A 57,671-nucleotide genomic window follows, 5' to 3' on the forward strand; every position below is an offset into this window, starting at 1 on the left:
TGAAACGATGTGTGGCGTTTGGCAAGCAGGGCCGTGCTGCCTGAAAGAATGTGTGGCGTTTGGCAAGCAGGGCTGAGCCATTTGAAATGATATGTGGCGTTTGGTGTTGATCTGTGAGTAATTGAATTATAGGACGATGACAAATATGGATACTACGCTTCCATGTATTGATGCGGAGGAAATACATCTTATGTGTGATGCAAAAAACAGAGAATCTTGTGGGAACTTTTTTATACGCTAACTATAATGAACTGCTAATTTGGAGAAGAAAATAAATGTCAATTGATGAAGGTTGGTGTTTGTGATGCAGCATAAAGGAACACAAATAATTACAACCGACCGCTTGATACTGAGACCGTTCAGCTTAGAAGATGCTGAACCTATGTACAGGAATTGGGCATCTGATTCTGAGGTGACAAAGTTTTTGACGTGGCCTGCTCATAGTAGTGTAGAAGTGACAAGGGCAGTTATTGCCAACTGGGTAAGTCAATTGAACGATCCAGCAAATTATCAGTGGGCGATCGAGCTGAAAGATATCCATGAACCTATTGGTAGCATCAGCGTTGTCAGGATAAATGAAAAAACCGAATCATTTGATATTGGCTATTGCATAGGTAGGAAATGGTGGGGACAGGGTATTACTTCTGAAGCCCTTACCGCTGTAATAGGCTTTTTGTTCAACATAGTTCACGCTACCAGTGTCAGAGCCTGTCATGATTCGCATAATCCAAACTCGGAAAGAGTTATGAAAAAATGCGGAATGAGTTATGAGGGCACATGGCGAAAGGCGGGCGTGAACAACCAGGGAATCTGTGATGAGGTTTGGTATTCAATTCTTAGAACAGAGTATGAGAGCGAGCGTTGATGCGTGGCGCTACTTTTGTATGCCTAGGCGCTGGCGCTGGTCGTATGCAGCGCATCACGTAGGGCATTGATGCGGTCAGTGCGCTCCCAAGTAAAATCGGGGTCTTCTCGACCAAAATGTCCATAAGCGGCGGTCTTCTCATAAATGGGACGATGCAGCTTGAGATCTCGAATGATAGCTCCAGGGCGCAAATCAAATACTGCCTTGATTGCAGCAACAATCTGCTGATCAGGCACAGCTCCTGTGCCAAAGGTATTTACCGTAATCGAGACAGGTTCGGGTATGCCAATGGCATAGGCGAGTTCTACTTCGCATCTATGTGCTAGATGTGCTGCAACTACATTTTTTGCTACCCAGCGTGCTGCATACGCTGCAGAACGGTCTACTTTTGTGCAATCTTTGCCAGAAAATGCTCCACCGCCATGTCGTCCCATACCGCCATAGCTATCAACAATAACCTTACGGCCTGTGAGACCTGTATCGCCCGTGGGACCGCCTATTACAAAACGACCTGTTGGGTTGATATACGTTTTGAGATTGTTCCAGTTAAGACCAGATGTTTCTAGTACGGGAACAATAACGTATGTATAAATATCTTTACGAATTTGCTCGAGCGATACGCTCTTAGCATGTTGGGCTGATACCACTACCGCTGTTACCTCTTTGGGGATATCGTCCTCATAGCGTATGGTGACCTGCGTTTTTCCATCGGGTCTCAGATAGGGAAGAGTCCCGTCTTTCCGTACATGGGCAAGGCGTTCTGCCATGCGATTTGCAAGATGAGCAGACATAGGCATGAGAACGTCTGTCTCATCTGTGGCATAACCAAACATCATACCCTGATCTCCGGCACCAATGCGGGAAATTTCGTCTTCTTCCAAACGAGCAAAACTACCGTCTACTCCTTGTGCGATATCAGGGCTTTGCTCATGAATAATGTTCATGACACCGCAGGTATCGCAATCAAAACCATACTCTGCATGGTCGTATCCTATGCGACGAATTGTCTCGCGAGCTATCTGTTGAACATCTACATACGATGCTGTGCGAACTTCGCCAGCAATAATCACCGTGCCAGTAGTGAGAAGTGTTTCGACAGCACAACGTACGTTGGCAACACGAGCCTGAACACCAGTAGGGGAAATGTAGCCTTGGGACTCAAGCTTGGACTCCTTGGTGATGAGTGCATCAAGGACAGCATCAGAAATCTGATCTGCTATTTTGTCAGGATGTCCTTCGGTGACAGATTCAGATGTGAACAGATAGCTCGAGCGAGACATATAAGGATCCTTTCTGCGCTGAGATGCCTTGTAAATCTAGGCGCTAAGCGAAAAGCTTACTTCTCAGCGGTCATAAGCTGGTCATACTTCTCTGCACGCCATTCCGTGAGAGACTCGTAGCTGTCATCAGCAGTATCGAGATCTACCTCTTGCGGATCGGTCGCTGTACGGCCTGGGCGTCCCAAGCGTTCAAACTTGTCGACATCACTGTTGGCCATACCTTGATTGATTTTAATACGTTTCTCATGCATGTTGCTTTGCTCATCTGTCCACAGACGATGGGCAACAGGAGCCCATTGTTCTGCTGCAGGGGCGCACTTAGCGCAGAGTTCATCGGCGCTTTCCTGTGCGGTGTAATCGGTGGATTTTGCACCAACAGCTTTGACAAGCTGGGCAAGTGCACCAGCATTGTCAAGCATAGGACAAGGCCTAAGAAGGTCATCGTTAAAGGGCTGGGCATCACGATAACCAGCAAAAAGAGGCTTCTTGAGAGCATCGAGCAGCTTGGTATCGTGAATATTGGAGTCTGAATAGTGCGCAAATGCACAGGGCTCGATATCACCGGCCGCATTGATGTGAAGATAGCGACGACCGCCCGCAATGCAGCCACCAACGTATTCACCATCATTCCAGAAGTCCATCAAAAAAATTGGCTTCTTGGCGCGGACTTCGCGCACAAAGTGGTACATATCCTCGCGCTGCTTGGCGGTTGCCATAAGATCTACAGGTGCGGATTTACCAATAGGCATGTAGGTAAAAATCCACTCAAAGAGACATCCTTGCTCGGCAAGCCAGTCGACATATGCTTCGCTTCCTATTGTCTCGGCATTTTGGGACGTGTAGCAACATGAAGCACCAAACGGAAGCTTGTATTGGCGCAGAAGCTCAAGCGCGTTTGAAATCTTAGAGAAGGTGCCTTGTCCACGGCGAGCATCGGTTGTTTGCTCATTGCCCTCAATTGAGATTGCGGGTACAAAATTGGCAACTCGTACCATGTCTTGGCAGAACTGCTCATCAATGAGCGTGGCATTCGTAAAGGCAGAGAAGAGCGAATCTGGGTGTGCCTCGCAGAGTTTGATGATGTCATGCTTGCGAACGAGTGGCTCTCCGCCGGTAAAGAGGAAGAAGTGAGTGCCCAGCTCGTTTGCTTGGCAGACGATAGAGTCAAGATCTTCGTAGGATAAATTGAGTTGGTTTCCGTAATCTGCTGCCCAGCAACCTACGCAATGGAGATTGCAAGCGCTTGTCGGATCCATAAGGATTGCCCAGGGAATATTGCAATTTTCACTTACGCGCATTTCTTCTTGTTTTTGCCAAGCGAGCAGAGTTGCATCAACAACGGCAGTATGGACAAGACGATCGCGCATATCAGGATTGAGATTCATTACTTGCTTGATAATGCCGTGACCAGCAGTTCCCTCACTAAGCTGCGTACGAATGAAATCTCGCTGAGAACCCATGACACTTCTAGGCAAAATCTTATCGATAGCATCGAGAAGTTTTGTTGCATTGTGCTCAGGATCTTCAAGAAGATAGTCGACAGCTTTATTTAACGCTGCTCGTTTGACCTGATCTGTTGCCTTCATAGGTACCCCTCTCACTTATTACCCACTGTGGTATAACGGATATTTGTAGGGTATAATTGTCGCAGCAGGAGAGCAATTGCCAATTGATTCATATATGTTGATAAAGTCACACTTTTTTGCAATTTGAGTAAGAAGACAAGAGTAAGAAGGTCGATAGGATGTCTCCGTACGAGCAAGCGCTCAATCACAGTGATCGTAGGTATAGGAAAACCGACCGTGCTATACGGGACGCTTTCTATAAGCTGGCAAGTGAGATGGAAGTGGACAAGATTCGTGTTACTGCCATAGCAAAGGAAGCAGATATTGATAGGAAAACATTCTATGTGCATTATGAATCTGTTGAAGCATTGATAGATCAGATTGCACGAGAGAGTGCTTCACGAATTGTTTCGATACTGCGTAGCTCAGATGTTTTTAATAAAAAGACAACGCTCATACAAGAGCTGAGCGCGCAGATTGGTCTTGATGACAATGTGCTCACGGGAATTGCTCAGCATATTTCTATACAACGTGTGATTGAGCTTATAGAAAAGCCGCTGATTGATGCCATGCTCGAAGACGATACCTATGGGTTTGGCAAAGAAAAACCATTTGAGATTTGTCTTGTGACATTTGTTGTATCTGGACTTTTGGGCATGTATAAAGCTTGGATTGGACAGGATTCCGAAGTTCCCCTTGACGAGCTTGTCCGCGCGGAGAATTTTGCTGTTCAGTCCTTGATAACTGCGTTTGAGAGGGAGTAGGTAGGCTCCGCTCTGCTCAACTCATATGAAGGAAATACGCAACTTCTTTCCAAGACCTGCAGCGAGTCGCTCTAGTGTTTTTAACGTTGGGCTTGTGGTGTCGCATTCAAGGCGGGAGATGTTGGATTGTTTGAGTCCGCATGCAGCGGCTAGCTCCTTCTGCGTCATGCCCTTATCGCTTCGTGCGCTTGCGATGAGTCGCATAACCTCGTATTCTGCCTCGGTTTTTTTATAGCCTCAGCGAAAGATGGGTTCTCCTGTGATCGCTTTGCGACGTATCTTTCCAGATCATCCATTTGAGTTTCTCCTAGCATAGAGTTGCGCCTTAACCCTTTTCTTTCATAAAAGTCGAAGCAAATAGTCTTTTGTATGATTCATTCATCTGTATAGCATTATTTACAAGATACTATATAGGAGGTGGATGAATGTTTAGTCGTCTCAGAACACTATACGAGGCCCTTCTTGTTCATACGCAACCTATTTCTATTGAGGATTTGGCTTCTAGCCAAATGGTTAGCAAGAGGACAATTTACTCTGATATTAATCGGCTTAATTATTTATTAAGGCAGCATAGTAATGCTCAAGTTGTTGTAAAAAAAGCTTGTATAAGCCTTCAAGGTTCTTGCCCTGTCAGCTTTGATGCATTGATACAGGATACAGATATCCGTTTTCAATATAGCGACTCTAGAAGAACTCTTTTGGCTCAATGGATGCTATGTCAGCCTGGGTTTTTTAGTATTGCCACACTAATGAATGAATTTGCCCAGTCGCGCAATACAATAAAGGGAGACTTGTCTTTCTTGCGGGAAGATTTCCTTTCTAATGGATTTACTCTTGAATCGGAGCCTTTTAAAGGTAATTGTGTCGTTGGTGATGAGCGGAAAATTCGAGAGTACCTTGCGAAGAAGCTTACTGAAAATCAATGCTATTCGGTACAAGCTGACGTGTTGAAAGATCTAGACTCTCTGAGAAATTACGTCCTTCTTTTAGAAGATACTGCAAACATAGAATATACAGATGACGCTGTTGATCGGTTAGTTTTTTTGATGCTAGCTTCTGTATTGCGCTTTACATCAGGTCATACGGTTACGTCGCTTGGGGATAATGACTTTTGTAAATACAATGTTTCCTCGATAAATCAAGCAATTCGGGGAAGTAGTTTATTACTTTCAAGAATTTTTCAAACTAACGAATTACCTAATGAAGAAATTCAATATCTGAGTGAGCTTTTTTCAGAAGCGCGTGTCCTGCATATAGATGAAATCGACAGAGACGATAGCTGGCTATTATGTAACATTTATACTCGAGATTTCATTTTTGCAGTTGCAAAAAATTATCCAAATTATCAACTTGAGATAGATGATGATCTCTTTGTAGGCTTGCTTAATCACATTAGGCTGACATATATATTGTCTCTTAAGAAGAAATATACTCCCAATCCGTTAAGAGATTCTATTCAGGACGAGTATGGAGAGATATATTCGCATGTATTGAACGCGATGCCTGTTTTAGAGAATGGCTTAAATACCAAGTTTGGTATGGATGAGGCTTCGTTTTTAACACTTTTTTTTGCAGCTGCGCTTGAACGTAGGCGTCAGCAAGTTCCTAATGTCTATAGAGTGATAATAGTTTGCTCTTCTGGAATATCGACCTCATTATTAGTAAAAGCTAAAATCGAGACTCTTTTTAATCTTAAAATAATCGGGATATTTTCGAGTGCTGGGGCGATGTCTCGAATTAATGAAGGTGATATCGATTTAGTGATATCTACCGTTCCATTTACAAGCTCGCTTTGTAGGGTTGTCGTAGTTTCTCCTCTGCTAACTAATGACGACATTGCAAACATTTCTGCATTGCTATCCGAACATTCAGGCGGTGTCAAAATTGATAAGTCAGTGAATCATGTTGCAAAAAAGAAGTACTTCGAAGATACGGTAAGTGAGCAATTACATAAAGACTCTTCTATTTATTATGGGTTCGATTCTATTAATAACGGTTCCTCTATTACTAATAATCAACATCTTGAATTTATTATCGACAGAAAAGCTGTAGAGATAGATTTTTGTGCGCATAATTGGCAAGATGCAGTTAAAGAGTCGGGAAGACTGCTCGTTAAAATAGGCAAAGCCACCCAATCGTATACTTCCGCTATGGTTTCGAATATTGAAGCTAATGGTCCGTATGTGGTGATCGCACCTGGAATAGCAATGCCTCATGCTGATCCAAAAAAAGGAGCTCTTGGAAGTGCGATAAGTATTCTAAAGCTCTCAAAACCTGTTTCGTTTGGGCATTTGCATAATGACCCAGTATGGTTGGTAATTGGAATCGTTTCAAAGGATCATCATTCTCATATAGGCGCTTTGAAAGCCCTTTATTCAGTTTTAAAGAATGAAGGAAAACGTAAAAAGATTTTCAGCGCTTCGACCTCAGAAGAACTCATTCACTTAATTAATGATGCGAATATTTTGGAGTGCTAAAAATGAATTTTCTTACAGCAGATTTACTTCATTTTCATTTTTTTGCAGAAAGTCCACAAGCGGCAATTAAGGAATCCGGCAGGTTGCTGGTAAATGCGGGGATGGCAGAACCTAGTTATGTTAGCGCCATGCTTGCTTCGTTCCGTGATAATGGGCCATATTTTGTTATAGCTCCTGGAATTGCGATTGCTCATGCGAGACCTGAGGACGGATCCCTGGGTTCTGCCGTCTCACTTGTTACGTTAAAAAAACCAGTTGTGTTTGGGTGTGTCGCAAATGATCCAGTTAGCGTGGTATTTGGTTTGAGTTCATATTCTGGCGAAGAACATATTCAGGCATTGAAGAAGATTGTCGTTTTTGTCAATTCAACAAGTGTGGAGGACATTCTCAAAATTGAGAATGTAAAGGAATTAGCAATTTTGAAAGGGGAATTGTCTTGAAAATTCTAGCAGTATGTGGACTCGGTCAAGGCACAAGTTTAATTCTGCGTATGACCATTGAGTCTGTTTTGAAAGAGTTAGGTGTTGAAGCAGAGGTAGAACATATGGATGTGTCCTCTGCTAAAGGTATGCATCCAGATTTTATTGTTACAAGCAAAGAGTTAGCTGACACGATGGAAGAAAGTGGGGGCGCGCCTGCTCCCGTCGTAATAGTAAATAACTATTTTGATGAAAAAGAAGTTTTTGCTGCAGTGAAGTCAATGCTCGGATAAGGGGAGGATCTTATGGGCGTGTTTAGTTGGATAGCAAATAATATCTTTGGTACTCCCGCTATTATGCTTGGAGCAATAGTTTGTGTAGGACTTTTGCTACAAGGAAAGAATGTAAGTCAAGTTATTATTGGGACGAGTAAAGCGATTATTGGATTCCTTATTATTAATGCTGGCTCAAGTGTAATCACTGGTGCTCTAGGTATTTTTAGTCCAATTTATCAGCAAGTATTTGGAATTGGTTCCACAGCCATTAGTAATTTTATGGGTCAGGACACATTTACCAATCAGTTTGGTAGCGCAGTTGCTATTGCTATGACATTCGGTTTTGTTATAAATATTTTGCTTGCACGTTTTACTCCATTTAAGTATGTATATCTGACGGGTCACATGATGTACTGGGTAACTGTAATTTTCGCTGGTATTGCGGTGCAGGCAACTGGTGGACACGTTGACTTTTGGCCTCTTACAATTTTCCTTTCTTTAATTGTTGGTCTTTATTGGACTTTTCAGCCAGCAATTATTCAACCTCTCGTTCAAAAAGTAACTGGTATGGAAGCGGTTGCGTTGGGGCACACCTCATGCAGTGCTGGTATTCTTGGATATTTTGGTGGAAAGCTTTTCGGTGCAAAAAAGAAAGATGCAGAAGATTTGCAAATTCCCAAGCAATTGGCGTTCCTTCGTGATTCTAATGTCATTACCGCATTGACTATGGGTGTCCTTTTTCTTATTGGTGCAATATTAGTTTTAAATAAGCATACTTCTGAAGCTGATGCTTTAGTTGCAAGCTCAGGAACGCAGAATTTTATTGTATATGTTCTTATCCAATCATTTACCTTTGCAGCGGGTATCGCGGTTGTATTGACTGGTGTCCGTATGTTTATTGGTGAAGTTGTCCCTGCGTTTAAAGGGATTGCCCAGAAAGTTGTTCCTGGTGCAAAGCCAGCGCTCGATGCTCCTTTCCTCTACACTTTTGCTCCCAATTCGGTTGTTTTTGGTTTTCTTGGAGCATTTGTAGGAGCACTTATTTGGATGGCTATATTGGGTAGTTCAGTTAGCTATGTGTTTGTGCCTCCTATGATTGCCCTTTTCTTCCATGGTGCAGTCGCGGGTATTTTTGGAAACAAAACAGGTGGTATATGGGGGGCTTTACTTGGCGGTTTTCTCTGTGCCACTCTCCTTGCTTGGGGCCAATACGTAATGGTGACCTTCTTCATTGGAACAACAATTCCTGATACCGCACTTTGGGCAGCTGATTGTGACATGTTTATTCTGGGTCCGATAGTTGGTTTACTGTCTAAACTTTTACTCCTTTTTTAAATATCTGGATTCCAGGCTCTTCTGTTATTGAGGTGATCACATGTCATTTGTTCGTACATTATTCGAGGATATAGCTCCTGAGCAAATGGGATTTACATATTCTCATGAGCACATCGTATGTATTCCTGCTCACTGGCAAGAGCGTTCTGCTTATGACCTTTTACTAGATTGCCCTGAAAAATCTTGTGAAGATGTTCAAGATTTTGTCAATTTAGGTGGTAAGACTATTGTTGATGCGACAGCTATCGACTACGGCAGATGTATTGAAGATGTTGCTGAAATTAGTCGCAAAACTGGTGTTCAAATTATTGGAACGGGCGGTTTCAATAAAGGATTTCTTTGGGATGCACAGCTTTCTCCTCGTTTAAGAAATATCCTCGGTAGCTACGAGACATATGCAGAATGGATTGAAGATAGAAGCATTAATGAACTTGCTGACTATGTCATTCATGAAGTGGAAGAGGGAATTGAAGATTCTTCTTATAGGGCTGGACAAGTAAAATTTGGTACTGGATATAACAGCATCTCTCCATTGGAAGAAAAAACGATACGTGCTGTTGCTCGCGCACATTTAGAAACAAAAGCTCCTATTCATGCGCATACAGAAAATGGAACAATGGCTTTGGAACAGATAGAGATCCTTAGGAGTGAAGGTATTTCTCCTGAGTTCGTAAGCTTTGGGCATATGGATAGGAATCTTGATCCTTATTACCATAAACAAATTGCGATGACTGGTGCTTTTGTGTCTTTTGATGGTATTAATAAGATTAAATATGGTCCTGAAAGTGCGCGAATTGCTGAAATTCTTTATTTAGTTAAAGAAGGCTTTGAAGACCAAATCCTGATAAGCGGAGATACTGCACGTCGATCCTATTACAAACACTATGATTTTGGGCCTGGTTTAAGTTATATCAAAGAAAAATGGGTCCCTCGTTTTATTGATGAAGCTTACTTCGCCGGCTTTGATGGCAATGCGCTGATTCAAAAATTCTTTGTTTCAAATCCTATGCGTTGCTTTGCTTTTAAGGATTAGTGAGAAATAATGAACTATGCGAGTCTGACAACACAAACAATTGGCCTTGAATTACATGCAGATACCCCCATTATTTTCCCTTTTGGGGCGATTGAAGCTCATGGACCACATTTACCTCTCGATACGGATATTAGGCTGGCAAATGCTTATAGCCAATTACTTGCAGAAAGAATAGGTGGTCTTGTTCTTCCTACCATGCCATTTGGTCAAGTATTTAGTCTTCGGGACTTTCCTGGAAGCATTTCCGTTTCGAACGATACCCTTTCACGACTAATTGTTAGCGTAGGAGAATCACTATTTAATAATGGCTCGCGTTTGCTAATTTTATTTAGCTCTCATCTTGGGAATATGACAGCACTAAAAGATGGGGCACGTGCCTTGTATGATCTTCATAAAGATATGAGGGTTGTGCACATGTTTTATCCAGACTTGCAAATACTTGCAAATGAAGTGCGTCAAGGTCCTTCAGCGCATCATACATATATTCATGCATGCGAAATAGAGACATCATTAATGTTGTATCTTGATCCAGATGCTGTCGATATGACACTTGCAATTAATGATGAGCCTGTTTTACCAATTGATGCAGACTATACGCCGACACCGTGGAGTACTTTCTCTCAAACAGCAGTATTGGGTGATGCAAAGTTTGCTACTAAAGAAAAAGGTGAATGGTTGGTAAACCATACCTTAGAGAAAGCAGTTCAAATTATTCAATTCGAACAGGTTATTATAAATGGGAAGTGAAGATAATGCTTCACGAACAATATTTCGACAAAGTTATCAGCATTTTAAATCAAATTTGTGATTCTAATGGTGCGTCATTCTCTAGCGCTGCGTCGGCAATAGCGCAGTCAATACGTTGCGGAGGACTTGTCTATATATTTGGCTGTGGACATTCTCATATTCTTGCAGAGGAGGCGTTTTTTAGAGCTGGTGGGTTGGCTAATATTTCGCCGATTTTGGTAGAATCGCTTATGCTTCATGAAGGTGCCGTACGATCTTCTCATCTAGAAAAGCGTATTGGCTATGCAAATTCCTTTATTAACGACGTTAATATTACCTCACAGGATACTTTAATTGTAGTTTCCACCTCTGGTAGAAATCCTGTCCCCATAGATGTTGCCCTTAGAGGAAAAAAAGTTGGATCAACTGTAATAGGCATCACCTCTTCAAAGTATTTTTCTATTAAATCTAGGCATCCTTCTGGCAAATTGTTAAATCAAGTTGTAGATGTTTTCATAGATAATTTTATAGAAAGAGGAGATACCACTTTAGAAATTGAAGCACAAAATTTGCGATTTGCACCAGCTTCTACTATTGCAGGGTGTTTCATTTTAAATTCAGTATTTGCGGATGCCATTGAGCTTTTAGCAGGACAAGATATTGAGGTTCCCATATTTTTAAGTGGTAACATAGATAATACCGAGGCAAATAATATGAGACTCATTGAACGTTACTCTAAGCAAATTCCATTACTGAGTTGAGTATGGGTTTATAAGGTTTAAGTCCATACCGTCATGGTTGTTTTGAGGTATGGACTTTTTCACTGTGATCTAATTATTTATTTAAATATATAAATTTAATTACTAAAAGAGGATAAAATGTTTGAAATTTTTTATGAAAAACTTCAAACTCTTGGAGTGATACCAACAGTCATTCTCAATGATATTAATGATACGCTACCGTTAGCCGACGCATTGATTCATGCAGGAATGCCGTCTGCGGAAATTACTTTTAGGACATCTATTGCGGCGGATGTTATCAGTAATATGATAAAAAATTTTCCTAATATGGAGGTGGGAGCTGGAACAATTTTGAATATTGGCCAAGCTAAACAAGCTATTGATGCTGGAGCCAAATATATAGTAAGTCCTGGTTACAACTCGGGGATCATTGCGTATTGTACCAGTCACAACATACCCATTATACCAGGTGCACTTACTGCTAGTGAGATTATGAATGCTGAAGATATGGGTATTTTCGTTACCAAATTCTTCCCAGCAAAGCAGTTTGGAGGGTTATCAACAATCCAGTCTCTTCGTGGACCTTTTTCATTGCATCGATTTTTGCCAACAGGAGGAATTAATTTAAATAATTTAGCCGAGTATCTTTCAGATGAAGCTGTGATTGCTTGTGGCGGTACATGGATGGTTAAACCTAGCGCTTTTTGTGACGGCGATTTTTCAGAAGTATATGAATTAGCTTCAAAAACAATGAAGGTTGTCCGCAGCACAATAAATGTTCCACAGGGGCAATCCCAGCCTATTTAGCGGAAAGGAAACGATCTTTACTACCGGAGAGAAAAGTTTTGGTTTGAGACATATCTTGCGAGAGTATAACTTGGTGTTATGTTTAAACTAAATATGGATTGTCGCTTATTCGTTTTAACCCAGAGGCTGCAGTGAGCTCTGCTTCGGTAAAAGAAGTTAAGGATGCGGGTTATGCAAGTGACCAGCATGTCGATGAGCTGACCATCGTAGGTTTTTCTAGTTCGGATGACGGTTATGACGTGAGTACTGCGCGCTTCAAAATCCAAAACAACACGGATGCACTAGTGACATTTAAGTCTATTGATGTATATGAGCTGGATGCTGATGGGAATATCGTCACGTATGATCAGTCTTGGAATGCAGAAAATGACCCTGAGATAGCGCCTGGGCAGAGCTGTACGGTTAAAGTCCCGTACACCACAAGCGACAAAATTACCTCGTTTGAAAGCAAGAAATACAGCTTTAAGGATGCTGAGGGCAAGCTGGTGACGGGCGTCTTCTCAAAGACCTTTACGGCAAAAGTGGAGTAGGAAAAGGGCTTCAGATGCGCTCTGAAGCCCCTGCTTTTTACGAATTACCAATCCAGTCCCGCGCGTTTTGCGCGCAGGACAAGAAAATTTTGCGCAGGACAAGAAAATCACCCGCTATTGAACTGTGAGTGGAAGCTCTTTGGAGATAGACTTTAGTCCAGAAGTGCTAGAGCCTCATCAAGAACCTTGGTGGCTTTCATTTGACCGAAGTCTTGAGGCTTGATAACCATGACAGCAGCCTTATTACCATAGGAATTCTGGATGTCCTTAAGGGCAAAACGAATTTGAGGGCCTAGGAGGATGATGTCTGCCCCCTCAGCGTTGTCATCGAGTGTGGACATGGGGACAGCATTAACGGTAGCATTCAGACCGCGCTTTTCTGCCTCCTCTTCGAGCTTGATTCTCATGATGCCTGTGCTCATACCAGCGTTGCAGACAAGCAGGATTTTCATGGTATATCTCCTTGGTGCGCAAATCTTTTTGCGCAAACGTAAAAAGCTGGGGGATGATTCAGCTTACCTGACCATCCCCCTTATTTATACCCTTACTCAGCAAGCGAAGGGTCGGCTTCTTCCTCAAGTTTCTTCTTCTCATAAGCCTTAAAGAAGGGGAAATAGAGCAGACCGTCAAGGGCGATCAGGGCAATCATAAAGAAGAGAGCCTTGATGTCCATGGTGGCAAGGAAGGCGCCGATGGGTGCAGGAAGATTCCAACCTGGATAAGCAACGCAATGTGAAATCAAACCGAAAGTCATGGCTAAGTATGTTACCAAGGCATTGATAGGCATCACGCAGACAAAGGGGATGAGCATTGTGGGATTGTACATCAGGGGTAGACCAAAGATGATTGGTTCGTTGATGTTAAAGAAGGCAGGGATGATGGCAAGCTCTCCCACAGTTTTAATCTGCTTGGATTTAGAGAAGAAGCAAAGAATGGCAAGAGCGAGAGTGGCGCCAGAGCCGCCGATTGTTAGGAAAATCCACCAGAAGGACTCATCCACGATAAAAGGTAGAGCGTACTGCGAGGTACCAGAGGCGAAGGCAGCCATGTTGGCTCCAAGGTTGGCATAGAGGATGACATCCAGTGGGCTGGTGATGACAGAGTCATGAATGCCAAACCACCATAGGAGTGCAACAACGAAAGCTAAGACGATGATGCCTACAGGACTAGAGGCTAGAGCTACCAGAGGACTCATAACCAGAGTCATGAGGGCAGGTAGTGGGGAGCCAGTGAGAGCACGCAGCGCATAGGAGATTATGGAGTTGATTACTAGAACAATGCCCACAGGAATCAGACCAGCAAAAGAGTCGGATAGCGCGGGGGGAACGCCAGCTCCAGCCAACTCAATGTGACCAACTTTGCGCTGCTCAAGGTTGCGATAGAACTCAACAGTGAAGAAAGAGGAGATAATGGCGGCAAATAGACCCGTGGAGCCGAAGTAGGTGGTATCGATGGTCCAGTCTCCTGGATTGGCGGAGTAAATCAAGAAGGACGCACCTGAGAGGGCAGCAGGCAAAAGGGTTTCATAGCCGTAGGACTTGCCCAGGTAGTAGCCGATTCCAATCGAAACCCAAAGGGCTAGGCAGCCGACGGTTAGGTTATGTACGCCACTTCCCAGGAAGGGATCAAGTGCGCCAGCTACAGCAGTCCAGCCCTCCATGAAGGTGCGCATTAGACCAGGATCCATGGTGGTGGGATCAGTGGTGGGCGAGACGATGATGAGCGCGAAGCATCCAATTGTAATGAAGGGAATTAGGGTGAGAAACGCGTTTTGAATTGCCTGGATATAGCGGTTGCGGCTCATCTTGTTGGCAACCGGGGCGAGGTGTGTCTCAACCCATTCAGTGAACTTCTCCATGCTTACCTTCCTTCCTTTTGGTTCCAAGCTGCGATTGTGTCCTTGTACCAGTAGTAGCTATCCTTTGGGATACGGCGGCAGTTATCGTTGTAATCTACGTAGACCAAGCCATAGCGCTTTGCGTAGCCATTAATCCAACTGTAGAGATCCATGGTGGACCATACGAAGTAGCCGCGAACGTCGCAGCCTTCCTCCCGTGCTTTGAGCGTCCAGTTTACGAAGCCCTTAAGGAAATCAACGCGATAAGTGTCGTGTACCTGTCCATCAACCAGCTGGTCACGATAACCCACGCCATTCTCAGTGATCATGAACACAAGGTTTGGATAGCGATCATTGAGTTGATGCAGCAGGGTGTAGATTGATTTGGGATAGAGCTCCATTCCCCAAGCATTTTTCTGAGTAGTAGGATCCTCATCGACTGAGAACCAGCCTGCAATATTGGTTTCGTTGCTAGAATCAGCGGTGCCAGTGTTGTTGGTTGAAAGCGAGGTCTGACTGGTAGTGCAAGGTTTGACCAGCATGCGGTCATAGGCATTGATACCTAGCATATCTACCTTGCCAGCAGCTAAAATTTCTTGATCGCCGGGGAGCAGGTAGTCCAAGATCTGACCTTCGGAGCGCAACTTGTCAATAAGCTCTGTCGGTAGCTGACCCAGCACTGCGACATCATTGACACTGCGGTTGTAGAAGAGGTCGGCTAGGCGTTTTGCTTCTTGGTAGTCGGGAGTATCGCTGTGTGCTTCAATAGCATAGGAGTCACTTACCAGTCCGATCATGCCTTGGTAAGCTCCTTCGCGGAAGGCTGTAACTGCCTTGGCGCTAGCAAGAAGCATGTGGTACATTGCTCGCCACCGACGAGAGAGATCCTTGATGTTGGGCGGGTAGTTACCGATGCCGTAGCAGCAGAGAGTGTCATAGTTGGGCTCGTTGACGGTAAACCAAGTGCGCACGCGGTCGCCAAAGGCGTTGAAACAGGCCTTGGCATAGGCACAAAATGCGTCCGAGGTTCGGCGATTCTCCCAGCCACCTGCGACAAAGAGGGACTCAGGTAGGTCGTAGTGATAAAGAGTCACCACAGGCTCGATACCGCGGGCAAGACAGGCATCAATTACGGCGTTGTAGTGTGCGATGCCCTCTGGATTTACTACTCCAGTACCATTCGGGATAATCCTAGTCCAAGCAATTGAGAACCGGTAGGCATTCTGGCCACCTGCAGCCATCAGATTCAGATCTTCCTCAAAACGGTGATAGTGATCGGAAGCGGTATCGCCAGTTGCTGGATTGATGCTGTTCTTCTCACTGTGGCAGAAGACGTCCCAATTGGACTGTCCCTTACCGTCTTCGTTCCAAGCACCCTCACATTGGTAGGCGGCGGTGGCACTACCCCAGAGGAAGGCACTCATGATGTCACCTCCTCGCTTACAACCTGCTTTTCTGCAGTTTGGATCTTCTCGCGGTAGAGCACGATAAATTCCTTTGCCACACACTCGAAGAGAATCGCAGACATCAGATGATCCTGACTGTGGGCGACGATAATTCCTACGGGTACATCTTTGCCCTGAGCCTCTTCGGTGAGCATCCTGGTTTGGGCATTGTGTGCCTTGTTGAGCGCCTTCTTGCCCTCCTCGACTAGTCGATCTGCCTCATCGAAGCTGCCTTCGCGGGCGCTGTTTACAGCTTGGTAAAAGTTGCTGAAGGCATCACCCGCATTAGCGATGATCTCCAACGAGATTGCTTGCGCTTCATCCTGGGTCATGGCACCTCCCTCGTCGGTATGCCGCTAACAGCGGCTGGTGGTATGCATGGCCGTGAATATAAGTTGTGTATCTCAGAGTTTCCACTCGCGACTTGCGGGGTATCCCGCAGATGCTGATGACCGTATGGCAGCTCTGTGGACGACATAGCGTGTAAATTGCGCGACTATATGTTTGTCCACAGATAGTTTTTGTACTGCTTGGCCTGTGAGAAACGGGGTATGGCAGATGCATCTAGGAAGCGGATGAGGTGGGGAGGCGACATGGTGAACCTAAGCGAGCGTCAGCAAGCTATTCTGCGAATGGTCCTTGCAGGTGACGGTCCTGTTACGGGTTCTGAGTTAGCCCGTCGACTAGGTGTGTCGCTGCGTACGGTACAGACTGATATAGCTCGCATCAACGGTGATGAACAGGTTTTAATTAGTACGAACCGAGGTTATTTGCCTACGCTTGCTGCCAGTACCATGATTCGCGAGTATGCCCGCGATGCTACTTGTCCTGCACCAGACCACCAGATAATGGTGCATCTTCTTGCAGGGGAAGAGTTGACTGTTGATGATTTAGCACTTGTACTTTACGAGAGTACAAGCTCCGTCGAGCGTCAGCTCAAGGAGGTCAAGGATATCTTAGATAAGCATGGCCTCACCTTATGCCGCACCAAAGGGTACCTGCGGGTGGAGGGCAACGAGTGTTCACGGCGCAGGCTTATGGGGCAGCTGGTCATGGATGAAGTTGGCCCTGCCTTCTCGCTGACCGAGGCTTTCGCTCGTGACCTTAAAGGTATAAGGATTGATGAAGTATCAGACATTTTGCAGCAGGCAGCATTAGCTTGTAATCTCACGATTCCCGAGGGGTACGGTCAAGATCTAGCAGTTGGTGTGACTATCGCACTTTTCTTTATAAAACCTGGGACTGCGTCAGTCGGGGACAGTATGGTTATTACCCCAACCACTGATGCTGTGTCTGTTGCAAGTGAGTCATGCGAGTGGAGAATGGCACGCGAAATCTGCCGCCTCTATGGCAAGTTGCATCCGCTGAGCCCTAGCGAGGAAGATCTTGACTACCTTGCCTCACTCCTGGCGGGAAGAGTTCGCGCTACCAATGTGGCGGACGAGCTTGCCGTTGGGGGTATGCCACGGGAGTTTGAGATCAAGGTAACTGCCATAGCTACTTCGGTATTTGCTGACTATCTAATTCCGGCGCCCAACCATTTACAGCTGCACAATTTTGCTCTGCATGTGTATGCCATGGTCAAGCGGGCAAAGTCCAATCCGCTTGAAGATCTGACCATCGCCGAGAGTATCCGTACTAACAGTCCTTTTATTTATGAGGTATCACTTGCAGTAGCAGATCGTCTTGGCGAAGAGCTTGGCGCGAAGGTAGTTCAAGGCGAGCTGGGATTTATCTGCGTTCACGTCGGCCTAATCATCCTTGAGGGTATGGGTGAGCAACGCGTGACCATAGCCGTGGCCGGTGAGGATTACCAGGGGATTCGCCGCCGTATTATCGCCAATCTCTCCACGAGGCTGGCCGCATACGTGGACGTGACTGCCTTTGATCCTATCTCTGATGTGGATTCGGATATTTTGGTAACTACTGGTGAGATTCCTGTAACAACAGGCGCAGTAGTACGGGTTTCTCCTCTCTTTACAGAACGTGACTTTCAAGCGGTTGAGGTTGCCGTGACCTCGTTCGTGGAGCATCGCGATGCTCTGAAAGCCGCTAAAGCTACCCGATTCTTCCGTCCCGAAGTTTTCTTCCGAGAACAGGGTCTGCATACACGTGAGGAGACGATCTGCTTTTTGGCAAAGAGGCTTCAGGATTATGGTGTGGTGGGGGAGGACTTTGCCCAATCGGTCCTTAGACGTGAGTCCATGGGGTCAACAGGCTTCTTTGGACTCTTTGCCATCCCTCATGCTATGGAGATGGACGCCTCGCGCACCACCATTGCCACGTTGGTGAGCGAGAAGGGTATCGAATGGGATGGTGGCAGGGTTAACGTGGTGTTGATGATTGCCCTTAATGCGCAGGATAGGGGAATTTTCATGGACATTTATGATGGTATTATTCGCCAACTCTGTGATGCACGTCGTATTTCTAGGCTGGCACGTACCAAAACTCTAGAGGACTTCCTGCATTGCATGCTGTATTCATTAACCTAAAACGACAGAGGAGGTACAGCGAAAGATACTATCTCCAAACGACTGACTAAGTTGGAGCTGTTCTCGACGTATGCATGTACTAAAAGCATGCGTTTCCGCGCTGTTCCAAAAAGCCGCCTGCTTAAGCAGTCTATTGCAGACGGCCCGTAATCGTCCCCGTCTTTCCGCTGCCTACCTGGTAATGCACTCCATCGCCGAAGAGCTCTAGATATTGCAGGGTTTGCAAGTCTTGGCAGAGCTGAGCAGTATCGCCTTCCTTGTTGTTTTTGATATCGTGCCAACCGCCCACACTGTCTTGGAAGCCCAGCATATTTATTGCATGCATGCCTTGATACTGCATGACTAACTGGGCTTTTTGGAGATCGCTCAGGGGCATTCCGATGAGTTGTGCAAGATTGGCAATGAGGAAGTTTGTACTGGTATCGAGTACGGTGCCTGTCTTGGCACCTGCAACGTCGTAGTTGGCATACATGAGATAGCTGGTGGTGTGAGCACGCTGTTGGTGGACAAGCTCACTGGAGTCATCGGTTACCAGCGCATCATTGTAAGGCGCTGCAAGAGCTGGTTGATGGTCTCCAAAGAGCACCAATACTACAGGGCGCTTGAGCTTGGAAAGCTTATCTATAAACTCCTGTAAAGCTTTGTCAGAGATATCCATCAGTGCGAGATACTCGTCGAGGTTTGGGTGATCGACACCTTTAATTGTGTGCTGCTTGACGAGATTTGCAGGTAGTGCGTTGGTCTTGTATCCACCATGATTTTGCATGGTGATATCTAGAATGGTTTGCGGGGCCTCGTCAGCGGCAAGTAGCTCGAGAATTTTATCGTAAGTGGCGGTATCGCTAATGAGATTACGGTAGCGTTCTGCGACGCCAAAATCAGGTTCAGAGAGGAATTGGTCATAGCCAAAGGCAGGATAGACGATATGACGATTCCAATTGGTCGCTAGATTGGGATGCATGGCGCTCGTCTTGTACCCAATGGATTTGAGCTGGCGGGCGAGGTTGTTGACACGAGACATGTCATAGACCATATACGGATAGACACCTGATCCCATAAATGCCATCGAGCAACCCGTGAGCATTTCCCACTCGCTGTTGCAGGTGCCGCCACCATAAGGGGAGACGTAGAGCTTTCCCTTTGCAAGACCGCCTTCGAATGAATTAAACCACTCAGGGCCTCTGTAGGTCCCATCTAACTCGTTGAAAAGTGACAGGTCGGAGAAGGACTCATTCATTACGACGATCACGCTGGGCTTGAGCTCGTCGAACTGCTTTTCTGCGGCTTTTCTTGCCTTTGTGTTGCCAAAAATATGGGCGTACTGCTCAGCATATGAAGCTGAGGAATCGGGTGAACTTGCTACGGCTTTTTTGGTGTTGGTGTATTTTGCTGTGGCAGCGCCAGCAGATTTTTTGATTCCACCTGCGCCACATGCGCTGAGGGTAGCTAACATACCAGCAGCTCCGACCGCTGAAATAAAAGAACGACGAGAAACGTTGGTGTTGATAAATTCTTTCATGAAAATGCCCCTTGAGATTTAGCTGGCAATTGAAAACTTGCGAGAAATTACGGAAGTGTGGAGGCGCAAAAGCGTAGGACGGTAAATCACACGGCAGGTTATTCGACCTTGAGTAGAGAGTTAGGAGTTAGCGCTGCTTGAGGAGGAAGAGTCTGCATGGGCAAGATTTTCTTCATACTTGTCTGCGTAGCCTGAAAGAAGCTTTTTGGCCTCTTCTTTGGAATAACCATCGGGCTGAACGGGGCGGAAAGATTGAATCTGCGTGACAAACGATGAAATAAAGCCTTCACGATGGTAGCTGTCGAGCGGAATCCAAGCATTGTATTTGATGCCAGGAAATTCCGAAAAACTTACTGTTGTTGCAATAAAGACAGCAATACCAGCAATGATGAGTCCGCCAAGCGCGTTGGCTGCAAACGCAACAACAGGCCTTTTTGCACGTCGTGGCTTTGGCGTTAGAGAAAGCACAACTATAGCTAGTGCCAATACTGCAAATGATATAAGTACCCGTTCATTGAGAATATAGGTATAGCTACCACTTACTGTAGCTGCAGTGCCGAGTGCAAGCACGTCGCTCGCAATGATGGGTACACCTTTAAACGACACGACAAAATATTCTGCAAGGCCAGCGCATTCAAAAAGACATGCTGCAATGACAGCACCTGCACCAGTGCGTTGAAAGAGAAGATGAAATATCAGAAATATAAAAAGAATGATGACATTTTCGAGAATAAGTCCCTCTATCCAAAATCCGGTGATAGCTGGATTAGAAGGCAATTCAATAGCTATGAAAGTCAAAAAGGTTCCAACAAGCAATAGGCCAATTTCTAACAGCAAACGTTGGTAACCTAAAAGAGCGCTGAATGCTGTGCGGATTTGCTTGTTGTAGAGCGAAACGATGGCTGCTATCGCAAGCACGCTAGTGCATAGGATGGCTGGCAACCAGTGGGTTTGAATGAGTCCAAAAGCTGCATATACACTCAAAAAAAGAAGTAATGCAAAGAAAATGCCAGTCCATGTCCACGAAATCCAATTTGGCTGGGATAAAAAGTGAAAGAGCTTTTGTGGTGCAAGCTTAGCAAGAGCTATTACCAGCCCAACAACCAATAAGCCAGCGAAAAATATCAAGAACATACTTTTAAGCCTCCAACGGTGTTACCCAGCGTTCATGGGAATCCACGTTAGGATAGCCTTGCCTAACTTATTCTGCTATATAAATCCTGCAATTTAAGAGTACGTAAAGGGAGATAAAAGAAACCCTGCATATTACCTACCAAATTGCATGATTTGAAATGTTCGCGAAGTAGACTCAGTGCAAGGCGCTTTCATCGAGCATGAAGTCATAGACGCTAAGAAGTAGGATGCCTTCATCTGTGTAGTGTCTTTCAATCGGCTTGCCTACGACAATGACCTTACGAAAGGAATCTCCTGTCTTGAGAAGCGATCTCTGTTCTTGGGCGAGCTTCTCTGAATCGGGAAGATCGTACGCCGATTGGATGTATATCCGCTCGCTGCCGTTATTGCATACGAAGTCGACCTCTAGTTGCTTACGTACGGATTTGCCATGTTTATCCCGCTCGCTGACCGTCATGTTGCCAATGTCGACCGAGTAACCACGTGCACGCAACTCATTGTAGATGGCATTTTCCATGAGGTGTGTCTCCTCAAACTGGCGAAAGCCTAATCGAGCGTTGCGAAGTCCGAGATCTGAGAAATAGTACTTGTAAGGTGCGCCAATGTAGCGTCTGCCCTTGATATCGTAGCGCTGTGCGCGTTCGAGGAGGAAGGCATCGTCGAAGTAGTCGATGTATGAAGATACCGTTTCAGGGTCGATGGTTGATCGAGTAACACTGTGGAATGTGTCAGAGAGCTTGTTAGGATTGGTCAGTGATCCTATCGTCGAGGCCATGACGTTCAGCAACTCGTCCAATGCGCGGTTATTGCGGACGCTGTTCCTTTCAATGATGTCGTTGATATAAATTTCAGAGAAAAGACGCTGAAGATAATCGATCTTTTCTTCTCGCGTTTCCTTACATGCGACAGCAGGAAGGCCGCCGTACATGAGATAGCTTTGCCATCCCATCGCGATATCGTCATCATATGTGGTCATGAATTCGGCGAAGGAAAGCGGAGCCATTCTTACCTCGTCCCCGCGTCCACGGAACTCGGTGACGATGTCCTTTGAGAGGAGCTTTGCATTGCTTCCCGTGACGTAAACATCCACGTTTTCGCGGGCAATGAGGTCGATGAGGACCTCTTCGAAGTGTTCAAGGAGCTGTACCTCGTCGAGAAGCACGTAGTGCATACCTGGAGTCTCAATCTGGCTTATCACGTATGGGTAGAACACATTGGAGTCGCGGTAGCGTCTGTTTCCGTAGCGGTCGAAAGCCATCTCAAAGATCTGAGTCTCCGATACCCCGCGTTTCAGCAGGTAATCCTTGAAGATCTCGAAGATGAGATAGGACTTTCCGCAACGGCGGACGCCTGTCACCACTTTCGCCTGATCAGTGTGCATTCTGCTGATGAGGTTGTCGAGGTATTTTGGGCGCTCAATTCTCATACGCACTCCAATCGGTAATAGTGCATCATGATGCATTTTTTCCGATTAGTATTATACATCTCATTTGGAGCAGATTTGGGACAGCGATGCACCGAGGAGGAAAAGAAACAAACACGAGCCGCGTAATGTGATGTTCAAAAGAAGCTCAAAAGAAAAACAGGTAGGTAGTTCAAACTACCTACCTGCGACTTTTGTGGTGGGCGTTAGAAGATTTGAACTTCTGACCTCTTCCGTGTCAGGGAAGCGCTCTCCCCCTGAGCTAAACGCCCGAATATATAACTGCAAAGTTGCAAGCGGGGGTGCTCACATGCAGCAGAGAGTATCTTACGCGAATGTCTCTCTGTATGCAAGAAGATTTTTTCAAATTAGGAACTTGCTTAAATATCACCTAAGATTTGATTGTTGATGGCAAAGGATGGGGGAGGGCGATTGGAAAAGACAGTGCCTGGCAAAATCATGTCAGTTTTGACTCGCGTTGCCTTTATGTTCTGTATAGGTGGCCTTGTAGGATGGCTTTATGAAGTCTTCATCTGTGCACCGCTCAATCAAATGCCTATTGATCTTACCCACGGAGGTCTCGGTATTCCTTTTTTGATGATTTACGGTGCGGGTTCTGCACTGATTGAACTAGCATTAGGATTGGAGCGCAAACAAGGCGCCTGGTGGGTGCAGCTATTGGCGATCATTGTGCTAACTACTACTGTTGAATATGTAACTGGTTTGATAATGCTACGTATCGTTGGTGTGCAGACCTGGGATTATCATCTACCAGGCTGGGACTTTCTTGTAAGTCCCGATGGGCTGGTGTGTCTACGCGCTTCTCTGACGTTTGGATTGATGGGCTTATTGCAGTTGCGTGGGTTGAGCAGGCTTTACGAATGGACGTTTGTTGCGAATGCGCAGGTGTTAAGAGTTGCAGTTTGGCTATGCTTTGCTCTTGTTGTGCTGGCGTTGTTGAATGGTTCATTCCTACATATCGTTGATACAGGTGGCATGTGGCATTAGTGATAAGTGATTGTTTATATTGATAGGGTTCGCTGGACCCCTATTCGCTCTAAAGTGCGATGTGCGCCATTACCTCTTTTTTGTATTGCAATATTTCTGCTGGTAGATGACTTGTTTTTAGAGACAGCTGTTTTCCCGGGTTTTGCCGTGACTTTGTGATTTGTCATTGCTGCAGGTAGAAAGCTTGCGGCGAGACCATATATATCAAGAATTAACCTAATTAAGCACTGAAATGGCGCACATCGAGCATCAGAGCGAATAGGGGTGTAGTAGTTCTATTCTTAGATACGACCTGTGTGTATTGTGGTGGGTATAGGTGACGGTTATTATTTATGCATATGGCTAACCTTATGCATCGCAGATTTTCTACACTAATTTTTGTTTGCTGAGCAAAATTTTGGAACAGATTAGCCGTTTTGATTGCAGAGGTGAATAACTGGCATGTTTGAGCTTCTTTCCTTTTGTTGGAAGTCCATCAACAACAGAGGTCGCTACCTTGTCTTTATGGCCCTCTCGCTTGTCAAAGAGCTGCTGAAGGTTGCCTTGCCGCTTGTGACTGGCTGGATAATCAACCTCCTAGTGTCGGGAGGTGACTTTTCCACTGTTATTTTCTGGTGCGTGATGGTTGGTTTGCTGAGCGTGCTGTCTGCTTTCCTTGGGTATGTAGTGACGTTGCTTTATACGAAGACACAGTTTGACTCCTCCTTTGCCCTACAGTCCAATGCCATAGCGCGCGTGCAGCACTTTTGGCAGGGGTACTACGGGAAGGACTTCGACCCTGGCTACCTTTCTAAGCGTGTCAACAACGACTCCGAGGTCATCTCGATGTTCTTCTTGCTGTCTGGGTCACAGGTGTTGTCACATGCTCTTACTACGGTGGTTGTTATTGCTCTCGTCGCCATCATTAACCTTCCTCTAGCGTTTGTTTGCTTGCTACTCACGTTTGCGGTGGGTTTGGCGTATGTGCTCTCCCGCAGAGAGGTCTTTGAGCGAGGGATGGAATACAAGGAGAAGGCGGCGAACTTTTTCTCAGTCATACTGCATGAGTTTAGTGATGTCGAGTTCATTAGGCGATACGTTCTCTTTGACAGGTTCGCAACGCTGCTCTCTGACTCCTATAGCGCGGTGCGCGATGCGGTCTATCGCGTGAACAGAGTGGGCGCGATCGTGGGTATGCAGACGGAGATTGCTAAAGACGTGCTGCAGATAGCAGTAATATTTGTTGGCGCCTACCAGATCATGATGGGAGCCATGCGGGTTGGCTACCTTGCAACAGTGGCAAGTTACTTTGCCATGCTCTCGGCATCGGCGGAGTACTTCACTCAATTTGGCAGCGAGTATCAAGACTGCCGGTCAAGTTTTGAAAGGCTGCGTCAGCTTTCTGACACACCACTTGAGCAGAATGGTGACATAGAAATCAGTGATAAGGTTTATGTCATATCCTGCAATGATCTCAGCTTTACCTACCCTGGCAACGACATACCCACCATCAGCGGCGCAAACATCCGCTTCGAGGGCTGCGGTCTCTACGGTCTTCTGGGAAGGAACGGTTGCGGCAAGTCCACGCTGCTCAAGCTTATTGCTGGCGAATGGTGCGGTCACTATGAGGGCACAATCTGCTTTGATGACCAGGAGCTTGGGACGCTCGACCACTACGGCCTGAGGCGTACATCTGTGGGTTTTACCGAGCAGGAACCCACGGTCATAGAGGACAGTCTGTGGAATAATCTTACCCTGCTATGCGAGGAACAGCCAGAGCGTGAAGAGGTGCTCTCGCTATGCGACCAGTTGAGGCTGACCGCTCTCATTGGTAAGGCACCGCAGGGGCTGGACACCATCGTCGACGGTACGAACGTAAGCCTTTCTGGTGGTGAGAAGCAGAAGGTCGCCATCATCCGAATGCTGCTCAAGAACCCTCCAGTTATGCTGATGGATGAGCCGAGCTCCGCCCTTGATGCAGATAGCGTCAACTCTCTTGTTGAACTCTTGGGACAGCTTAAGCGCGATCATCTTATCATCATGGTCTCCCATGACGAGAGATTAATAAATGCCTGCGATGAGCTGGTCAGATTGTAACGAGTGACGGGTGGGTTACCTATCCACATTTGCTTGCCGCGAATGCGCGTATGTCGAAAATTGCGATTGGCTGGTCTGCATGGAGTCACCATATGAATGCCTCTACAGCAGAATTTCTCACGTGCGGGCATTCTTCTTTACCCCCGTTCATCCAAATCTAAACAGCTGATGTTCTTTGCAGACGTATAGTGATAGCTATAAGTAATGAGCAACAAAAGGGGGAGATATGCTCAATTTTACTTACTACGCACCAACGAGGATTAACTTTGGCAAAGGTCAAATTTCTCATCTTGCGGAGTTGACCGAGAGCGGTTCGCGTGTGCTGCTGTGCTATGGTGGCGGCTCCATCAAACGTAATGGCATTTATGCTGATGCTCTACGCATTATGGGCGAAGCAGGACTTACGGTCTTTGAGTTGCCTGGCATCGAGCCCAATCCTCGTATTGAGACGGTGCGTAAAGGTGTTCAGCTGTGTCATGACGAGCATATCGATATGGTGCTTGCTATTGGTGGTGGCAGCTCGATTGACTGTGCAAAAGTAGTTGCAGCTGGTGCTTGCTATGACGGAGACGCTTGGGATTTGGTGTTGCATCCCGAGCTCATCAAAGCGGCGCTGCCTGTGTATTCCGTGCTTACTCTTGCTGCTACGGGTTCCGAGATGGATGCGTTTGCGGTTATCACGGATCTCAGCAAAAACGAGAAGTGGGGTACTGGTTCGCCTCTTGTTATCCCCAAGATGTCTGTGCTAGATCCGACTTATACTTTCTCGGTGCCAAAGCGCCAAACTGCAGCTGGCACTGCAGATATGATGAGCCACACCTTTGAGAACTATTTTCACTTTGAGCAGGGCTGTGAGTTGCAGGAATCCTTCGCTGAGAGCATTCTTAAAACTTGCATCAAATACGGTCCTATCGCGCTCGAGCAGCCCGACAATTACGAAGCGCGTGCCAATCTGATGTGGGCATCAAGCCATGCTATTAATGGTCTGATTTCTGCGGGTTGCTCGCCTGCTTGGTGCGTCCATCCCATTGAGCATGAGCTCTCTGCTTTTTATGACATTACGCATGGCGAGGGCTTGGCGATTATGACGCCAGCTTGGATGGAACACATCCTTGACGACAAGACTGCGCCCGTCTTTGCACGTTATGCGCGTAATGTGTGGGGTGTTGAGGAAGCGGATGACATGGCTGCAGCAAGGGAGGCCATCGCTCTGACGCGCAAATTCTTCTTTGAGACGATGGGCATGCCTGCCACACTCAAAGCGGTAGGTATTAAGGATGATATCCACTTTGTCGAGATGGCAGAAAAAGCCGCCAAAGGTAGTCGCGGCTCATTTGTTCCTCTGTCCGCTCAGGACATTGTCGAAATTTACCAGTCTGCACTTGGCTGAGCATTGAATGTGGGCATGCCGTGGGTGAATCATTGCTCACGGCATGCTTTTTTGTGTGGGGTTTTGTGATAGTTTTTCTTTTAGCTCCGTTGTTATTTAGATTTGGGCGCCTCCTCGTCCTTACGGGCGATATGCACCATTACTCGATTTTCTATGCCGAATGCGTACCGATGTGACTTCAAAGTGCGATCAATGTGGTGGTATGTAGCTCTGCTTGCTTACGCTGCTTGCCAAACGCCACATACTCTTTCAATCAACACAGCTTTGCCTGTCAAAGCCACAGATTCTTTCAAGCAGAGTAGTTCTGCTTGCCAAAAGCCACAGATTCTTTCAGAAAAAATGTCAAAAGCCACAGATCTCTTCAATGGCCTTCACGTTTTCGCAGGTAGATTTTTTGGGCGTGAAGAGATGTGTGGCTTTTGGCTAAAAAAGTGAAGTAGAACGTGGCGTTTGACATCTGGCATGAAACAGAGTGTGGCGTTTGGCACTTGATATGAAAGAGAGCGTGGCTTTTGACATTCGGTATGAAACAGGATGTGGCTTTTGTTGCCTGGCATGAAGTAGAACGTGGCTTTTGGCATCTGGTGTGAAATGGAATGTGGCTTTTGCCGCCTGATGCGAAACGAAGTGTGGCGTTTGACAACCGATGTGAAACAAAACGTGGCGGCTGATTCGAATAAAGAGGAGCTCTGAAAGAAAAAAGGTCCCCGAAGGGACCTGAAATTTCTGGTGTCGGAGGCGGGACTTGAACCCGCACGACCTTTTAGTCAGTCACTAGCACCTCAAGCTAGCGCGTCTGCCAATTCCGCCACTCCGACGTGGTTTCGAGCGAGGAATATAGTATCACGCCCACAGTATTTGGCAAGCCTAAATTTTGATTGGTTGTGGATTTTTTTCGACCGCGCTGGCCTCTCTTGTGAAGGAGCAGTTGAACGGCGTGTTTTTTTCGGCGTCTCGGGTACAGTAATTCTCTAGATGCAATAAAAACGTAGCCGAGAGGGGAGGGTACATGGAGATTCGTTTCAAGAAGAAGTCTTCGCTGAACTTTGTACCCATGCCCCAGCAAGTCGCCAAACAGGGTAGCGATACATTACAAACGATTGCCACCAAACAAAACGATACAAAGCAGCAAACGACTGATACCAAGCAAAACGATGCGGAGCTTCAGCCATCACCAGTAAAGCAGAGCAGCCCAAAACCGCAGGTGCCTACTGTCAAGCAAAAAGATCCAAAGCCGCAGATGTCTGCTGCCAAGCAAAAAGATCCAAAGCTGCAGATGCTTGCTGCCAAACAGCACGATACAAAGCCGCAGACCCCTGCCACCAAGCAGGTTACCGCTCCACTACCTGTTTCCACAAAGCGCAGCAAAAAGCCTCGTCTCAAGGTGTCTGGTGCCAGCACCATGAGCAAAGCCCAGCGCGAAACTCGCGATCAGAGCATGGGCCAAGCGCGCAAAGGTCTTATCTTTATCGGTATAGCTACGATTGCCTACGCTCTGTATTTAGTATTTTCTGGACAGATGGGCGAATTTTTGACGGCGATGGCAGGCGTACGTCGTCGCTGGGTAGTTGCCGCTATACTTGCTTACGTGGTGTATTTTTTCTGGGGCGTACTGGCATATCTGCTTGCTGTTATCAGTGACCGCAGAAGTACGGTTGGTATCCGCGATCTGATGAGTGTTGAAGCCTCGGGTATCTTTTTTTCCAACCTTACGCCAAACGGTGCTGGTGGTGCGCCGGCACAGATTTACCGCCTAACCTGCGCAGGACTTTCTGCAGGTGGAGCGGGTGCAGTGCAGTATACCCGCTTCATTATGTACGAGGCGGGCGAAGGCATTTTTGCTGCGCTGATGCTGCTTTTTCGTTGGGAATGGCTGACAACCACCTATGGCAATGTCACATTTATTGGCATGATTCTTTTTGGTTTCAAGGTCGTTGAGGTCGGTGGCCTTTTGCTGGTATGCCTTCGCCCTGATTTTGTGCGTCGTGCGGGTAGTTGGATTATTCGCTTTGCTTCTCGTCATGGTTGGATGAAACGCACCGACCATTGGATTGATGTGGTGACGGTACAGGTGGGGGAGTTCTCCTCGGGCTTTCGACAGGCAGCGGGCAATTTGCGCAATATGTTGATGACCCTTGTAGTTACGCTGTTGCAGCTTGCCTGTCTGTATTCACTACCGTGGTTTGTTGCCCGTGCCTTTGGTCGCCAAGCAGATCTAATTACCTGCATGGCTTGCGGTTCGATGCTTGAGCTTTTGACTTCGGCCGTGCCACTGCCAGGTGGTGTTGGTGGCGCTGAGGGTGGTTTTGCCGTGCTCTTTGCACCTATTTTTGGTGCGCGCGTAGCTGCGGCTTTTGTAGTTTGGCGTATGGTGGAATATCTTTTGCCCATCTTGGCGACAGCGCCTCTACTTGGATTGCAGTCCAGCCATATTGCAAGTCTTGCCGCGCGTTGGGATCGTCTGCGTTACCGCCTCGCACAAGACTATTCTCAGCTCAGAGCAGGAAAAGGTTTCAGTCGCCAAGAGCATGTCAAAGTCGATCTTCGCAAGGCCCACTCCCGCGTCAAGCAGCGCAAACGTATATCATAGAGACAGATTAATTCGAGCTTGTCAGCTGCGTGGTAGATAGCTCGTTTTTATAGGAAGCAGGACATTTTGGCTAAAAAGAACTACTCACATATACGGGCTACACGCGGAGCGAGTGTACCTGCGGTTCTCGAAGCTCTGCTTGGCATCGTGTTGATTTGTTTGGCTGCATGGCAGCTCGGCGCCGACCAGTCACTTGCACCAGGCTTTATGGCAACGGTGTGCTACGTTGCGTTGCTCTTGGTAGGTGTTGCTTTGACTTATTTGGGCGTGGAACGCCAGCGCGATGCAAAGCATTCGGCTGGCGATAACGAAAGGGAAGTACGCCACTAGACCTAAAGGAATGACAGCGATGGCCTTCGTTGAATTTCGTGACGTGCGCAAAATATATCAGATGGGTTCGGTCGAGGTTCATGCCGTCGATGGTATGAATTTTGAAATTGAAGAAGGTGAGCTCTGCGTTATCGTGGGTCCATCGGGTGCGGGCAAGACAACCGTGCTCAATATGCTAGGCGGTATGGATTCTTGCACGTCAGGCACAATCTTGCTTGATGGTAGTGAAGTTTCGGCAATGAACGAGCGCCAGCTCACTCAGTATCGTCGTCATGATATTGGTTTTGTTTTTCAGTTTTATAATCTCGTACAAAATTTGACGGCGCTCGAAAATGTTGAGCTTGCAAGTCAGATTTGCCGCAATCCCTTACCAGCCGCGACTGTGCTTGCTGAAGTGGGACTCGCAGACCGCCAAGATAACTTCCCAGCACAACTATCGGGTGGTGAGCAGCAACGTGTGGCAATTGCGCGCGCTTTGGCCAAAAATCCCAAGCTACTGCTTTGCGATGAGCCAACGGGTGCCTTGGATTATCAGACAGGCCACCAAGTACTTAAGCTTCTGCAGGATAGTTGCCGCAAGAGTGGACGTACAGTTGCTATCGTGACGCACAACTCTGCCTTTACGCAGATTGCCGATCGCATTATCAGTGTTCGTGAGGGTCGTGCAAAAAGCGTTGAGCTCAATGCTACGCCTGTCGACGCGATGTCGCTCGAATGGTAAGTGTGGGCAGCAATTATGGCCAAGCGTCCTCACAATAGCCACAGTTTTAGGCGAGAAGTGATTCGCTCAATTCGCGGATCACTGGGACGTTTTTTGGCAATTATGGGTATCGTTGCGCTGGGTTGCGGCTTTTTTGCGGGTCTGCAGATGACTGGTCCAGACATGCGTGATGCGGCTGACCGCTGGTATGACGGAACGCGCCTTTGGGATTTGCGCGTTGTTTCTACACTGGGCTTTTCAAGCGAGGATGTAGCGCGCATTGATGCAACCCCTGGCGTTGAAGTCTCGATGCCTGCCAAATCTTGCGATGTCATGATGAGCCTAGGAGACGAGCAAATTGCAGCACGCATTACCTCAATTGATGTGAATGCGACTGTTGCATCAAAGGTTACAGGTCGTTATACCGTAGCTTCCAAGGATGCGCGGTATCTTAATCGTCCAATGCTTCGCGAAGGCACGTGGCCCAAAGCTGCGGATGAATGCGTGATTTCTGCAGATGCAGTAGGGCATTTCAAGCTGGGAGATACAGTTGAAGTGCTCTACAGTACCGATAATTTGAATGACACGCTCGCAGTGCAGTGTTTCAAGGTAGTGGGCACGGTGAGTGCCTCTGACTATCCGTATACGGCGAGCTTTGGCTCAACGACTTTGGGTACAGGACAAATTGATGAGTATTTATACGTTCGTGAAGCTGCCTTCATCCAAGACTTGCCTTATACGCAGGTCTATGTGCGGGTGCGAGGTGCTGAAGCGCAGCTGAGCGAGTCTTCTGCCTATGAAAAGGTGGTTGAAAAGGTCGCCGGGCGCCTGGAGGACCGTGAAGGAGAGCTTGCTCGTTCGCGCCAGGATGATCTTAAACTTGAGGCACAGACCAAACTTGATGACAAGCGTGCAGATTTTGATGCTCAGCGTGCAGATGCAGAAGCCAAGCTTGATGATGCACGGCAGCAGCTTGCTGATTCTTATAGCAAGCTTGAGGATGGCGAGACAAAGTATGCCTCGGGTAAGAAGAAGCGCGATGATGGTGCTGCAGAACTCAGCCGTAAACGCGACGACGCTCGCAAGCAGTTTGCTGAAGCAGAAAAGAAACTCAATGATGGTAAAAAGCAGCTCGACGAAAAAGAAAAAGAGCTGCTAGCGAGTCTATCCGAACTAGATCCTGCCCCAAAAGATCTGTCTTCTGCAAAAGAGATAGTTGCAAGCAATCTAGAGCAGCTAAATTCTGGTATAAGTCAGCTAGATCAAGGAATCAATCAGTTGAAGCAAGGCATCGATGGCCTTGCCCAACTAAAAGACGGTCTTGCTCAGGCACAGGATGCTGTCTTTCAGCTAGAGCAAGCCAAGCTACAACTTGGTCCTGCTTGGACGGAAGAGCAGGAACAACAACTGCTTGCCGCAAAAGCTCAGCTTGGGAGTTTGCAAACGCAGGTAGAGGCGCTCACAACTCAACTGGGGGATAATCCCGAAGCAAAGCTTTCCCAGCTTGAGACTCAACGCCAGCAGTTGGATGCTTCCCGCAGGCAGCTTACTGCTGCTGGAGAGGGCATTGATCAGCTACAGACTGCCAAAACAAAACTTCAGTCTGGTCGTGATGAACTTGCGACACAAAAGGCCGAAGCCAACAAAAAACTTGATGCTGCACAGGCAAAAATTGATGACGCAAGCGCGCAGTTAAGTAACTCTCGTACAAAGTTAGACGATGCTTGGACAAAGTATTATGACGGCAAAGCAAGCTACGAACAAAATCGCACCGATGCGGATAAAAAGTTTGCTGATGCCGAAAATGATTTTGCTGAAGCCCAGCGCAAAATCGATGAAATAGAGCTGCCCGATCTTTACGTACTTGATCGTACAAAAAGTGAGGGTGCGGTAACCTATCATGCAGATGCGCAGCGCATGGATCATATCGCGCGCGTATTTCCTCTAATGTTTTTCCTAGTAGCTGCTCTTGTATCGCTGACTACGATGACACGCATGGTTGAGGACGACCGAATACAGATTGGCACCTACAAGGCGCTGGGCTTTAGTACCGCAACAATCGCGAGTAAGTATTTAGTCTATGCGGCTGCAGCCAGCATTACAGGTGCAATCATTGGCACATTGGTTTTGACCCAAGTATTACCTTCAGTTATCACGAGCTCTTATTCGATTATTTATGCTGTGCCTGAGCTCAAAGTTCCCCTGCCTATCGACCCTGTAATTGCGCTTTTTTCAGGGGGATTGGGTGTTGGCGTGACCCTGCTTGCAACGTGGGGCGCTGTGGTCTCTAGTTTGCGTTCTACGCCCGCAGAGCTCATGTTGCCACGTGCACCCAAGGCGGGAAAGCGTATTCTTTTAGAGCGCATAGGCCCTATTTGGCATCACCTGTCCTTCTCATGGAAGGTTACTTTCCGCAATCTCTTTCGTTACAAGCGTCGTTTCCTGATGACAACGATCGGCATTGCGGGTTGTACGGCTTTGTTGCTGGTGGGCTTTGGCCTTCATGATTCGATCTGGGATATTATCGATCGACAGTTTGGACCTGTGGTGCACTATGACACGACAGTCGGTCTTAATGACAGTTCGACTACGGCCAACGTAGATGCAGTGGCAAACTACCTTACAAGCTCAACGGATGCGAGCCACTTAGTGCGCGCTCGCCAAGAAAACCTGCAGGCAAGTTCTGCTTTTTATGGAAACAAACACTTGCGCATTCAAGTCATAATTCCGCAGGATTCCAAGGGATTTGATGAGGCGATTAGCTTTCAGGATCGTTTGTCGGGGCGTCGTCTAGACTTCAGCGATGATTCAGTTTTTGTTACCGAAAAAGCGGCGAGCTTGTTAGGCGTTTCGGTGGGAGATGAGATTGAGCTATACAAGCAGGACGCTATCGGTAGCGCAGTAGGCGAGCCTCAGCGTCTGCGTGTCACGGGTATTGCAGAAAACTACGTAGGTAATCTGGTATATGTGGGTTGTGCTAGATGGTCAAAAATTGGCAGCGCGCTGACAGATGGCAAGGATGCTGCCAATCCTGTCTTTTCTACGATTTTCTTTTCTCGTGGTGCTGCTACCAACAAAGAAAAACTTTCCGCCGGGTTGCATGATTTGACTGGCGTGTCGACCGTTGAATATGTGGATGAGACTATCAAGACGTATCGCTCGATGCTCTCGGTTGTCGATAAGGTTGTTGTCGTGCTGATTGTTTCAGCGGCGGCGCTGGCATTTATTGTGCTTTACAACCTGACCAACATTAATATTGAGGAGCGAAAACGCGAGATTGCTTCACTCAAGGTGTTGGGTTTTACTCGCCGCGAGGTCTATGCCTATATCTTCCGCGAGATTGGCATGCTTGCGATTATTGGTGATATTGCAGGCCTCATATTGGGTACCTTCCTTGAGCGATTTGTAGTAACTGCGGCCGAGGTTGATTATGTGATGTTTGGCCGTCTCATACATCTGACTAGCTACGGTTTTGCGTTTGGTCTGACACTGCTCTTTGCGGCTGCGGTTCTTGTGATGATGCGCCGTAAGCTGGATCGTGTGGATATGGTTGAAAGTCTCAAGAGCGTAGACTAAGCACGCATCAGTGTATGCCGTAGCGTACTAATTTTGCAGGGGGATTGCATGATTAAGCTCGTATTGACCGATATGGATGGCACCGTTGTGCCTTTTGGCAAGATGAGCGTTTCTGATCGCACGATTGCTGCAGCTCACAAGCTGCTTGATGCAGGTATTGCCTTTGGGCCTGCGACGGGACGTCTGTCTTTTGATCTTGCCTCGTATTTTCGCAATGATGCCGATTGTTATCAGACGGGCGTTTTTGCCAATGGCAAGATGGCACGTTATCAGGGTGAGACAATCTATTCTCAGCCAATGGATCCCAATCTGATGAATCGTTTGATCGAAGCTCTGCGAGATGTAGATGATTGCTTTGGCTTTGTCTGTACCCCCGATGAGAGGGGAGGCAGTACGTTTTCTGCGGTGGGGACCTCTCGCGCAAAAATTTTGAGCATGGTAGATGACACTCTGGTACCTCCCGATATTGCAATCATTGATGAGCTTCCTGATCAACCCATTTATACGATGAGCCTTCTTTTTGGGGACTCATTAGGTAGCGTTGAGGAAGCAGTGCAAAAAATGCAGGATATTGTTCCTGAGTTTGACTACGTTTGTCCGTCCCCACATGTTTTGGATGTACTGCCTCGGGGACTTTCCAAGGCTGATGGCGCTGTAGCGTTGATTGACTATCTAGGGTTAAGCCTAGATGAGGTTGTCTTTTTTGGTGATGCAGACAATGACATCACAACGCTTGAGCGTCTCACGCAAACCTTTGTGGTATCAAACTGCTCGGACGCTGCGCGCAAGTTGGGGCGCTGGCACATTGGAGATGCGGCTGATGACGCCCCAGCCCAAATCATGGAAGAGATTGCTGCTAGTGGGGGTCAGCTTCCTGCTATTGCTCGCTAGGGATTGTTGTTTTTAGTGCGGCATCCACCTCATCAAGCAGCTCTAGTCCACGCTCTTCTAGCATGAGTGACCTTGCGTGTGTAGCAAAACTTACAGGTCCATATGCCGACACAAAGTGCATCACTGTGGTATCGCATGCAAGATGTGAGCAAAAAACAATCATCTCCTGACCGTCGCCAAAAGCTTTCTCAAGAAAAGCGAGAGCACGATCCATACGAAGTGCCGTTTCGTTGCACTTATCTGCTGTTGTATGTACTGCTTTGTTAAAGCAGGATTTTGCGCTCTCAAAACAGTTTTGCTTATTGGCGCCTGCCATAGTCTTACGAGCAACTTGCTCGCGTAGCTGTTCTAGCAACTCAAGATGGTGTATGGAGACAAGTTGACGCTGGCCCTGCTTGCCTCGAGAGCGCCCGTCTTCGCAGCGGTGACGAAGCTTGCCCAGGATTTCGTCAAGCAGTGCGAGTGGACGAGCGTCGGACGGTTCGTTGCAGCTGGTTTGCCAGCTTACAAAGTCATCGCGTACGGCATGGAGAGCAAGCTCGGTGGCATCTATTTCGTGTAGTTCTGCGGTGATAGCCGCCAGTAGTAGATTGACCACAGCAACACGCTCGTCAAAGGCTGCATTATGCGCACGAGTGTAGATTTTTTCATTAAGATTGCCTGACAAAATATCAGCGACTTTGTAGTCATCCTCGTATTTGGCAAAAAGCTCAAAATAAAGATTGAAGTCTTCTGCGACCTCGCGATCTTGCAAGTACTGCGAGATGAGCTCACCGTCAACCTGCAGGCCCTCGTGGGAATAAGCTTGCATCATACGTGAGAGATCTTCCCAGCCGCGTGCAGTCACGATACGAGCATCGGTGCCCGAGGGACGTACGCGGTAGAAGTTGCCTGGCTTGCCCTCAAGGTAGCTTGTAATGGCTGGGTGAATACCATGGACACGGGCATAATCCAGCCAGACATCAAGGTCGGGTTCTACATCAATTTTTTTGAGACGGTCCATCATTGCAGGATCAAAGGGACGTGCAGCGCGATTGTATTCGGGTGGGTTGCCTGCGCATACAATGGCCCAACCGTCGGGCAAGCGATGTTGTCCAAAGGTTTTGTACTGCAAAAACTGCAGCATAGCAGGGGCTAAGGTTTCGCTTGCACAGTTAATCTCATCAAGGAAGAGAATGCCTTGGGACTCACCAGTGTCCTCAATTGCGTCGAAAACCGCTGCAATAATCTCACTCATCGTGTAGCGAGAAACACGAAACTCTTTGCCTCCAAAGTCAGAGCTTGCGATATAGGGAAGGCCAAGCGCACTCTGGCGTGTGTGGTGGGTGATGGAATAGCTTACAAAGTTGATATCCAGACGGTCTGCAATCTGCGCGACGATGGCGGTTTTGCCGATGCCTGGAGGACCCATCAGGATGATGGGGCGCTGCATCTGAGGCGGAATACGCCACATGCCATGCTCGTCTTGGCTGAGATAGGCACGTACTGCCCCTTCGATTTGCTTGCTTGCCTCGAGTATGTTCATCGCGTTCCTCCTTGAGCGACATGTGAGACTTGCGTGTTTCTGTGCTTGCCATAGACAGATAAAGATTCGAATTCACCTGGATGGAGTACAAGTTGTTCTGCCCAAGCAGGGACAATTTCTGGTCGATGGTCTTCATCATAAAAGACAAATGCACATTTGAATGGCGGCGCTTGACGAGGATAAATGCCCCAGCCGTCAGTGAAATAAACCAAGCCTCGTAGGTTTGAAAACTCACCTTCCTGCCAAAGTTGTTGCACATAGCGGATGGCAGGACGAAAGTCGGTACCACCTAGTCCGCGCAGTTCTATATGATTGCGCCAACGCGCAAGGTCAGCTGCATTGTTGATGCGCACGTCAGATTGAACGCGGGTATCTGCCTGAATAATATGGATGCAAGCCCGCTCAAAAAAACCTCCTTCGGTAGTGAGCACATCGTATGTGGCGTCAATGAAATCTTGCACGACTTTTTTGGTAACTGAACTAGAAGTGTCAATGACAATAGCAAAGTCACGAACACGATGTTCTTGACGATATTCCAGAGGCTCTATCAGAGGCATGTCGCCGTAGAGTTCAAGTCCATAGGTATAAAAAACGTAATCAAACTCATCTTCAGAGAGACGCAAATCTTCACTTTCAACGGCAAATTGACGTAGAAATTCACGGTAGTCGCGCTGTTTATGGTGAGAAACTTCAAGAGACCCAATAAGAGTTTGCAAAGAAATGCCTTGATTGCGGGAAAGCGTTTCGAGATCAACCCGCATCTGCTGGGCGATGTGTTCCCATGTTTTTTCAGCATCAGAGGGGATGTCGCTAAGCATCTCGCTTGATTGGAACTGGCTTGGGATATGCCCGTCGCCCGCGTCATGGGAGCTGCTATCAGCGGCGCTTGTATTTTGTTCGGTCTGTTGAGTGATCTGTGACGATGCGCCAGTGTCTCCTGTGGACTTGCCGTTGCCCTGTTTACTGTCTTGAGACTGTGAAGAGGTTTTTTCTGACGAACGCCATGCTTGATGACTATCTACCAGGAAAAGTTGAGACCAACGTGCAATTTTTTCTTTGTGTTGTCCATGAGCAAGAAGATGATAGATTCGCTCTGTTGTGAGCGGACCGGTAAGCTCAGACGCTACAAGTCGGAGGATTTCAAGGCGTTCGCTTTCAGATGGGTCGCGCTCAATTTGACTATAACTGGTGGCAAGTCCAGTGGTTGTTTTGGGCGTGATGTGCATCTTGTTAAAAATTTCTTCGCAAAGTGCCCAACAGACCATATCTGCAGCTAAATCCCAGAGTGTGTGCTCAATTTCTCCCACAAAAGGATGGAGCAAAATGCAGTGCAGCAAAGTGTGTGCATATTCGTGTGTGGGCAGCTTGCGTGTTCGAGCAAAATTGCTCAACAGAATTTCGGGGTTTGTCCATAGCGTAGTGCCGTCAGTTGCTATCGCGCAGGGAAGTTGCTGTATCTGTGGTCGCAATATCCCTGTTGCCGAAGCCAAAAAGGGGGCCGTGGCGATGATTTGGCTACGGGTAAGTTCTAGTACTTTGTGTGCAAGGGCTCTATGCTCTGCATTTTGTTTGTCATCTATAGCTTGAGGTATCAAGATATCACTCATCGCTCACCTCCGGTAAGTACATAGAATTTTTTATGTGCTCATCGTCTCATAGTGAGCAGCAGAATCAATAGTTTTTCACGCTTAAATCGACTACAGGAGAAGGTCGGTAAGAGAGGAGCTCGGAGCAGCTGTAGTATCCGCTAAGGCAATGGTGCTCAGCAGCCAGGCAACAAGTTCTGTTTTGCCAGCTTGTGAGGCTGCATCGAGCGCACGACGGAGTTCTTCTATGCCGACTTGAGTTAAAGCAGACCAGCGTTTGACCTGATCAACATCGCCTGCTGATGCGAGTACTTCAAGCAAACAGGCAATTTGTTTTTCGCTCGCATCTTTTGCAGCAGAAAGATTGATTGTTTGAGCCAGCTGCTGTACAAGCTCAAAATCTTTGCGTAGCCAACTGAGCTCCTCGAGTGCAGCAAAAAACGCAGAAGGCTCCTCTTCACAGATAAATTTCATTACACGTATGCTGCCGCGGGGGACAAACATCTTGCGCATCAGCTCAAGGAGACGTTCATCTCCAAAATGTGGGTCATTGGGATGTATGCGATGCAATTCAAGTAGTTGATGGCAGAGCTCCAAACACTCCTGTGCAATATCTTCATCTTGTTTGTCATGGCGCAGCGCATGCCAAGCGCGAACCAATGACGCACGGAACAAATCGCAAAATACCGTTGCTGAAAACCTCGCTTCTTGGGCAAGTGTAAGTACGGTTGCGCAGCAACGCGCAATATCAAAATTTGTTTCGTAGGGAGCACCGCACAGTTGTTCATGGTCATGTGAGGGACGAAAAACTTCGGTAGCAACCGTAGGATCCATAGGATTGAGCAAAAAAGTGACACTACGCCGTGTGAGAGCAAAACGGGTTAGTACCTCATCGGAGTGCAACAAAACCCCGGCCCAGCGGGGATGGCGGGGAGAGGCAAGCAAATCTACTTCACGTGTAAGTAACTCACGTGCCGCCCCAACTTGCGCATAGCGCAGTGCCAATACAAGTGCCCAACTCTCATAAATAAAGGGATGTGTATCAGCTGTGATTTTGCCTAACGCGCTATATAGATTTGAAATGCGCACAACATCGCCTGCCGCAGCCGCACGTTCTAACAGATCAACACATGCGATGGGTGAAAGCTTGCGCAGCTCTTCTAAGTCGATGTTTGAAGTATCTTCTATAGCTGGCTTCTTTATAGCTAACTGTTGATTTTGCTGAAACTGAGTGTCGCTCACATGCCACCCCTCTTATGGTTGTTCGCTGAATTGAGATTAGGCGTTTCTCCTACTTTTGTGCAAGAGTCCAGCTTGAGACGTCGGTCAAGCGCGCGTCTACCGTGTGCATCGCCCGTCTGGCATCCTTTTGATTGTGCGCTTGGTATAAATTGCGCTAACCTCACACTGATGGAGGGAGAATATCCATGCCTGCTATTCTTACGCATGATTTTTTTGGACAAGATTCGCTTGGAGCAGTTTCATCGGTTCTCGGCTTTGAAAGCTTCGATGAGCACGATGCTTTTTTGCTGGGTAACCAAGGCCCAGATCCTTTGTTTTATCTGCTTGCTGATCCGCTCATTGACGCAAGTACGCATGATGTAGGTGAGCTCATGCATCATTTACGTCCAGCGCGTCTTCTTTTAGCATTGCACGATTCACTCACCACCTTGCCTTTTGCCGAGCGTCATGTCGGAGAGGCCTATGCAGCTGGTTTTTTGTGTCATTACCTGCTAGATTCCACAGTTCATCCGTTGGTATTTGCCGAGCAGTACAGTATCTGTGATGCAGGTATTCCAGAACTCGATCGCAGCGACGGCGGCCGTGTCCATGCTGAGATTGAGCGCGACCTTGATGAAGCAGTGCTTTTCTCACACAAGGGCGTCACCGTTAAGGAACATATTCCTTGGAAGGAATGCCTGCGTGCAAGTGACGCTACGCTCGCTACAATCGACAAGATGTATTCCTACGCTATTCGCTGGACGTATGGGCGTAGCTTGCCAAGTAATACTTTTACGCATGCGGTAAAGTCTTTCCGCTTGGTGCAGTATCTCTTTTGGGCACCATGTGTCTGTAAGCGTGAGTTACTTGGCAAACTAGAGCAGAAATTTTCGCATCAGCGCTATTCGCTCTATCGTGCGATGGCGCATCGTCTGCGTGCTGAGGCTACATCGGATTTTGACAATCGTGAGCGCTCGACGTGGACCGACCCCTTTACGGGGAAATTACGTTGTGAGGGTTTTTGGGATTTGTATCGAGCGGCGCAGGAGCGCGTTCAGAGTGCAACGCAGGTCTTTTTTGCAGCTGATTTTGATGAGAGGGCGGCCAATATCTTGACTGGTGGTCTTAATTTCAGCGGTGAGGTAGTCGCAGACGATTTGCCTGAAACGCACACGCAGGCTCAGACTGCAGCAACGTTTATTGACGATGGAGGGGAGAGCTGAGGAATGCCATCCTTGCTCGAGGGGATCGAAGGGCCGGAGGACTTTAAATCCTTTACGGTTGACGAACTCCGGAGCCTGGCAGCAGAGATTCGTGAGACCCTAATCTCGGCCGTAACCGAGACAGGTGGTCATATGGGTTCGAATCTGGCTGTTGTCGAGGCAACGGTGGCCCTACATTATGTGTTTGATTCGCCACGTGACAAAATCGTGTTTGATACGTCTCATCAAAGCTATACGCACAAGATGTTGACGGGTCGTGCATATGCCTATACCGATCCTGCGCGCTATGGTTCGGTCTCTGGTTTTACCAATCCTGCCGAAAGCGAGCATGATCTTTTCCGCTGTGGTCACACTTCAACGTCAATCAGTCTTGCTTGTGGTTTGGCAAAAGCTCGTGATCTTATAGGTGGTCACAATCGCGTGGTGGCCCTTATTGGTGATGGCGCCTTGTCGGGTGGCGAGGCTTTTGAGGGTTTAGATAATGCCGCGGAGTTGGACAGCGGCCTTATCATTATTTTTAACGATAATGAGATGTCTATCAAGGAAGACACGGGCGGTATGTATGCGGGACTTGCTGAGCTCCGTACAAGCAATGGTACCTCTACGCGCAATATCTTCCGCGACTTTGGTCTGGACTATCGTTATGTTGAGCAGGGCAATGATGTAGCTGAGCTTGTGCGCGTCTTTAATGAAGTCAAAGATATCGATCATCCCATCGTAGTTCACATCCATACAACCAAGTCTAAAGGCTGGACTTGGGGTGAGCAGCACCGCGAGGCTTCGCATTCGGTACCTGCAGCAGGCGCACATCCTCTGCCTCCCGAGCGTGATTACCGTGCAATTACCCGTGCTTATATGGCACATAAGCTCAAAAGCGATCCGTCAGTTGTTATCGTCAATGCAGCAGCACCTGGTGGCTGTGGCTTACCTGTGGAATTTCGCGAGGCGGCGGGCAAGCAGTACGTAGATGTGGGCATCTGTGAGCAACATGCTGTGAGTTTTTGTGCAGGCATTGCCCGCGGCGGAGCAAAACCAGTCTTTTTTGTACATTCGACCTTCTTGCAGAGGGCCTATGACCAGCTGATTTCTGATCTGGCACTCAACGATACGCCAGTGGTTATCCTAGTTTTTGAAGGCGGCTTCTCATCGCTGGATTCCACACATATTGGTGTTTTTGATATTGGTTTTGCGGGCAATATTCCAGGGTTGACTTGTTTGTCTCCAGCAAGTCGCGAGCAATACGTGGCAATGCTGGACTGGGCAATTGATCAGAATGATCGCCCCGTGGTTATTCGTGTGCCCGACCATGTACTTACTGATGCCGACATGGGTATTGAAACCCCAAAGGCATTTACCACGGCTGACGTGGCTCGTTATGATGTGCTCAAACGCGGTAGCAAAGTAGCGCTTTTGGGTCTTGGACCTGCGGTTGATTTGCTTGGTGAAGTGGCACACGAACTGCAGTATGCCAGCAATATAGATCCCACGATTATTTCGGCCACAGCCTATTCAGCATTGGATTGGCGTTTACTAGATGATATTTCCCGCGATCACGATCTGGTTGTAACCTTTGAAAATGGCATCCTGTTTGGTGGCTTTGGCGAAAAAGTGGCACGATATCTAGGTCACACCAAGGTACGAACTATCTGCTTTGGTGGCACCAAAGAGTTCATTGATCGTATGCCTGCGGCAGTTATGCGTCAGCGTTATCATTTGGAGCCAGCAGCAGTGGCTGCAGATATTGTCTCTCAATTGGAGAAGATGCAAAGCGAGTAGGGGAGGTAGCGATGGCGACTTATGTTTTTTCGGACGTGCATGGTCATGCAAGGGCGCTTGAGCGCCTACTTGACCGTATCTCACCTGCTACCGAAGATCGTATCTTTATGTTGGGTGACATGATTGACAGAGGACCTGATCCCCTGGCTGTCCTGCGTATTTGTCGTGAGCTTGCCGATGGGGGAGCCACCGTGCTGATGGGCAATCACGAAGATTTAATGCTTGCTTATTACGATGACCCTGGCGATCCGGCAAACTTTGCCAATTGGGCAATAAATGGCGGCGGTACCACCAAAGAGCAGCTCGAGACTCTACCCAAAGAAGAGTTCCTTGACATGCTTGATTGGGTGCGCGCCTTGCCGCTTTCTGCTTATACACGTGTCTCGGGGCAGCTCTATCTCTTTGCTCATGCGGGCATTCAGCCAATAACTCCTGTGCCTGCAACGGCGATTGATGCGACTGCTAGTGATGAAGACCGCATTCATGCCATTGTGGACAAACAGAACCCCGAAGAATTGATGTGGGTGCGTCAGGAGTTTTGGGGACGCCCTACTGGCCTTGTAGATAAAGAAGGCAAAGGCATCATTGTTGTTGCAGGTCATACGCCTACTCCCTATTTAGACAGTATGGCTGACCGCCCTGATCGTAGCGGCGCTGGTGAGGATGGTTTGGGTCGCATGGTACGTGTGGGCGCCTGTGCAGAGACAGGCCATGTGGCCGATCGTTGGGATATCGACTCAGGCTGTGCGGGTGGCTATGGCTTTGGCAAGCTGCTTTTCCTGCGTCTTGATGATGGGTCGGAATTTTATGAGCCAGTGGGCAAGGACGAATAAATGCAAGTCTCCCAGTTGGTGACCCATCCGTTGTCACCAATTTTTGATAAGCAAAGCCGTGTGCTCTTGTTAGGTACGATGCCCAGTCCACTATCGCGTGAGCTGGGGTTTCACTATGCCAATCCACGCAATCGCTTTTGGGCGGTCATCTCAGCTCTTTGGCAGGAAGAAAAACCCACAACTGATGCTGAGCGCCACGATTTTTGCCATAGGCATCGTCTTGCCATTGATGATGTGCTGGCAAGTTGTCATATCTCGGGTGCCGCAGACTCAACCATCACAGATGCAGTGCCTAATGATTTGCATCGCATTTGTGACTATGCATCCATTCAGAAGGTATTTTGCACGGGGTCTACAGCAACGCGCTTTTACCGCAAGCTGATTGAACCAAACTTAGGTCTACCCTGTATCCAGTTGCCATCGACAAGTCCTGCTAATGCGCGTATGCGTCTTGCGGATTTAATCGTGGCATGGGAACCAGTGCGCATTGCCGCCGATGAGGCGGGTGAGTTGTAGTGAGTCTGATACAAATGATTGAGGATGCAGAATATCACTCGCTGCTAATTGAAGCGTCAGCCGCAGACTTTTTGCATGGCGCACTCGAGCTGTCTGAAGGCGATTTTGGCTGGAAACAGCCCATGCGTTTCTTGTCTGTACAGCAACGTGCTCTAGGTAGTTGTCAAGCATGGCATCCAGGGCTTTATCGTCACATGGGGCGTACGAGTGCAGGAATTTGTCTTGAGTTTGAGACGGATTCTACCGAAGTTGCTCTTGAGCTGCGTGCCCAGCCACTTTGGGGCGGAATAAAGACACTGGTGGCATCTGCTGTTATGGGCAATGAAAACTATGACGGTGTTTCTTGTGAGGTTGACGGCAGATGGCTTGCGCCCTCATGGGGCCAACCGCGTATGCCAACTGCCGAGGATGTAGCCCCCATAGAAGATTTTGCTGACGAGAAACCGAAAGAAAGACAGCTCCGCCGTGATCCTGGTCGTCTGGTGAGTTTTGTGCTCAGTGATTCTGCGACAGCTGCATCAGCTGGTTTAATGGCACTTCCCGGGTTAGGGAAAACACATCATGTACGTTTGTGGTTACCCTGCCTCTATGCAGTAGAAATTCGCCGACTTTTTGGTGATGGTACCTTTCTAAAAGCCGTAGACATGCGCCCAGTTTTGCTGGTTATGGGTGATGCGGCTACTCAAGGACTTGCAGCGGGAGATCCCGCACGCACTTGGGCAGCGCGACTTGCGCGTATAAATGATTGGGATTTGCTTAATCAAGGTATCGTGGGCCAGGTATTCCAGCCTGGTATGGCAGCAAGTCTTTATGAAGCAAAACTTTCACTTGCAGGCATTGTGGTGTCTTTTGGCGAGAGTTTGCGTCATGAGCAGTGTCAAGAGCGAGAAGTTGCCCGCAACGTCAGAGCTTTTCTAGCTGAAATTGCTCGCATGTGGCCGCACACTCCTTGTTGGGTATTGACACCGTTTTGGCATGATGAGGATAATTCGCCAACTCACCCTCACAGTTGCTTTGAGAGTTTGCTGCCTATGCTTGAAGCCAATGTTGCTGCTCATGATGAGATGCGTCTTGTAGATGGATGTGAGCTTATGGAATGTCGCTCACGTGCTCTTGGGGGTAACAGCGGTTTGCCAGGGGATGCAGCGCACAAGTCCATTGCCCACCGTTTGGAAGCTATATTCCAAGAGTATTGAATCTGCTGTCCGGGTGAGCGTCTATACTTTTCCTCAGACAAACAATGATGCCCCTGAGGAGGAGCTGTGGATATCGAAAAAGAAGCTCGGGTCAATCGTCTTGCACCCGATTTGCCCATCAAAATCTCTGCTGAAACTATGGCCCGTGTTGCTGATTTGCGCGCGTCAGGTCAGATGTCGCCTTTTGCGTGCAAAAATACTTCAGCAATTCGTCGTGACCTTTCTGATCGTGATCGCGACACGGCTCTGCGTCCTGCTTTTTTGCGTGATATCGAAAAAATTATGCACATGGGCGCTTACAATCGTCTTGCAGGCAAGACGCAGGTCTTTTCTTTTCGCGCAGATGACGATTTGGCTCGCCGTGGTCTGCATGTGCAGCTAGTAGGTCGTGTTGCTCGTGATATTGGCCGAGGCTTAGGCCTTAATGAAGACCTCATTGAGGCTATTGCATTGGGTCACGATATTGGACATACCCCTTTTGGGCATGTCGGGGAACGCTACCTTGATACGATTTTCCATGAGCGTACGGGTCGCTATTTTCGCCATAACGTTCAGAGTGTGCGGGTGCTTGATGTGCTGGGTGGGCGCAATCTTACCTTGCAGACTCTTGATGGCGTGATTTGTCACAATGGCGAGTTTGAACAGCAAGTTTTTGAGACGAGTGGTCTTACTAGTTTTGACACCTTTGATCGTGTTGTAGATTCTTGTTGGGAGCGCGGTGATGAAGTTATCTCTCATATGCGTCCGATGACGCTTGAGGGTTGTGTTGTGCGCGTGTCCGATATGATTGCTTATGTAGGCAAAGATCGCCAAGACGCTATCCGTGCAGGTCTTGCAAGTGAAGAAACCTTTGATGATGGCTTGGGAGGCGCTTACAATTCTTGGGCGCTTTCTGCCTTTATTGCCGATGTTGTTGAGAATAGTTTTGGCAAAGATCGAATTGAGATGAGTGAGCAGGGCTTTGCTGAGCTGCGCCGGGCTAAGCGTGAAAATGCGACAAAGATTTATACCTCCAGTGAGGTTAATGGTGATTTTGCAGGGCCGATTGAGGATTTCTTCTCAGGTCTGTATATGCACGAGCTGGAGGCGCTCAAATCGGGCGATACTAGTTCTGCCATTTTTGTTCAGCATATCGAGCCTATATGTCGTCATTTGGCACCCTATGGCAATACTTATCGTTGGGAAGATGATCTCGATCTAACGGTGATGGATTTTATATCTTCAATGACAGATGAGTATTTTATGGCCAGCTGTGAGGCACTTTTTCCAGAGGCTGCTGAAATCTTCCCACGTCGTACTTATTTTGAGGGCATCTTGCCCTAGGCGTAGTGCGCTACTATCAAGAATATGGATACACTTTTTTCTGACATAGAACGTTATAAGCGCAATCTCAATGCGCCGCTTGCTGTTCGTATGCGTCCACAAACTCTTGCTGAGTATGTGGGACAAACAGAAGCGGTAGGCGAGGGGAGTTGGCTACGCCGTGCCATTGAGCGCGATGCTCTATCTTCAGTGCTTTTTTATGGTCCTGCAGGTACTGGCAAAACGACCTTGGCGCATATCATTGCTAATACCACTCATGCTGAATTTGTTGAGGTCTCAGCTATCACGGGTACTGTCAAGGATCTACGCCGCGAGATTGAGCTTGCAAGTAGTCGCCTGTTAAGTTCTGGGCGCCGCACGATTTTGTTTGTTGATGAGATTCATCGCTTTAATCGTTCACAGCAAGATGCCCTGCTTCACGCCGTGGAAGACAGGACGGTAGTGCTCATTGGTGCTACTACCGAAAATCCTTTCTTTGAAGTAAATTCTGCTTTGATTAGTCGTTCAAGGGTTATCGAGTTGCATCCTTTGAGTGACGAAGATATTCGTGAGCTTGTAACTCGTGCACTAACGAGCCAAAACGGTCTTGCGGGAATGTATGCTCTGGCGCCTGAGGCGCTCACGGAGATTGTTACTCTTGCGGGTGGCGATGCCCGTGCTGCGCTGACAAGCTTGGAGCTTGCAAGTCAGATGAGCGATCCGGGCACTCCTGAAGCGCCCTCTACTATTACCCTCGAGCATGTGCGGGACGCCAATCCTCGTCGAGGCTTGACCTATGACAAATCTGGCGACATGCACTATGACATTATTTCGGCTTTTATCAAGTCGATGCGTGGGTCGGATCCTGATGCCGCACTTTACTGGTTGGCTCGGATGATTGATGGGGGAGAAGATCCCAAATTTATTGCCCGTCGCATCATGATTGCTGCATCCGAAGATATCGGCAATGCTGATCCGCAAGCTCTGCTTGTGGCAGAAGCTGCATTTAAGGCAGCAGAAGTGATTGGCTATCCTGAATGTCGTATTAATCTTGCACAAGCAGCCATCTATAACGCTTTGGCTCCCAAATCCAATGCTGCCGAAGCGGGTATTGATGCAGCTTTAGCCGAAGTACGGCAGGGTCCTCGCCGCGAAGTGCCCAGCCATTTGCGTGACCGTCATCGCCCTGGCTCCGATGAATATGGTAGCTATCTCTATCCACATGACTACCCTGCGGGTTGGGTAGAACAGCAATATCTGCCTGACGGTTTGAAAAAAGGTGATTTCTATACTCCGAGCGCGCGCGGTTGGGAGGCATGGCGTATAGAGGCGACAGGACGTGACCGTATAGAACAGTCAGGCAAGTAGTGCTGTCAAGTTGGGTAGAATGTGCTCAACATTGCAGTTAATGTATCTGGAGGCTTGAATGGAACCGCTACAGATTGCGCTCATCGTCTTGGTTGTCGCAGGCATTTGGGCCATTGTTGAACTTGCTCTTACGCTGCGCAAGACTCGCAGCGCTGTTGAGGAAGTTACGCACTCCGCACATGAGGCTATCGAGCAAGTCCAGCCTATTATCGCTAAGGCCGATGGTATGGTTGACGATTTACAGCCTTCCATGAAGCGTGTCGATCCTATGTTGCTCAAGGCAATTACATCGGTAGATTTACTTAATGCCAATTTGGCAGAGCTTGATGGTATCTTGAGCGATGTGTCCAATGTCTCGGGCGCTGCTTCTAATGCAACAGTTGCTGCTGGTGAGGTTGTTGATCATGCTGCTTCTGCTGCTGCAGGATTAGTCAACAAGATTACTGGCAAAAAGAACAAGATTGCTCCAGATGCTCTGCATGCTGCCCACGAACCCGCACGCTTGACTGATGCCAGTGAATCCGAACCATCTGCTGCTGATTCAAACGAGACTGCTCCTGAGTCTGCGCCAACACAGGCGGCTAGTGGGTATGTGACCTATGACACAGCAGCTGAATCTAACACAGCAGCTGAATCTACTACTGAGGAGCAGGAATAATGCAGGATCTAGTAAGTTTGAATGTCCCCGCAGAGCCTAACTATGCGCGTTCTGTTCGTATGTTGGCGGCCACTCTGGCAGTTTCTTGCGGCATGTCGGTAGATGATGTCGAAGATGTGCGTATGGCTGCCGAGGAAGGTTTTGTGTATGCTTGCTCGACTGCGCCCAAGAGTTGTGGCATTAGTTTTGAGCTGGCACCCAATGAGGTCACCATCGACTTTAGCCTTGGTCTTAATGAAGCGGATCCTGACCAAGACAACGAGGCTGAACTCGCGGGCGACCTTGATTTGGTAGCTCTTCTTCTTGAGGCGGTGTGCGATGAGTTTTTGCTGATGGACAGCGATGAAGGCTCATATCTACACCTCGTGAAGAGGACGGCACATGTCGAGTAACGAAACTTTTCCCACTACTAATAGCGAGCCAAAATTGGCTTTGGGCGCTGTTGCAGATAAGCCTAACAGTTCTCATTTGCCCTTGTCTGAGCTTAGCCAGACAGATGAGGCACGCTCTGCTCGTCGTCGTGCTCGCGCCCGCGCTCGTGTGAGTGGACGTCCCGTTTGGGATCGCGACCGTACAAGTGAGCTCTTTGCTCAGTATCGTGCAGGTGATGAAGACGCTCGTCAGCAACTTATCGTCAATCACCTCAACTTGGTGCGTTTTTTGGCTTCCAAATTTAAGAACCGCGGAGAACCGCTGGAAGACCTCATTCAGGTGGGTACTATCGGTCTTATCAAGGCGATTGACCGTTTTGAGCCCGATCGTGGTCTTGAGTTTACTACCTATGCCACACCTACCATCATGGGTGAGATTAAGCGCCACTTCCGCGATAAGGGCTGGTCGGTGAGGATACCTCGTCGTCTACAAGAGCTCTCCCAAAAGGTTTCTGTAGCTACCGAGACCCTAACTCGCGAACTACAGCATTCTCCTTCGGTGGAAGAACTTGCCGAGCACGTGGGTGCTACGGTGGATGAAGTGCTGGAAGCTATGGAGTCTTCGAGTGCCTATAGCTCAGTGCCACTGGAGTCAGGTAAGAGCGAAGATGATGAGTCGGCAGCTGTTATTGATCGCTATGTCACGATTGACCAAGACCTTGAGGGTTCCGATGACCGTATGTTGCTTGAGCAAGCGATGACGGACTTCTCACCTCGCGAGCGTGATATTGTGCGCATGCGTTTTGTTGAAGGCCTCACACAAGTAGAGATTGCCGAAAAGCTAGGCATCTCTCAGGTGCAGGTTTCTCGTTTGCTGCGCCGTACTTTGAGCAAAATGCAAGAGCGCATTGAAGCCAAGCCCAAGGACAAGTCAGAGGATAAGACCAAAAAATAGCAAATTGCGGGCTTTTGTGACCCTTGTAGGTTTAGCACTCTTCTTTGCGGAAGCGCTGATACAGCATATACTGTGAGGGTTGCACAGGCATCCGATTGATGAATGGAAGACAATCCATGAGCACGTCTGATCGAAAGTACATGACCACTGCAGAAATCCGCGAGGACTTCTTGCGCTTTTTTGAAGGCAAGGGCTGCAAACTTTATCCCTCGTCTTCCCTTGTTCCCGAGGATCCTTCGTTGCTTCTTGCCAATGCGGGCATGAATCAGTTCAAGGAGTACTATCAAGGCATAAAGACTATGCATGAGATTGGTGCGACATCTTGCCAAAAGTGTCTGCGTACCAATGATATCGATAATATCGGCGACTCTCGCCACTTGTCCTTCTTTGAAATGTTGGGCAATTTTTCTTTTGGTGGCTATTCCAAGGCAGATGCTATTGCTTGGGCTTGGGAGTTTATTACCTCGCCTGAACATCTGGGTCTTCCCGCCGATCGTCTCTATATGACAGTTTTTGAGAACGATGATGAGGCTATCGAGCTGTGGCACAAACAGGGTGTGGCATACGACCATATCTCGCGCTTGGGTGAGGAAGACAATTTCTGGGCAGCGGGTCCTACGGGTCCCTGTGGTCCTTGTTCTGAGATTTATTTTGACCAAGGTTCTGAATTTGAGGGTGAGGCGCCCGGGGACGATGGAGACCGTTTCCTTGAGTTTTGGAATCTTGTGTTTACCCAATACGACCGTCAAGAGGACGGTTCGATGCCCGACCTACCTCACCGCAATATCGATACAGGCATGGGTCTAGAGCGTATTGCTGCCATCATGCAGCATCAACACACCAACTATGAAGGTGATGTTTTGCGCACGCTCATTGGCGTAGGCGAGCAGCTTTCGGGTAAGAGTTACGGCGAGGATGAGTCGGTTGATCGCAGTCTGCGTATTGTGGCTGACCATAGTCGTGCGGTGACTTTTATGATTGGTGACGGTATCCTGCCGGGCAACGATGGCCGTGGTTATGTTCTGCGTCGCTTGCTGCGTCGTGCTGTCTACCATGGTCGCCTGTTGGGTATCAACGGCTCCTTTTTGACTTCCTATACCCACGAGGTGGCTCGTCTTTTGGGTGATGTGTATACCTCATTGACCGAGCAGCAAGCACTTATTGATGGCATTGTTGGTGCCGAAGAAGAGCATTTCTCGGCTACGTTGGATGCTGGTGAAGCAATTCTTGCAGCTGAGCTTGACAAGCTTGCTGCTGACGAGGTTTTGCCTGGCGCTGTAGCTTTCCGTCTGCATGATACCTACGGTTTCCCCATTGATTTGACACGTGAGATTTGCGAGTCTCAGGGCCGCAGCATCGATATGGATGGTTTTGATGCGTGTATGGCCAATCAGCGTGAACGCGCACGTGCTGCAGCCAATCGCGATGCTTGGTCTACCGCTGGTAGTATCTGGGTAAGTCTTTCGGATCGTTTGCCCGAAACTGAGTTTGTGGGGTATGACCACGAATATCTTGAGGGTGCCAAGGTGATTGCTCTGATTGCTGAGGGCACTGAGATTGAGCAAGTTGTTGCTGGTAGTGAGGTTGAAGTTGTGCTTGACTCTACACCTTTCTACGGTGAGATGGGTGGCGAAGTCGGTGATACTGGCTATCTTGAGACCGCTGATGGGGCTGTTTTGCGTGTCAATGACACCAAGCATCATGAGGGCGGCATTGTTGCTCATGTCTGCACGGTTGAGGAAGGCACGCTCACTTTAGGCTCTGCCGTAACTGCCACTGTTGATCACGGTCGTCGCGAGCTTATTCGCCGCAACCACACCGCAACTCACCTATTGGATTCTGCTTTGCGTGAGGTATTGGGCGAGCATGTGAGCCAAGCTGGTTCGCTGGTGGCTCCCGATAAACTGCGCTTCGACTTTACTCACTTTGAGGCTTTGACCGCAGACCAGCTTGCCCGCGTTGAAGGCATTATCAATGCCGAGATTTTTGCGGCAAAGCCTGTTGTTACGCAGCTTATGAGCATTACTGAGGCAAAGGCAGCAGGTGCTATCGCATTGTTTGGTGAGAAGTACGCCGATGTTGTCCGTGTGGTATCTGTCGGTGAAGAAGATCACCCCTTCAGCCGTGAACTTTGCGGTGGTATTCATGCTCATAACTCTGCCGATCTAGGCTTCTTCAAAATTATTTCTGAGAGTTCTTCGGGTGCAAATATCCGCCGTATCGAAGCTGTGACCTCTGCTGGTGCAATTTCTTATGTTGATGAGCGCTTGCAAGTACTTGATGAGGTAGCTGCGGCGCTGAAGTGCAAGGCGAGTGATGTTCCTGCTCGAATTGCAGCACTTACCGCCGAGCTGGCTGATACTCGCAAGAAGGCACGTGAGGCAAAGGCTACCGTATCTGCTGCTGATCGTACAACAGTTGAATTTGAGGGTTATAGTTGCGTTTTTGCCAAGCTTAATGGTATGGGTGGTCGTGATTTGAGGTCCGTTTGGGATAACATTCGTGACAGCGCTCACAAGCCCGAAATTGCCTGTGTGCTTGTCTCGGCTACTCCTGATGGCAAAGTTGCGCTTCTTGCTGCGGCAAGTGATTCTGCTGTGGATGCTGGTTTTGATTCTGGCAAGCTTATCTGTGAGATTGCAGGTCTTGTTGGCGGTCGTGGCGGTGGCAAAGCTGGCATGGCTCAAGCTGGTGGTGCAGATGTTGCTGGTATTGATGCAGCACTTGCTAAGGCCCAGCAGTTACTGAGGTCATAAATGCACTTGATTACAAACCTAGCAGCATCGTGTTGTTAGGCTTGCCTGAAAGGTCGACGGAATGAGAGCTTTGGCACTGGATATCGGAGAGGTGCGTGTAGGTATTGCAGCAAGCGATGCAAGCGGCATACTTGCCTTTCCTGTCAAAGTTCTGCCAGCGCAAGAAGTGCTGGGTCATGCAAAGACATTTCGTCGTGTGTTGGAAGATTATGAGCCCGAGGTGTTGGTCTGTGGTAGACCTCTTACCTTGGCAGGTGAGGATGGTGCGCAAGCTGCTCGTCTGACTGCTCAAGCAGAGCGTATTGCCAAAAGCTGCGGTCTTCCCCTGGAATTTGCTGATGAAAGGCTCTCCTCTAAGGAAGCAAAGCGTATCCTCCGTGAGGAGGGGAGAAGTGAGAAAGAGATGCGTGGAATGGTTGATATGGTTGCCGCATCGGTATTTCTCCAAACCTGGCTTGATGCCAGGAAGGACTGAAAGGGCGAGTCGATGGCAGACCGTAGCTCCGAGGCCCGGCACAGGGGCTCTCATTTCGCAACAAAGCAAAACCCCAAGGTGTCGTCAAAACTTCCTACCCTAGATGATTCTGACGCCAAGATAATGGGTACAGGTACCATTTCGTCGCGTAGTGTCGCAGCTACACGTCATGTTGCAAAAGGCAGTAAGCGTAGGCACCATGGTACGCGCACGCGTGCTGCTCAGGCGCAACTGGGCAATGGTACTCATGGCAGACAGCAGCCAAACAAAGCTCATTGGCCGCGCGTACTCATTAGTCTTGTGTTGGTGGCGCTTATTCTTGGTGCTGCTTATATCTTTGTGTTGCCCATGGTAAAAGACCTAACTGAACCCGAGACTCCCAAGGTTGAGGCGGGCAAACAGGTCACCATTACCATCCCCGAAGGTTCTGGTGCTGCGTCGATTATTCAGCAACTCCTTGATGCAGGTGTTATCAGCGATCAGGCGAGCTTTGCCAATGCTCTCAAGCAACAGGGTGCCGATTCCAAGCTCAAGCCTGGTACCTATAACTTCATCACAGGCAGCAAAGACCAAAATGTTATTGATCTATTGATCGCAGGACCTAATGCCTCTGCTAATACAGTGATCATTCCAGAAGGCTCGACTGTGGCTCAGACTGCTGTCTGCGTTGAAGCCGCGCTTAAGATTCCTGCCAAGGATTTTATGGCTCAGGCAAAGGCTTCCAAATATGTAGCTGATTATGCCTTTCTTAAGGAGGCTGCTGCAACCGAGCAGGACTCGCTTGAAGGCTATCTCTATCCCAAAACTTATAACTTTGATGGCAAGGATGCATCAGCAGATGCCGTTATCCGCACTATGCTCGACCAATATGTAACCGAACTTTCCAAGCAGGACTTTGGTGCTGCCGAAAAGAAACTTAAGAGTAGCTACAACGTCGAATTATCTGATTATCAGATTTTGAAACTTGCTTCCATTATTGAGAAGGAAGCCATTAAGGACGATCAACGCGCCAATATTTCTTCGGTTTTTTATAATCGCCTAAAGGCTGGTATGGCGCTGCAGAGCGATACAACGATGGCGTATGCGTTGGGTCATGAGATAAAGCTGCCCGAGGAAAACCACCAAGATAGTCCCTACAACTCCTATGATCACCAAGGGGTTTCTATTGCGACACCTATCTGCTCACCTTCACTTGCTTCGATTCAAGCAGCATTAGAACCTGCGTCAACGGATTATCTGTACTTCTGGATTACTCAGAAGGGCGAGCACTTCTCCAAGACCGAGTCTGAACATACCAAAACCTACAACGAGCATCTGAGCTCCTAGGGCGGGAACTAAGATGGCAGTAATTCATCCGTATCGTTATGTTGCGCGCATAGAGTACATTGACCTTGATGAACTCTATAGCCAAGGTATTCGTTGTATTTTGTTTGATCGAGATAACACCGTGGTGCCACGCGATTCCAAGGTGGCACCTCCCGAAGTCATGACGTGGTTTGACCGCGCGCGTGACCTTGGTATGCGTGTCTGCATGGTGTCAAACAACATTCACAGTGCCGCTGTTGAAGCTTCTGCAGCAAGGCTCAAAAGCGATGTCATTCATCATGCTATGAAGCCTGCGCCCTTCTCTATTAAGGCGGCCCTTCGTAAGGAGGGCGTGGAGGCGCAGCAAGCGGTAATGATTGGTGACCAAGTAATGACCGATGTGATTGCAGGCAATCTTGCTGGCGTGCGTACTATTCTTGTGCGCCCTCAGTGCCGTACCGACCTTTGGTACACTCACATTCTTCGTCTCATTGAGGCGCCGATTTTGTGCGGTAAAGACTTTGAGGGTGAGGCCGAGGAGCTGTGAGTTGCTCACCGCAAGCCGCAGGCTATATTGTCCATGAGGGCTGTGACCATATCTTTTTTATTGGTTTTCTCGGCGCGGGAAAATCGACCATTGCTCGCAATCTAGGGCATATGTTTCACCGTCCCTATGTTGATACCGACCGTTTGGTCGAGCGAAAACTCTGCAAATCGGTTTGCGAAATCTTTGAACAAGATGGTGAAGCAAGCTTTCGCCGTGCTGAGGAAGCTGTGCTAAAAAATCTAAAGCAAAGAAAGTCTTTGTTGGTAAGTTGTGGTGGTGGCATTATCGAGAGACCACACTGTTGTCAGTTGATGAAAGAAATGGGCTCAATCGTTTTTCTGGATGGCGATTTTGATGATTCATTGCGTCAGATTCAGCATCCCGAGAAACGGCCTGATTTTAGGACAGCTAAAGAAGCAGAGACTCTGTACTGGCAGCGCCGACCGCTCTACGAAGCGATTGCCGATCATGTAGTGGATATTCGGGGTAAGTCTTTTGATGCTGTTGCGAGTGAGGCGGCAAGTCTTTTGTGGGAAGAGGGACTATTGTGAGCGAGATAAGCAAAGAAACTTCTGAACTAAAGACTCAAGATCAAGATGCGGTCAAGCAGGATACCGTGGTCGAGGAGATGTCTGAGCTTGACGGGCCTGTTACGTCAGAAGAACCTTTTTCTTCTAAGGCTGAGGTCATTCGTCAGTGGATTTCTCTGGTCAAAGGTTCCTGCGATGTACGTGTAGGCTCAGGTGCCATCGTCTCGATGGGTGAGGTTATGCGTGGCTCAGTTACCAGTGCGCGCAGGAGCCTTTTGCTTGTAGAAGAGGGGAGTCCTGCCGAACTTGTTGAAGAAACGCGTCGTGAGCTTACCGATGCTGGTTTTGTTGTTGCGCGCTACGATTTACCCGCTAACACAAACCGTTCTATGGCATCAGCAAATCTACTGGCAGAAGCCCTTGCCCAGACATGCATTACTTCTGATGATCTGATTTGTGCTGTGGGTACTTCCACGTTGATGAGTCTTGCTACCTATGTGAGCACAAACTGGTGCGGTGCAACTGAGCTGTGCTGTGTACCTTGTGATCTCTTCGCCGCCATAAGCGGTCTTATTACACCTCTCGGTCTAGATGTTGCTGGCAAAGAGGAGCTTATTCGCTTTCCTGGCAAGGCCAAACATGCCTTTATTGACTTTGACTTTCTTACGGCAGATCTGAGCAGTGAGTCTGCGATGCATACCCGTGCCTTGATGGTGCAGTCAGCACTTGCTGACTCCGAGCGAAGCTTTTCGACGCTTTGGGATCGGGCTGACGACATAGTTGCAGGTGATTTGCCAACGCTTTCACTGCAGATTGTTGATACGCTCAAGTCGCGTGGCAATCTCGTGTCTGCTACCTCGGCTGCAGTACGCCAGTCCATTGATCATGGCAGTACCTTTGTCCGTGCCCTCAAGACTTTGTTGCCTGCGAATATCCCTGAGTCTACGCTGTTGGCTGAATCCATGCGCTTTGCTTCACGTCTAGCTGCAGCGCAATCAGACTTCGCCATTGATGATGTGCTTGCCGTTGATGAGCTGCTTGAAAAATTTGAGCTTCCCATGCTGCAGGCGACAGTTGATCCCGATCAGATGATTGCCGCGCTCAAGGCGGTCTCATTTGAGCGTAGTTCGCGTTTCCTGTTAGGTCTACCGCGTTCTTTGGGTCGTGTACGTCTAGCAAATGTTGATGAGGATCTTTTAAAAGAGCATGCGAACGTATGGTGTGCTGTTCATAGAGTTGAGGAGTAAAGATGGAATACAGGTATGCAAATAGGGTTGCCGCCCTGCGGGAGTGGATGCGTAAATCAAGTTTTGATGCTTTGGTATTACGTAACAATCCAGATCTACGTTGGTTGACGGGTGCCGAACGTGTTTTTGATGACGAGATTGCTCATGTAGCTTTTGTTACTCCTGAAGGATTGTGGCTACATACAGATTCGCGTTACTTTGGCACCTTTGTAAATCGTTTGGGTACAGATGGTCCTTGGCAGCTTGATCAGGAGGTCATAAACCCTGCAGAGTGGGTGGTTCGCCATATTATTGAGTCAGGCGTTCATGCTGTAGCCATTGAAGATTCAATCTCCTTAGGTTTTTTTGATGAGCTCCAAGAGGAGCTGAAGCATAGCGGCGCTGATTGTACGCTGCCTCGTATGCACGAGGATATTGCCGCCAAATTGCGTGTTGTCAAAGATGATGAGGAGCTGGCACTGCTTCGTGAGGCCCAGCGTATTACCGATGATGCTTTTGAGCATATTTGCACATATATCCATGCGGGTATGACCGAGCTTGAGGTACGAGCAGAGCTTGAGGGATACATGCTTACTCATGGTGCTGAGGCACTGTCTTTTGCGAGTATTGTTGCTGCAGGTCCTAATGGTGCCAATCCTCATGCACAGCCTTCTGATTATGTGCTCAAGGATGGCGACATGGTTGTGCTGGATTACGGTGCGGGTTACCACGATTATCATGCCGATATGACCCGTACGGTTTGTGTAGGCAAGCCCAGCGATGAGGCTCGCAAGGTTTACGATATCGTACGCCAGGCAAACGAAAGTTGTGCTCGTGCTATCCATGCAGGTGTTATAGGTCGCGATATTCATGAACTAGCAGTCAAGCTTATTAGCGACGCTGGTTATGGTGAGTATTTTGGTCACGGCTTGGGCCATGGTGTTGGTATTCAGATTCATGAGAAGCCCAACTTCAATCGACGTAGCCTTGATGTGATTGGCGCTGGTTCGGTTATCACTGATGAGCCAGGTATCTACTTGCCTGGTAAGTTTGGTGTACGAATTGAGGATTGCGG

General features: G+C 48.0%; 50 protein-coding genes and 2 tRNA genes (1 of these 52 running past the window's edge). 37 read left to right on the forward strand and 15 right to left on the reverse strand.

The genetic code is table 11. The features are described from left to right. Window positions 1-304 precede the first annotated feature (304 nt). Complete coding sequence (locus tag HMPREF9069_RS04260) at window positions 305-865, forward strand: GNAT family N-acetyltransferase (RefSeq protein WP_021625932.1); 561 nt, start codon at window positions 305-307, stop codon at window positions 863-865. A 23-nt stretch (window positions 866-888) separates the two neighbouring features. On the opposite strand, the gene metK is transcribed toward HMPREF9069_RS04260, so the two are convergent. Both metK and HMPREF9069_RS04270 read right to left on the reverse strand, forming a co-directional pair. Then, window positions 889-2,145: a methionine adenosyltransferase gene (metK, locus tag HMPREF9069_RS04265; protein WP_021625933.1), complete on the reverse strand. Its 1,257-nt coding sequence runs from the start codon at window positions 2,143-2,145 to the stop codon at window positions 889-891. A 56-nt stretch (window positions 2,146-2,201) separates the two neighbouring features. Beyond that, window positions 2,202-3,731, reverse strand: coding sequence for a radical SAM protein (locus HMPREF9069_RS04270; protein ID WP_021625934.1), 1,530 nt, complete (start codon window positions 3,729-3,731; stop codon window positions 2,202-2,204). 158 nt (window positions 3,732-3,889) lie between these two features. Here HMPREF9069_RS04270 and HMPREF9069_RS08845 point away from each other — a divergent pair, with 158 nt between their 5' ends. Then, complete coding sequence (locus tag HMPREF9069_RS08845) at window positions 3,890-4,474, forward strand: TetR/AcrR family transcriptional regulator (protein ID WP_021625935.1); 585 nt, start codon at window positions 3,890-3,892, stop codon at window positions 4,472-4,474. A gap of 21 nt (window positions 4,475-4,495) precedes the next feature. On the opposite strand, the gene HMPREF9069_RS09755 is transcribed toward HMPREF9069_RS08845, so the two are convergent. Next, window positions 4,496-4,678, reverse strand: coding sequence for a helix-turn-helix domain-containing protein (locus HMPREF9069_RS09755; protein ID WP_084170320.1), 183 nt, complete (start codon window positions 4,676-4,678; stop codon window positions 4,496-4,498). A gap of 221 nt (window positions 4,679-4,899) precedes the next feature. On the opposite strand from HMPREF9069_RS09755, the gene HMPREF9069_RS04285 reads away from it, so the two are divergent. The 9 genes from HMPREF9069_RS04285 to HMPREF9069_RS04325 all read left to right on the forward strand — a co-directional run bounded on the left by HMPREF9069_RS04285 (window position 4,900) and on the right by HMPREF9069_RS04325 (window position 12,816). Then, window positions 4,900-6,951: a BglG family transcription antiterminator gene (locus HMPREF9069_RS04285; protein ID WP_021625937.1), complete on the forward strand. Its 2,052-nt coding sequence runs from the start codon at window positions 4,900-4,902 to the stop codon at window positions 6,949-6,951. A 2-nt stretch (window positions 6,952-6,953) separates the two neighbouring features. Beyond that, window positions 6,954-7,391, forward strand: coding sequence for a PTS sugar transporter subunit IIA (locus HMPREF9069_RS04290; protein ID WP_021625938.1), 438 nt, complete (start codon window positions 6,954-6,956; stop codon window positions 7,389-7,391). Next, window positions 7,388-7,663 carry a PTS sugar transporter subunit IIB gene (locus HMPREF9069_RS04295; RefSeq protein WP_035438466.1) on the forward strand — a complete coding sequence of 92 codons (276 nt, stop codon included), beginning with the start codon at window positions 7,388-7,390 and terminating at the stop codon, window positions 7,661-7,663. Before HMPREF9069_RS04290 ends, HMPREF9069_RS04295 begins: the two co-directional genes overlap by 4 nt. Window positions 7,664-7,675: 12 nt before the next feature. Continuing rightward, a complete protein-coding gene (ulaA, locus tag HMPREF9069_RS04300) occupies window positions 7,676-8,980 on the forward strand; it encodes a PTS ascorbate transporter subunit IIC (RefSeq protein WP_021625940.1) in 1,305 nt (434 codons plus the stop codon). Between the two features lie 40 nt (window positions 8,981-9,020). Then, window positions 9,021-10,013, forward strand: a complete 993-nt coding sequence (locus HMPREF9069_RS04305) for a phosphotriesterase family protein (protein WP_021625941.1) — start codon at window positions 9,021-9,023, stop codon at window positions 10,011-10,013. Window positions 10,014-10,022: 9 nt separating this feature from the next. After that, window positions 10,023-10,760 (forward strand): creatininase family protein, encoded by a 738-nt coding sequence (locus HMPREF9069_RS04310; protein WP_021625942.1) that lies wholly within the window; start codon window positions 10,023-10,025, stop codon window positions 10,758-10,760. 5 nt (window positions 10,761-10,765) lie between these two features. Beyond that, window positions 10,766-11,500 carry an SIS domain-containing protein gene (locus HMPREF9069_RS04315; protein ID WP_035438467.1) on the forward strand — a complete coding sequence of 245 codons (735 nt, stop codon included), beginning with the start codon at window positions 10,766-10,768 and terminating at the stop codon, window positions 11,498-11,500. Window positions 11,501-11,617: 117 nt separating this feature from the next. Continuing rightward, the gene (gene eda, locus HMPREF9069_RS04320; protein WP_021625944.1) at window positions 11,618-12,286 is read left to right on the forward strand and encodes a bifunctional 4-hydroxy-2-oxoglutarate aldolase/2-dehydro-3-deoxy-phosphogluconate aldolase; all 669 of its coding nucleotides are present in this window, start codon (window positions 11,618-11,620) and stop codon (window positions 12,284-12,286) included. A gap of 131 nt (window positions 12,287-12,417) precedes the next feature. After that, a complete protein-coding gene (locus tag HMPREF9069_RS04325) occupies window positions 12,418-12,816 on the forward strand; it encodes a hypothetical protein (RefSeq protein ID WP_035438469.1) in 399 nt (132 codons plus the stop codon). Between the two features lie 152 nt (window positions 12,817-12,968). On the opposite strand, the gene HMPREF9069_RS04330 is transcribed toward HMPREF9069_RS04325, so the two are convergent. The 4 genes from HMPREF9069_RS04330 to HMPREF9069_RS04345 all read right to left on the reverse strand — a co-directional run bounded on the left by HMPREF9069_RS04330 (window position 12,969) and on the right by HMPREF9069_RS04345 (window position 16,430). Continuing rightward, entirely contained in the window at window positions 12,969-13,268 is a 300-nt protein-coding gene (locus tag HMPREF9069_RS04330) for a PTS sugar transporter subunit IIB (protein WP_021625946.1), read from the reverse strand. 92 nt (window positions 13,269-13,360) lie between these two features. After that, window positions 13,361-14,674 carry a PTS sugar transporter subunit IIC gene (locus HMPREF9069_RS04335; RefSeq protein WP_021625947.1) on the reverse strand — a complete coding sequence of 438 codons (1,314 nt, stop codon included), beginning with the start codon at window positions 14,672-14,674 and terminating at the stop codon, window positions 13,361-13,363. A gap of 2 nt (window positions 14,675-14,676) precedes the next feature. After that, window positions 14,677-16,077 (reverse strand): glycoside hydrolase family 1 protein, encoded by a 1,401-nt coding sequence (locus HMPREF9069_RS04340; RefSeq protein WP_021625948.1) that lies wholly within the window; start codon window positions 16,075-16,077, stop codon window positions 14,677-14,679. Further along, window positions 16,074-16,430: a PTS sugar transporter subunit IIA gene (locus HMPREF9069_RS04345; protein WP_021625949.1), complete on the reverse strand. Its 357-nt coding sequence runs from the start codon at window positions 16,428-16,430 to the stop codon at window positions 16,074-16,076. Before HMPREF9069_RS04345 ends, HMPREF9069_RS04340 begins: the two co-directional genes overlap by 4 nt. A 261-nt stretch (window positions 16,431-16,691) precedes the next feature. Between HMPREF9069_RS04345 and HMPREF9069_RS04350 the strand changes: the two genes are divergently transcribed. Next, window positions 16,692-18,590 (forward strand): BglG family transcription antiterminator, encoded by a 1,899-nt coding sequence (locus HMPREF9069_RS04350; protein ID WP_035438470.1) that lies wholly within the window; start codon window positions 16,692-16,694, stop codon window positions 18,588-18,590. Between the two features lie 130 nt (window positions 18,591-18,720). Here the strand turns inward: HMPREF9069_RS04350 and HMPREF9069_RS04355 are convergent, their stop codons facing one another. The 4 genes from HMPREF9069_RS04355 to HMPREF9069_RS04370 form a co-directional block, all read right to left on the reverse strand. Next, the gene (locus tag HMPREF9069_RS04355; protein ID WP_021625951.1) at window positions 18,721-20,109 is read right to left on the reverse strand and encodes an LTA synthase family protein; all 1,389 of its coding nucleotides are present in this window, start codon (window positions 20,107-20,109) and stop codon (window positions 18,721-18,723) included. Window positions 20,110-20,229: 120 nt separating this feature from the next. Then, window positions 20,230-21,243, reverse strand: coding sequence for a hypothetical protein (locus HMPREF9069_RS04360; RefSeq protein WP_021625952.1), 1,014 nt, complete (start codon window positions 21,241-21,243; stop codon window positions 20,230-20,232). A 175-nt stretch (window positions 21,244-21,418) separates the two neighbouring features. Next, entirely contained in the window at window positions 21,419-22,669 is a 1,251-nt protein-coding gene (locus HMPREF9069_RS04365) for an ATP-binding protein (protein ID WP_035438472.1), read from the reverse strand. 194 nt (window positions 22,670-22,863) lie between these two features. Then, window positions 22,864-22,938, reverse strand: a tRNA-Val gene (locus HMPREF9069_RS04370). Window positions 22,939-23,098: 160 nt separating this feature from the next. Between HMPREF9069_RS04370 and HMPREF9069_RS04375 the strand changes: the two genes are divergently transcribed. The 3 genes from HMPREF9069_RS04375 to HMPREF9069_RS04385 all read left to right on the forward strand — a co-directional run bounded on the left by HMPREF9069_RS04375 (window position 23,099) and on the right by HMPREF9069_RS04385 (window position 27,140). Continuing rightward, the gene (locus HMPREF9069_RS04375) at window positions 23,099-23,674 is read left to right on the forward strand and encodes a putative ABC transporter permease (protein WP_035438474.1); all 576 of its coding nucleotides are present in this window, start codon (window positions 23,099-23,101) and stop codon (window positions 23,672-23,674) included. Window positions 23,675-24,115: 441 nt separating this feature from the next. Continuing rightward, window positions 24,116-25,750 carry an ABC transporter ATP-binding protein gene (locus tag HMPREF9069_RS04380; RefSeq protein ID WP_021625955.1) on the forward strand — a complete coding sequence of 545 codons (1,635 nt, stop codon included), beginning with the start codon at window positions 24,116-24,118 and terminating at the stop codon, window positions 25,748-25,750. Between the two features lie 226 nt (window positions 25,751-25,976). Then, on the forward strand, window positions 25,977-27,140 hold the full coding sequence (locus HMPREF9069_RS04385; protein WP_021625956.1) for an iron-containing alcohol dehydrogenase: 1,164 nt from the start codon (window positions 25,977-25,979) through the stop codon (window positions 27,138-27,140). 727 nt (window positions 27,141-27,867) lie between these two features. Here the strand turns inward: HMPREF9069_RS04385 and HMPREF9069_RS04395 are convergent. Beyond that, window positions 27,868-27,958: transfer RNA gene (locus HMPREF9069_RS04395), tRNA-Leu, on the reverse strand. Window positions 27,959-28,149: 191 nt separating this feature from the next. Here HMPREF9069_RS04395 and HMPREF9069_RS04400 point away from each other — a divergent pair. The 5 genes from HMPREF9069_RS04400 to HMPREF9069_RS08850 all read left to right on the forward strand — a co-directional run bounded on the left by HMPREF9069_RS04400 (window position 28,150) and on the right by HMPREF9069_RS08850 (window position 35,227). Next, the gene (locus HMPREF9069_RS04400; RefSeq protein WP_021625959.1) at window positions 28,150-29,730 is read left to right on the forward strand and encodes a flippase-like domain-containing protein; all 1,581 of its coding nucleotides are present in this window, start codon (window positions 28,150-28,152) and stop codon (window positions 29,728-29,730) included. Window positions 29,731-29,796: 66 nt separating this feature from the next. After that, the gene (locus tag HMPREF9069_RS04405) at window positions 29,797-30,060 is read left to right on the forward strand and encodes a hypothetical protein (RefSeq protein WP_021625960.1); all 264 of its coding nucleotides are present in this window, start codon (window positions 29,797-29,799) and stop codon (window positions 30,058-30,060) included. A 19-nt stretch (window positions 30,061-30,079) separates the two neighbouring features. Then, complete coding sequence (locus tag HMPREF9069_RS04410) at window positions 30,080-30,781, forward strand: ABC transporter ATP-binding protein (RefSeq protein ID WP_035438475.1); 702 nt, start codon at window positions 30,080-30,082, stop codon at window positions 30,779-30,781. Between the two features lie 15 nt (window positions 30,782-30,796). Then, a complete protein-coding gene (locus tag HMPREF9069_RS04415; protein WP_035438556.1) occupies window positions 30,797-34,336 on the forward strand; it encodes an ABC transporter permease in 3,540 nt (1,179 codons plus the stop codon). 48 nt (window positions 34,337-34,384) lie between these two features. Beyond that, window positions 34,385-35,227, forward strand: coding sequence for an HAD hydrolase family protein (locus HMPREF9069_RS08850; protein ID WP_021625963.1), 843 nt, complete (start codon window positions 34,385-34,387; stop codon window positions 35,225-35,227). Here HMPREF9069_RS08850 and HMPREF9069_RS04425 read toward each other — a convergent pair. From HMPREF9069_RS04425 to HMPREF9069_RS04435, 3 genes are all read right to left on the reverse strand, one after another. Beyond that, window positions 35,214-36,752, reverse strand: a complete 1,539-nt coding sequence (locus tag HMPREF9069_RS04425; RefSeq protein ID WP_021625964.1) for an ATP-binding protein — start codon at window positions 36,750-36,752, stop codon at window positions 35,214-35,216. The two genes, HMPREF9069_RS08850 and HMPREF9069_RS04425, sit on opposite strands and share 14 nt — an antisense overlap. Then, the gene (locus tag HMPREF9069_RS08855) at window positions 36,749-38,359 is read right to left on the reverse strand and encodes a vWA domain-containing protein (RefSeq protein WP_021625965.1); all 1,611 of its coding nucleotides are present in this window, start codon (window positions 38,357-38,359) and stop codon (window positions 36,749-36,751) included. The genes HMPREF9069_RS04425 and HMPREF9069_RS08855 overlap by 4 nt, the downstream gene beginning before the upstream one ends. Before the next feature lie 90 nt (window positions 38,360-38,449). Then, on the reverse strand, window positions 38,450-39,580 hold the full coding sequence (locus HMPREF9069_RS04435) for a hypothetical protein (protein WP_021625966.1): 1,131 nt from the start codon (window positions 39,578-39,580) through the stop codon (window positions 38,450-38,452). 185 nt (window positions 39,581-39,765) lie between these two features. On the opposite strand from HMPREF9069_RS04435, the gene HMPREF9069_RS04440 reads away from it, so the two are divergent. The 17 genes from HMPREF9069_RS04440 to HMPREF9069_RS04520 form a co-directional block, all read left to right on the forward strand. Beyond that, the gene (locus HMPREF9069_RS04440) at window positions 39,766-40,782 is read left to right on the forward strand and encodes a hypothetical protein (RefSeq protein WP_021625967.1); all 1,017 of its coding nucleotides are present in this window, start codon (window positions 39,766-39,768) and stop codon (window positions 40,780-40,782) included. A gap of 3 nt (window positions 40,783-40,785) precedes the next feature. Continuing rightward, window positions 40,786-42,558: a 1-deoxy-D-xylulose-5-phosphate synthase gene (locus HMPREF9069_RS04445; protein WP_021625968.1), complete on the forward strand. Its 1,773-nt coding sequence runs from the start codon at window positions 40,786-40,788 to the stop codon at window positions 42,556-42,558. Window positions 42,559-42,569: 11 nt separating this feature from the next. After that, window positions 42,570-43,391 (forward strand): metallophosphoesterase family protein, encoded by an 822-nt coding sequence (locus HMPREF9069_RS04450; protein ID WP_021625969.1) that lies wholly within the window; start codon window positions 42,570-42,572, stop codon window positions 43,389-43,391. After that, on the forward strand, window positions 43,392-43,907 hold the full coding sequence (locus tag HMPREF9069_RS04455) for a DNA-deoxyinosine glycosylase (RefSeq protein WP_021625970.1): 516 nt from the start codon (window positions 43,392-43,394) through the stop codon (window positions 43,905-43,907). Next, the gene (locus HMPREF9069_RS04460) at window positions 43,907-45,103 is read left to right on the forward strand and encodes an SGNH/GDSL hydrolase family protein (protein WP_021625971.1); all 1,197 of its coding nucleotides are present in this window, start codon (window positions 43,907-43,909) and stop codon (window positions 45,101-45,103) included. The genes HMPREF9069_RS04455 and HMPREF9069_RS04460 overlap by 1 nt, the downstream gene beginning before the upstream one ends. 138 nt (window positions 45,104-45,241) lie before the next feature. Continuing rightward, window positions 45,242-46,426, forward strand: coding sequence for a deoxyguanosinetriphosphate triphosphohydrolase family protein (locus HMPREF9069_RS04465; RefSeq protein ID WP_084170327.1), 1,185 nt, complete (start codon window positions 45,242-45,244; stop codon window positions 46,424-46,426). Window positions 46,427-46,450: 24 nt separating this feature from the next. Beyond that, entirely contained in the window at window positions 46,451-47,773 is a 1,323-nt protein-coding gene (locus tag HMPREF9069_RS04470) for a replication-associated recombination protein A (RefSeq protein ID WP_021625973.1), read from the forward strand. 58 nt (window positions 47,774-47,831) lie between these two features. Then, complete coding sequence (locus HMPREF9069_RS04475) at window positions 47,832-48,431, forward strand: DUF948 domain-containing protein (RefSeq protein ID WP_021625974.1); 600 nt, start codon at window positions 47,832-47,834, stop codon at window positions 48,429-48,431. After that, window positions 48,431-48,823 (forward strand): ATP-binding protein, encoded by a 393-nt coding sequence (locus tag HMPREF9069_RS04480; RefSeq protein WP_021625975.1) that lies wholly within the window; start codon window positions 48,431-48,433, stop codon window positions 48,821-48,823. Before HMPREF9069_RS04475 ends, HMPREF9069_RS04480 begins: the two co-directional genes overlap by 1 nt. Further along, entirely contained in the window at window positions 48,813-49,757 is a 945-nt protein-coding gene (locus tag HMPREF9069_RS04485) for a SigB/SigF/SigG family RNA polymerase sigma factor (RefSeq protein ID WP_021625976.1), read from the forward strand. The genes HMPREF9069_RS04480 and HMPREF9069_RS04485 overlap by 11 nt, the downstream gene beginning before the upstream one ends. A 116-nt stretch (window positions 49,758-49,873) precedes the next feature. Further along, window positions 49,874-52,513 (forward strand): alanine--tRNA ligase, encoded by a 2,640-nt coding sequence (gene alaS / locus HMPREF9069_RS04490; RefSeq protein WP_021625977.1) that lies wholly within the window; start codon window positions 49,874-49,876, stop codon window positions 52,511-52,513. Window positions 52,514-52,574: 61 nt separating this feature from the next. After that, window positions 52,575-52,988 (forward strand): Holliday junction resolvase RuvX, encoded by a 414-nt coding sequence (gene ruvX / locus HMPREF9069_RS04495; RefSeq protein ID WP_021625978.1) that lies wholly within the window; start codon window positions 52,575-52,577, stop codon window positions 52,986-52,988. Window positions 52,989-53,000: 12 nt separating this feature from the next. Then, window positions 53,001-54,314: an endolytic transglycosylase MltG gene (gene mltG / locus HMPREF9069_RS04500; protein ID WP_021625979.1), complete on the forward strand. Its 1,314-nt coding sequence runs from the start codon at window positions 53,001-53,003 to the stop codon at window positions 54,312-54,314. Between the two features lie 13 nt (window positions 54,315-54,327). Further along, window positions 54,328-54,840, forward strand: coding sequence for a YqeG family HAD IIIA-type phosphatase (locus HMPREF9069_RS04505; RefSeq protein WP_021625980.1), 513 nt, complete (start codon window positions 54,328-54,330; stop codon window positions 54,838-54,840). Continuing rightward, window positions 54,837-55,391, forward strand: a complete 555-nt coding sequence (locus tag HMPREF9069_RS04510) for a shikimate kinase (RefSeq protein ID WP_021625981.1) — start codon at window positions 54,837-54,839, stop codon at window positions 55,389-55,391. Before HMPREF9069_RS04505 ends, HMPREF9069_RS04510 begins: the two co-directional genes overlap by 4 nt. Then, window positions 55,388-56,617 (forward strand): dehydroquinate synthase/iron-containing alcohol dehydrogenase family protein, encoded by a 1,230-nt coding sequence (locus tag HMPREF9069_RS04515; protein WP_021625982.1) that lies wholly within the window; start codon window positions 55,388-55,390, stop codon window positions 56,615-56,617. The genes HMPREF9069_RS04510 and HMPREF9069_RS04515 overlap by 4 nt, the downstream gene beginning before the upstream one ends. A gap of 2 nt (window positions 56,618-56,619) precedes the next feature. Next, window positions 56,620-57,671, forward strand: partial view of a M24 family metallopeptidase gene (locus HMPREF9069_RS04520; RefSeq protein ID WP_021625983.1) — the 5' portion only. Its footprint extends 67 nt past the window's final position; 1,052 of the gene's 1,119 nt are visible here — the first part of the coding sequence; its start codon is at window positions 56,620-56,622; its stop codon lies beyond the right edge, outside the window.

This window comes from Atopobium sp. oral taxon 810 str. F0209 (assembly GCF_000466405.1).
Taxonomy (GTDB): domain Bacteria; phylum Actinomycetota; class Coriobacteriia; order Coriobacteriales; family Atopobiaceae; genus Olegusella.

What these genes read in the sequence shown, in the direction of transcription:
- HMPREF9069_RS04415 (WP_035438556.1), top strand. Translation starts at nt 30,797, where the DNA reads ATGGCCAAGCGTCCTCACAATAGCCACAGTTTTAGGCGAGAAGTGATT.
- HMPREF9069_RS08845 (WP_021625935.1), top strand. Translation starts at nt 3,890, where the DNA reads ATGTCTCCGTACGAGCAAGCGCTCAATCACAGTGATCGTAGGTATAGG.
- metK (WP_021625933.1), bottom strand. Translation starts at nt 2,145, where the DNA reads ATGTCTCGCTCGAGCTATCTGTTCACATCTGAATCTGTCACCGAAGGA.
- HMPREF9069_RS04480 (WP_021625975.1), top strand. Translation starts at nt 48,431, where the DNA reads ATGCAGGATCTAGTAAGTTTGAATGTCCCCGCAGAGCCTAACTATGCG.
- HMPREF9069_RS04485 (WP_021625976.1), top strand. Translation starts at nt 48,813, where the DNA reads ATGTCGAGTAACGAAACTTTTCCCACTACTAATAGCGAGCCAAAATTG.
- HMPREF9069_RS04425 (WP_021625964.1), bottom strand. Translation starts at nt 36,752, where the DNA reads ATGAACATACTCGAGGCAAGCAAGCAAATCGAAGGGGCAGTACGTGCC.
- HMPREF9069_RS04385 (WP_021625956.1), top strand. Translation starts at nt 25,977, where the DNA reads ATGCTCAATTTTACTTACTACGCACCAACGAGGATTAACTTTGGCAAA.
- HMPREF9069_RS04330 (WP_021625946.1), bottom strand. Translation starts at nt 13,268, where the DNA reads ATGAAAATCCTGCTTGTCTGCAACGCTGGTATGAGCACAGGCATCATG.
- ruvX (WP_021625978.1), top strand. Translation starts at nt 52,575, where the DNA reads ATGAGAGCTTTGGCACTGGATATCGGAGAGGTGCGTGTAGGTATTGCA.
- HMPREF9069_RS04285 (WP_021625937.1), top strand. Translation starts at nt 4,900, where the DNA reads ATGTTTAGTCGTCTCAGAACACTATACGAGGCCCTTCTTGTTCATACG.
- HMPREF9069_RS04440 (WP_021625967.1), top strand. Translation starts at nt 39,766, where the DNA reads ATGCCTGCTATTCTTACGCATGATTTTTTTGGACAAGATTCGCTTGGA.
- HMPREF9069_RS04365 (WP_035438472.1), bottom strand. Translation starts at nt 22,669, where the DNA reads ATGAGAATTGAGCGCCCAAAATACCTCGACAACCTCATCAGCAGAATG.
- HMPREF9069_RS04465 (WP_084170327.1), top strand. Translation starts at nt 45,242, where the DNA reads ATGGCCCGTGTTGCTGATTTGCGCGCGTCAGGTCAGATGTCGCCTTTT.
- HMPREF9069_RS04270 (WP_021625934.1), bottom strand. Translation starts at nt 3,731, where the DNA reads ATGAAGGCAACAGATCAGGTCAAACGAGCAGCGTTAAATAAAGCTGTC.
- HMPREF9069_RS04450 (WP_021625969.1), top strand. Translation starts at nt 42,570, where the DNA reads ATGGCGACTTATGTTTTTTCGGACGTGCATGGTCATGCAAGGGCGCTT.
- HMPREF9069_RS04455 (WP_021625970.1), top strand. Translation starts at nt 43,392, where the DNA reads ATGCAAGTCTCCCAGTTGGTGACCCATCCGTTGTCACCAATTTTTGAT.
- HMPREF9069_RS04360 (WP_021625952.1), bottom strand. Translation starts at nt 21,243, where the DNA reads ATGTTCTTGATATTTTTCGCTGGCTTATTGGTTGTTGGGCTGGTAATA.
- HMPREF9069_RS04260 (WP_021625932.1), top strand. Translation starts at nt 305, where the DNA reads ATGCAGCATAAAGGAACACAAATAATTACAACCGACCGCTTGATACTG.
- HMPREF9069_RS04475 (WP_021625974.1), top strand. Translation starts at nt 47,832, where the DNA reads ATGGAACCGCTACAGATTGCGCTCATCGTCTTGGTTGTCGCAGGCATT.
- HMPREF9069_RS04305 (WP_021625941.1), top strand. Translation starts at nt 9,021, where the DNA reads ATGTCATTTGTTCGTACATTATTCGAGGATATAGCTCCTGAGCAAATG.
- HMPREF9069_RS04445 (WP_021625968.1), top strand. Translation starts at nt 40,786, where the DNA reads ATGCCATCCTTGCTCGAGGGGATCGAAGGGCCGGAGGACTTTAAATCC.
- HMPREF9069_RS09755 (WP_084170320.1), bottom strand. Translation starts at nt 4,678, where the DNA reads ATGCGACTCATCGCAAGCGCACGAAGCGATAAGGGCATGACGCAGAAG.
- ulaA (WP_021625940.1), top strand. Translation starts at nt 7,676, where the DNA reads ATGGGCGTGTTTAGTTGGATAGCAAATAATATCTTTGGTACTCCCGCT.
- HMPREF9069_RS08850 (WP_021625963.1), top strand. Translation starts at nt 34,385, where the DNA reads ATGATTAAGCTCGTATTGACCGATATGGATGGCACCGTTGTGCCTTTT.
- HMPREF9069_RS04310 (WP_021625942.1), top strand. Translation starts at nt 10,023, where the DNA reads ATGAACTATGCGAGTCTGACAACACAAACAATTGGCCTTGAATTACAT.
- HMPREF9069_RS04290 (WP_021625938.1), top strand. Translation starts at nt 6,954, where the DNA reads ATGAATTTTCTTACAGCAGATTTACTTCATTTTCATTTTTTTGCAGAA.
- HMPREF9069_RS04400 (WP_021625959.1), top strand. Translation starts at nt 28,150, where the DNA reads ATGGAGATTCGTTTCAAGAAGAAGTCTTCGCTGAACTTTGTACCCATG.
- HMPREF9069_RS04335 (WP_021625947.1), bottom strand. Translation starts at nt 14,674, where the DNA reads ATGGAGAAGTTCACTGAATGGGTTGAGACACACCTCGCCCCGGTTGCC.
- eda (WP_021625944.1), top strand. Translation starts at nt 11,618, where the DNA reads ATGTTTGAAATTTTTTATGAAAAACTTCAAACTCTTGGAGTGATACCA.
- HMPREF9069_RS04380 (WP_021625955.1), top strand. Translation starts at nt 24,116, where the DNA reads ATGTTTGAGCTTCTTTCCTTTTGTTGGAAGTCCATCAACAACAGAGGT.
- mltG (WP_021625979.1), top strand. Translation starts at nt 53,001, where the DNA reads ATGGCAGACCGTAGCTCCGAGGCCCGGCACAGGGGCTCTCATTTCGCA.
- HMPREF9069_RS04340 (WP_021625948.1), bottom strand. Translation starts at nt 16,077, where the DNA reads ATGAGTGCCTTCCTCTGGGGTAGTGCCACCGCCGCCTACCAATGTGAG.
- HMPREF9069_RS04350 (WP_035438470.1), top strand. Translation starts at nt 16,692, where the DNA reads ATGGTGAACCTAAGCGAGCGTCAGCAAGCTATTCTGCGAATGGTCCTT.
- HMPREF9069_RS04470 (WP_021625973.1), top strand. Translation starts at nt 46,451, where the DNA reads ATGGATACACTTTTTTCTGACATAGAACGTTATAAGCGCAATCTCAAT.
- HMPREF9069_RS04355 (WP_021625951.1), bottom strand. Translation starts at nt 20,109, where the DNA reads ATGAAAGAATTTATCAACACCAACGTTTCTCGTCGTTCTTTTATTTCA.
- alaS (WP_021625977.1), top strand. Translation starts at nt 49,874, where the DNA reads ATGAGCACGTCTGATCGAAAGTACATGACCACTGCAGAAATCCGCGAG.
- HMPREF9069_RS08855 (WP_021625965.1), bottom strand. Translation starts at nt 38,359, where the DNA reads ATGAGTGATATCTTGATACCTCAAGCTATAGATGACAAACAAAATGCA.
- HMPREF9069_RS04315 (WP_035438467.1), top strand. Translation starts at nt 10,766, where the DNA reads ATGCTTCACGAACAATATTTCGACAAAGTTATCAGCATTTTAAATCAA.
- HMPREF9069_RS04345 (WP_021625949.1), bottom strand. Translation starts at nt 16,430, where the DNA reads ATGACCCAGGATGAAGCGCAAGCAATCTCGTTGGAGATCATCGCTAAT.
- HMPREF9069_RS04505 (WP_021625980.1), top strand. Translation starts at nt 54,328, where the DNA reads ATGGCAGTAATTCATCCGTATCGTTATGTTGCGCGCATAGAGTACATT.
- HMPREF9069_RS04410 (WP_035438475.1), top strand. Translation starts at nt 30,080, where the DNA reads ATGGCCTTCGTTGAATTTCGTGACGTGCGCAAAATATATCAGATGGGT.